The sequence below is a fragment of the Streptomyces sp. NBC_01803 genome (assembly GCF_035917415.1).
Classification (GTDB): Bacteria; Actinomycetota; Actinomycetes; order Streptomycetales; family Streptomycetaceae; genus Streptomyces.
The window spans coordinates 1,028,537-1,086,207 of record NZ_CP109073.1 but is presented as its reverse complement, the minus strand read 5'-3'; the positions used below and the strand labels follow the sequence as shown (position 1 = coordinate 1,086,207).

Annotated in this window: 34 protein-coding genes (2 of these 34 running past the window's edge); 18 read left to right on the top strand and 16 right to left on the bottom strand. The window is 72.7% G+C overall.

The features are described 5' to 3' along the window. Positions 1-39: the final stretch of a hypothetical protein gene (locus OIE51_RS04320; protein ID WP_326595629.1), read on the top strand. The gene continues 117 nt to the left of window position 1, outside the view; only the last 39 of its 156 coding nucleotides appear in the window; its start codon lies off the left edge, out of view; it ends in the stop codon at positions 37-39. Here the strand turns inward: OIE51_RS04320 and OIE51_RS04315 are convergent. After that, a complete protein-coding gene (locus tag OIE51_RS04315; RefSeq protein ID WP_442811861.1) occupies positions 33-245 on the bottom strand; it encodes a mycothiol transferase in 213 nt (70 codons plus the stop codon). The two genes, OIE51_RS04320 and OIE51_RS04315, sit on opposite strands and share 7 nt — an antisense overlap. 132 nt (positions 246-377) lie before the next feature. Between OIE51_RS04315 and OIE51_RS04310 the strand changes: the two genes are divergently transcribed. Then, positions 378-758 carry a MerR family transcriptional regulator gene (locus OIE51_RS04310; protein WP_326595628.1) on the top strand — a complete coding sequence of 127 codons (381 nt, stop codon included), beginning with the start codon at positions 378-380 and terminating at the stop codon, positions 756-758. On the opposite strand, the gene OIE51_RS04305 is transcribed toward OIE51_RS04310, so the two are convergent. From OIE51_RS04305 to OIE51_RS04285, 5 genes are all read right to left on the bottom strand, one after another. Continuing rightward, entirely contained in the window at positions 733-2,151 is a 1,419-nt protein-coding gene (locus OIE51_RS04305; protein WP_326595627.1) for a VWA domain-containing protein, read from the bottom strand. The two genes, OIE51_RS04310 and OIE51_RS04305, sit on opposite strands and share 26 nt — an antisense overlap. Beyond that, positions 2,148-3,020 carry an AAA family ATPase gene (locus OIE51_RS04300; protein WP_326595626.1) on the bottom strand — a complete coding sequence of 291 codons (873 nt, stop codon included), beginning with the start codon at positions 3,018-3,020 and terminating at the stop codon, positions 2,148-2,150. The genes OIE51_RS04305 and OIE51_RS04300 overlap by 4 nt, the downstream gene beginning before the upstream one ends. An 88-nt stretch (positions 3,021-3,108) precedes the next feature. Continuing rightward, complete coding sequence (locus tag OIE51_RS04295; RefSeq protein ID WP_326595625.1) at positions 3,109-3,834, bottom strand: SDR family oxidoreductase; 726 nt, start codon at positions 3,832-3,834, stop codon at positions 3,109-3,111. 169 nt (positions 3,835-4,003) lie between these two features. Next, positions 4,004-5,713: an allophanate hydrolase gene (gene atzF / locus OIE51_RS04290; RefSeq protein WP_326595624.1), complete on the bottom strand. Its 1,710-nt coding sequence runs from the start codon at positions 5,711-5,713 to the stop codon at positions 4,004-4,006. Continuing rightward, positions 5,710-6,510 (bottom strand): GntR family transcriptional regulator, encoded by an 801-nt coding sequence (locus OIE51_RS04285; protein WP_326595623.1) that lies wholly within the window; start codon positions 6,508-6,510, stop codon positions 5,710-5,712. The genes atzF and OIE51_RS04285 overlap by 4 nt, the downstream gene beginning before the upstream one ends. A 413-nt stretch (positions 6,511-6,923) precedes the next feature. Here OIE51_RS04285 and OIE51_RS04280 point away from each other — a divergent pair, with 413 nt between their 5' ends. Beyond that, entirely contained in the window at positions 6,924-7,820 is an 897-nt protein-coding gene (locus OIE51_RS04280) for a glutathione S-transferase C-terminal domain-containing protein (protein WP_326595622.1), read from the top strand. On the opposite strand, the gene OIE51_RS04275 is transcribed toward OIE51_RS04280, so the two are convergent. Together OIE51_RS04275 and OIE51_RS04270 are read right to left on the bottom strand one after the other, a co-directional pair. Next, positions 7,817-9,259 (bottom strand): sulfatase-like hydrolase/transferase, encoded by a 1,443-nt coding sequence (locus OIE51_RS04275; RefSeq protein ID WP_326595621.1) that lies wholly within the window; start codon positions 9,257-9,259, stop codon positions 7,817-7,819. The two genes, OIE51_RS04280 and OIE51_RS04275, sit on opposite strands and share 4 nt — an antisense overlap. Positions 9,260-9,298: 39 nt before the next feature. After that, on the bottom strand, positions 9,299-10,291 hold the full coding sequence (locus OIE51_RS04270) for a TauD/TfdA dioxygenase family protein (protein WP_326595620.1): 993 nt from the start codon (positions 10,289-10,291) through the stop codon (positions 9,299-9,301). Positions 10,292-10,630: 339 nt separating this feature from the next. Between OIE51_RS04270 and OIE51_RS04265 the strand changes: the two genes are divergently transcribed. The 8 genes from OIE51_RS04265 (at position 10,631) to OIE51_RS04235 (ending at position 20,743) form a co-directional block, all read left to right on the top strand. Then, positions 10,631-11,851 (top strand): ROK family protein, encoded by a 1,221-nt coding sequence (locus tag OIE51_RS04265; protein WP_326595618.1) that lies wholly within the window; start codon positions 10,631-10,633, stop codon positions 11,849-11,851. A 241-nt stretch (positions 11,852-12,092) separates the two neighbouring features. Beyond that, on the top strand, positions 12,093-12,239 hold the full coding sequence (locus OIE51_RS26855; protein ID WP_442811860.1) for a putative leader peptide: 147 nt from the start codon (positions 12,093-12,095) through the stop codon (positions 12,237-12,239). A 229-nt stretch (positions 12,240-12,468) separates the two neighbouring features. After that, positions 12,469-14,058, top strand: coding sequence for an ABC transporter substrate-binding protein (locus tag OIE51_RS04260; protein WP_326595617.1), 1,590 nt, complete (start codon positions 12,469-12,471; stop codon positions 14,056-14,058). Positions 14,059-14,061: 3 nt separating this feature from the next. Continuing rightward, positions 14,062-15,006: an ABC transporter permease gene (locus OIE51_RS04255; protein ID WP_326595616.1), complete on the top strand. Its 945-nt coding sequence runs from the start codon at positions 14,062-14,064 to the stop codon at positions 15,004-15,006. 7 nt (positions 15,007-15,013) lie between these two features. After that, the gene (locus tag OIE51_RS04250; protein WP_326595614.1) at positions 15,014-15,940 is read left to right on the top strand and encodes an ABC transporter permease; all 927 of its coding nucleotides are present in this window, start codon (positions 15,014-15,016) and stop codon (positions 15,938-15,940) included. Beyond that, entirely contained in the window at positions 15,937-17,916 is a 1,980-nt protein-coding gene (locus tag OIE51_RS04245; protein WP_326595612.1) for an ABC transporter ATP-binding protein, read from the top strand. The genes OIE51_RS04250 and OIE51_RS04245 overlap by 4 nt, the downstream gene beginning before the upstream one ends. Next, positions 17,913-18,428, top strand: coding sequence for an SUMF1/EgtB/PvdO family nonheme iron enzyme (locus tag OIE51_RS26850; RefSeq protein WP_442811859.1), 516 nt, complete (start codon positions 17,913-17,915; stop codon positions 18,426-18,428). Before OIE51_RS04245 ends, OIE51_RS26850 begins: the two co-directional genes overlap by 4 nt. After that, entirely contained in the window at positions 18,425-20,743 is a 2,319-nt protein-coding gene (locus tag OIE51_RS04235) for a sulfatase-like hydrolase/transferase (protein ID WP_326595611.1), read from the top strand. The genes OIE51_RS26850 and OIE51_RS04235 overlap by 4 nt, the downstream gene beginning before the upstream one ends. A gap of 58 nt (positions 20,744-20,801) precedes the next feature. Here OIE51_RS04235 and OIE51_RS04230 read toward each other — a convergent pair whose 3' ends face one another. Then, positions 20,802-22,730, bottom strand: a complete 1,929-nt coding sequence (locus tag OIE51_RS04230) for an AMP-dependent synthetase/ligase (RefSeq protein ID WP_326595610.1) — start codon at positions 22,728-22,730, stop codon at positions 20,802-20,804. A gap of 1 nt (position 22,731) precedes the next feature. Continuing rightward, positions 22,732-24,042, bottom strand: a complete 1,311-nt coding sequence (locus OIE51_RS04225; RefSeq protein ID WP_326595608.1) for an acetyl-CoA C-acetyltransferase — start codon at positions 24,040-24,042, stop codon at positions 22,732-22,734. A gap of 91 nt (positions 24,043-24,133) precedes the next feature. Here OIE51_RS04225 and OIE51_RS04220 point away from each other — a divergent pair, with 91 nt between their 5' ends. Both OIE51_RS04220 and OIE51_RS04215 read left to right on the top strand, forming a co-directional pair. Beyond that, entirely contained in the window at positions 24,134-25,468 is a 1,335-nt protein-coding gene (locus OIE51_RS04220) for a 3-oxoacyl-ACP reductase (protein WP_326595606.1), read from the top strand. After that, positions 25,465-26,358, top strand: coding sequence for a MaoC family dehydratase (locus tag OIE51_RS04215; RefSeq protein ID WP_326595604.1), 894 nt, complete (start codon positions 25,465-25,467; stop codon positions 26,356-26,358). The genes OIE51_RS04220 and OIE51_RS04215 overlap by 4 nt, the downstream gene beginning before the upstream one ends. Positions 26,359-26,392: 34 nt before the next feature. On the opposite strand, the gene OIE51_RS04210 is transcribed toward OIE51_RS04215, so the two are convergent. Further along, positions 26,393-27,040: a TetR/AcrR family transcriptional regulator gene (locus OIE51_RS04210; RefSeq protein WP_326595603.1), complete on the bottom strand. Its 648-nt coding sequence runs from the start codon at positions 27,038-27,040 to the stop codon at positions 26,393-26,395. An 88-nt stretch (positions 27,041-27,128) separates the two neighbouring features. Here OIE51_RS04210 and OIE51_RS04205 point away from each other — a divergent pair, with 88 nt between their 5' ends. Together OIE51_RS04205 and OIE51_RS04200 are read left to right on the top strand one after the other, a co-directional pair. Next, complete coding sequence (locus tag OIE51_RS04205; RefSeq protein WP_326595602.1) at positions 27,129-27,587, top strand: SCP2 sterol-binding domain-containing protein; 459 nt, start codon at positions 27,129-27,131, stop codon at positions 27,585-27,587. Between the two features lie 10 nt (positions 27,588-27,597). Next, the gene (locus tag OIE51_RS04200; RefSeq protein WP_326595601.1) at positions 27,598-28,812 is read left to right on the top strand and encodes an acyl-CoA dehydrogenase family protein; all 1,215 of its coding nucleotides are present in this window, start codon (positions 27,598-27,600) and stop codon (positions 28,810-28,812) included. Between the two features lie 421 nt (positions 28,813-29,233). On the opposite strand, the gene OIE51_RS04195 is transcribed toward OIE51_RS04200, so the two are convergent. Together OIE51_RS04195 and OIE51_RS04190 are read right to left on the bottom strand one after the other, a co-directional pair. Next, entirely contained in the window at positions 29,234-29,563 is a 330-nt protein-coding gene (locus OIE51_RS04195) for a hypothetical protein (RefSeq protein WP_326595600.1), read from the bottom strand. A gap of 89 nt (positions 29,564-29,652) precedes the next feature. After that, positions 29,653-30,462: an ArsR/SmtB family transcription factor gene (locus tag OIE51_RS04190; RefSeq protein ID WP_326595598.1), complete on the bottom strand. Its 810-nt coding sequence runs from the start codon at positions 30,460-30,462 to the stop codon at positions 29,653-29,655. A 157-nt stretch (positions 30,463-30,619) separates the two neighbouring features. Between OIE51_RS04190 and OIE51_RS04185 the strand changes: the two genes are divergently transcribed. Continuing rightward, positions 30,620-30,901 carry a hypothetical protein gene (locus OIE51_RS04185; protein ID WP_326595597.1) on the top strand — a complete coding sequence of 94 codons (282 nt, stop codon included), beginning with the start codon at positions 30,620-30,622 and terminating at the stop codon, positions 30,899-30,901. A 456-nt stretch (positions 30,902-31,357) separates the two neighbouring features. Here the strand turns inward: OIE51_RS04185 and OIE51_RS04180 are convergent, their stop codons facing one another. From OIE51_RS04180 to OIE51_RS04170, 3 genes are all read right to left on the bottom strand, one after another. Next, positions 31,358-32,197, bottom strand: coding sequence for a TrmH family RNA methyltransferase (locus OIE51_RS04180; RefSeq protein ID WP_326595596.1), 840 nt, complete (start codon positions 32,195-32,197; stop codon positions 31,358-31,360). Between the two features lie 74 nt (positions 32,198-32,271). Then, on the bottom strand, positions 32,272-32,469 hold the full coding sequence (locus OIE51_RS04175; protein ID WP_326595595.1) for a hypothetical protein: 198 nt from the start codon (positions 32,467-32,469) through the stop codon (positions 32,272-32,274). 148 nt (positions 32,470-32,617) lie between these two features. Continuing rightward, positions 32,618-32,860, bottom strand: a complete 243-nt coding sequence (locus OIE51_RS04170) for a DUF2630 family protein (RefSeq protein ID WP_326595593.1) — start codon at positions 32,858-32,860, stop codon at positions 32,618-32,620. A gap of 1,101 nt (positions 32,861-33,961) precedes the next feature. On the opposite strand from OIE51_RS04170, the gene OIE51_RS04165 reads away from it, so the two are divergent. Then, on the top strand, positions 33,962-41,764 hold the full coding sequence (locus OIE51_RS04165) for an SDR family NAD(P)-dependent oxidoreductase (RefSeq protein ID WP_326595591.1): 7,803 nt from the start codon (positions 33,962-33,964) through the stop codon (positions 41,762-41,764). Between the two features lie 26 nt (positions 41,765-41,790). Beyond that, positions 41,791-57,671, top strand: the 5' portion of a protein-coding gene (locus tag OIE51_RS04160) for a type I polyketide synthase (protein WP_326595590.1). 5,893 nt of this gene lie beyond the right edge of the window; only the first 15,881 of its 21,774 coding nucleotides appear in the window; it begins with the start codon at positions 41,791-41,793; its stop codon lies off the right edge, out of view.

Genomic DNA, 57,671 nt, shown 5'->3' with positions numbered 1-57,671 from the left:
CTCAGCGGCTTCAACCGCCACGGCCGCATGGGCTACTGACCCACCCGGCCGTCGATCCGTTCGCGCAGGAGGTCGGCGTGGCCGTCGTGGCGGGCGTACTCCTCGATCATGTGGACCAGGATCGCGCGGAGCGACAGCGGGTTGCCCTGGTGGGGGACGGTGAAGCCGAGGTCGGGGGTCTCGGCCGTGAAGCGGTCGGCGCTCAAGACCTCCGCGCGCCACGTCGTCCAGGCTTCCGCGACCACGGCCGGGTCGGGGACCGCGCCGTTGGACTCGGCGTCGGGTCGGCTTCCGTGCGGTACAGCCGTCCCGCGTCATCCGGGTGGGATGGGCCACAGGTTGCCCGGCGGCGGCGGCCGGATGGGATCCTCGACGGTGTGCGTTTCTACTCACCAAGCCAGGTCGCCGAACGGACCGGCTTCAGTATGGACACGTTGCGCTACTACGAGCGGATCGGGCTGCTGGGCGGCGTCGAGCGGACGCCCGGCGGGCGGCGGGCCTACAGCGAGAGCGACGTGTCGTGGCTCGGCATGCTGCGCTGTCTGCGCGACACGGGGATGCCGATCGCGGAGATGCTGCGCTTCACCGAGCTGACGCGGGCCGGTGACGTGACCGTTCCGGACCGGCTCGCCGTGCTGGAGGCCCACGACGAGCGGATAGAGGAGCAGATGGCGCTGCTGCGCGAGCGGCAGGCGCAGATTCGCAGGAAGATCGATCACTACCGCGCCGCCGTCACACCGGCAGCAGACGGGCGATGAGGGTGCTGAGCTGCCGCACGTTGCGGCAGGCGTGCATCGGGACGACGTTCGCGTACCGGAGTGCCGCCGAGTCGCCGGTGCCCCAGGCGGACGGCTGCTCGGGATTCAGCCAGTAGACGCGGCGGGCGCGGTCGCGGATCGCGCGCAGCGCGTCCAGGTTCGGGTCGCCGCCGTTGGTCCGGGCGTCGCCGAGGACGAAGACGGAGGTGCGCGGCCCGATCGCGTCGCGGTGGCGGCCGGCGAACTCCGCGAGCGCCGAGCCGTAGTCGCTGCTGCCGTGCCAGCCGGTCACCGTCGCCTCGCCGAGGATACGGGCGCTCAGGCCCTCCGGGTCGGCGGCGCCGGAGGTGACCAGCCGGGTCACCTCGTCCGTGCGGTTGACGAAGGCGAAGACCCGCACCTTGCTGAACTGGTCGCTCAGCGCCCGCACCAGCAGCATCGTGAAGTCGGCGAAGCCCGCGACCGAGCCGGACACGTCGCACAGCAGCACGATCTCCGGTCGGACCGGACGGCGGCGGCGCAGCACCGGCCGGACCGGCACGCCGCCGGTGGACAGTGAGCGGCGCAGCGTGCGGCGCAGGTCGATCCGCCCCCGGGCGGCGCGCCTGCGGCGGGCGGCCATGCGGGTGGCCAGCTTGCGGGCGAGCGGGTGCACCGTCCGGCGCAGCTCGGCCAGTTGGGCGCGGCCCGCGATCAGGAAGTCGACGCGGTCGGCGGGGGGCGCGATGCCGCGCCGGGCGACCTGGTCGGTGCCGCGCCGTTCCGCGACGCGGCGGCGGGCCTCGGTGCGGACCCGTTCACGGAAGTCCTCGATCCGGCGGCGGATCTCGTCCGCTTCGAGCCGGTCCGTGAAGCCGCCGCCGCCGGAGCCGGCCCCGCCGCCGGTCCCGAGCGCCGCGGCCCGGACCCGGGCCAGCAGCGATTCGGGGCGCAGCCGGTCGAGGGTCTGGTGGGCGGACCAGCCGTCCGTGGCCGGGGAGTCGCCGTACCGGCCGAGGGCGTCCACGGCTTCGGCCGCGAGCCGGGCCAGGGCGGCCCGGTCGTTCGCGGCGAGCGCGTCGGCCAGCCGGTCGCGCAGCGAGGCCCTGATGTCCTCGGCCGACATCACGTGGTCGGGGGCGCCGACGCCGAGCGGGAAATAGAGGTCGAACGCCGGGTCGAAGACGGCTCGTTGGCCCTCGTCGTGGAGCAGCGCGGCGGCCAGGCCCGCGCGGGCCCGCTCGCGGTCGGCGAGCCCCAGCACCGCCAGCACGTTCGCGGCGTCGATGGTCTCGCCGGGGCCGATCCGCAGGCCGTGCGTGCGCAGGGTCCGCACCAGGCCCGTCACCCGCTCGGGCAGGCCCCCGGGCAGGCCCCCGGGCAGGCCCCCGGGCAGGCCCCCGGGCGTGCTCACTGGGTGTCCAACTGGAGCTTGGCGGTGGCCTTCTCGACGTCTTCCTGGTGCTTGAGGATCACGCCGAGGGTGTCGCGGACCAGGCGGTCCTCAAGGGTGTCGGCGCCGAGGGCGAGGAGAGTGCGGGCCCAGTCGATGGTCTCGGCCACCGAGGGCACCTTGCGCAGGTCCATGGCGCGCAGCGCCGCGACCACCCGGACCACGGACGTGGCGAGCGTCTCGTCCAGCCCGGGGACCTTGGTGCGGACGATGCGGCGCTCCAACTCCTCGTCCGGGAAGCCGATATGGAGGAAGAGACAGCGGCGGCGCAGCGCCTCGGACAGCTCGCGGGTGGCGTTGGAGGTCAGCACGGTGAACGGGCGCCGGGTCGCGCTGATGGTGCCCAGCTCAGGGACGGTGACCTGGAAGTCGCTGAGCACTTCCAGCAGCAGACCCTCGACCTCGACGTCCGCCTTGTCGGTCTCGTCGATCAGCAGCACCTTGGGATCGGTGCCCCGGATGGCGGTCAGCAGCGGGCGGGTGAGGAGGAACTCCTCGCTGAAGATGTCCGTGCGGGTCTGGTCCCAGCTCTCGTCCCGGCCGGCGGTGATGCGCAGGAGCTGCTTGGCGTGGTTCCACTCGTAGAGGGCGCGGGCCTCGTCCACGCCCTCGTAGCACTGGAGGCGGATCAGCCGGGCGTCGGCGACCGTGGCGACGGACTTGGCCAGCTCCGTCTTTCCGACCCCGGCCGGGCCCTCGACCAGCAGCGGCTTGCCGAGCCGGTCGGCGAGGTAGACGGTGGTGGCCACGGCGGTGGACGCCAGATAGCCGGTCTCGGCCAGCTTGACGAACACGTCGTCCACGGAAGTGAAATACCCGGTCCCGGTCACTCGCCCACCATCCCCTGACGTCGAGGGCGCCCCTGCCGGTCGCACAGGACCCGTCCCCACATGTTACCGACGGGGAACTTCGGTGTCTCTAGGTCTGGCCGCCGTCCACGGCGATGGACTGGCCGGTGATCCAGCGGGCGCCGTCGGAGGCCAGGAAGCCGACGACGTCCGCGATGTCCTCGGGCCGGCCGACGCGGCCCAGCGGGACGCGCCGGGCGACCTCCTCCAGGGACTGGCCCGAGTGCCGCATGCCGTCGGTGTCGATCTGCCCGGACAGGACGCTGTTGACGGTGATGCCCCGGGGCGCCACCTCGCGGGCGAAGATCCGGAGGAGCTGCTCCCCGGCGACCTTGCTCGCCGCGTACAGCGCGGTCGCCGGGTTGATGGTGCGGGTGACGGCGGAGGAGATGAAGACGATGCGGCCCCCGTCGCGCACCCGCGTCGCGGCCTCGCGCAGCGCGACGAACGTGGCGCGGGTGTTGGCCGAGAAGGTGTGCTCGTAGTCCGCGTCCGTGGCCCGCGCGAGGGGGCCCTGCACGAAGCCGTAGGCGTTGTGCACGAAGACGTCCAGACCGCCGAAGTGCCGCTCGGCGGCGTCGAAGAGGGAACGGAGCTGGACGGCGTCGGTCACATCGGCCCGCACGACGACGGCCCGCCCGCCGGACCTCTCGACCCGGGCCGCGACATCCTCGGCGGCTCCGGCGTCGCTGCGATAGTTCACGACGACCCGCGCCCCGTCGGCGGCCAGCCGTAACGCGGTGGCACGGCCGATGCCGCGCGAGCTGCCGGTGACGATGGCGACCCTGTCCGGCATGGGGTCCTCCTCTTTGCAGATGTCAATATGTTCTTCGCGCATTCTAGGGTCGGCCCTCGCCCTGTTGATCGTGGACTGGGTCATCGACGGACCGGGTCGGACGGCGGGCACGCGCGCGTCGGGGGCACCGCGACGGACGTCGGCCGCGCGGGCCGGACCGGCTGGGGTGCTATGTCATCGACAACCCGTTCGGCACCGAACGAAGGTAGGCGCGCCAGTCGCCGTGCGAGGAGATGTCCGGTGCCGCGTCCGCCGCGTGGGCCTCGCAGAGGAAACCGGTGGTCGTGGTGCCGTCCGCGAGCTCGACGCCGCCGAGGGCCATCGGGGCGGGGAGGGCGGCGAGGAAGGGGCCGAGGGCGGCGGGGGGCAGGGACCAGAGCTCGCCGGTGATCGAGTGGCCGGGGGTGGCGTCGGGGACGCGGACCAGGCCGGGGCGGGGGAGCGGGCCGGGGAGCGCGACCATGCGGTAGCGCGCGGCCGTGGTGACCGGGCCGACCAGCCGGGCGCCCACCGAGGTGAGGTGGTGGTTCAGCGGCTCGCCGCTCAGGTGGGCGCCGAACACCGCCAGGGGCAGGCCCGGCGGTCCCCACGGCGTGGGGGAGGACGGAGGGCCCAGGAGGGCGGCGATATCGGCGGCGACGCGGTCGGCGAAGGCGCGGGCGACCACCGTGACGCCGAACGGGAGGCCGTCCGCCGTGCCGGCCGGCACCGCGACCGCCGAAAGGTCCAGCAGATTCACGAAGTTGGTGAAGGTGCCCAGGCGGCTGTTCACCCCGACCGGGTCGGCGGCCACGGCCGCCAGCGTCGGGTGCTCCGGCACGGTCGGCAGCAGCAGCGCCGCGCTGTCCCCGAGTCGGGCCATCGCCTCGCGCCGCAGCACGGCCAGGCGTTCCAGATCGGCGGCGTACCGGTGGGCGGGCAGTCGCCCGGCCGCCATGATGATGGCGCGCACGGTCGGGTCCAGGTCGTCGGCGCCCCGGTCGATGAACTCGCCGACCGCCGCGTACCGTTCGGCCGCGAAGCCGCCCTCGTACAGCAGCAGCGCGGCCCGCAGGAACGGATCGATGTCCACCGGGCACAACGTCGCGCCCCCCGCGCGGAGGCGGTCGGCGGCCTCCTCGAACGCCGCGCGCCATGACGGACTGAGCCCGTCGAGCTGCCCCGGCAGCGGCACGGCGACGCGCGGCGCCGGTGGCGCCGCCAGGGGCGCGTCGGCCGGCCAGTCCCGCGCCCCACCGCCGGCCATCACGGCGGCGGCGGCCTCGGCGGCCGGGAGCGTGGCGGCGAACACGGTGACGCAGTCGAACGAACGGGCCGCCGGCACCACGCCCTCCGTCGACACCAGGCCGTACGTCGGCTTGATCCCGACGATCCCCTGGAACGCCGCCGGCACCCGCCCCGAGCCGGCCGTGTCCGTGCCCAGCGCGAAGTCCACGATGCCCAGCGCCACCGCGACCGCCGACCCCGCGCTCGACCCGCCGCTCACCCGCGCCGGGTCGAGCACGCAGCGCACCGCGCCGTACGGGCTGCGGGTGCCGACCAGGCCGGTGGCGAACTGGTCCAGGTTCGTCTTGCCCACCACGATCGCCCCGGCCGCCGTGAGCCGGGCGACGGCGGGCGCGGAGCTCTCCGGGCGGTAGGCGTACGACGGACAGCCGGCGGTGGTCGGCAGCCCGGCCACGTCGATGTTGTCCTTGACCGCGAACACCTGCCCGGCCAGCGGGAGTCCATCGGTCCCGGCGGCGGCGCGCGCGTCGATCGCGGCGGCCTCCGCCAGCAGCTCCCCGGCGTCCCGCAGCGCGATCCACGCCTCCGGCCGCGCGCCCTCCGCCAGCAGGGCCAGCGTCCTTCGGACGCGCCGCACGGCCTGTCCGTTCATCGGTCTCCTCCCAGAGCCATTCGGGTGATGGCGCGGGCCGCGCGCTCCGCCACGACATCGAGGGACGCGCCCACGTGATGGTGGAGCGCGGCGTGCGCCTCGGGGAGGCGCCCGGCCAGGACGTGTTCGACGATCTCCAGATGCTCGGTCACCGTCCGCTCGACACGGTCCTCGGTGAGGTAGTCATACATCCGCATGGGGCGGACGCGCACGGTGACCGACTCCAGCGTCTCGGTCAGCCGCGGGTTGCCCGAGGCGCGCAGCAGCGTGTGGTGGAAGTCCTCGTCCCGCGACACGAATCCGGGGTCCGGCCCGGGAAGGTCGCCGCTCAGCGCCCGCCAGGTGTCGCGCAGCGGCTCCAGCAGAGCCGCGTCGTGGACCACCGCCCCGGACTCCATGGCCCGCGCGATGCCGCGCAGCTCGACCGTCACCCGCAGCTCGTACAGGTCGCGCAGCCCGGCCAGATCGGGCCGCGCCGCGTAGTACCCGTCGGGGTGCCGCTCCACCAGGCCGTCGGCCACCAGCCGCACCAGCGCCTCGCGCACGGGCGTCCGGGAGACGCCGAGCCGCTTCGCGAGCCGCACTTCGACCAGGCGGGCGCGCGGGCCGAACTCGCCGTCCAGCAGCATGCGGCGCAGCTCGGCGTAGGTCCGCCCGCGGCGGTCGCCGCGGCCCGACGGCCGCGTCGACCGAGGTGTCGCCGGAGACGCCGACGGAGACGCTGCCGGAGACGCCGGAGATGCCGCCGGAGACGCCGACCACTGTGTCGACAGCGCTGTATACAGCGGTGTGTCCATGGCCGGGACGCTAGGCGGCGGCCGTTTCCCGTGGCTCAACGCCGCGTGGCGCCGGCGTTACGGCCGGACCGGCGCACGGCTGGGCGTGGGGTCGGCGGATGGCCGGAAACGGGACCCCTTGACGTGCGTGCCGGGGAGATCGACAATCCACGAGGCCCCCGCGACGTGTTGTCCCACCAAGGTTGTGTCCACCAAGTCTGACCGAACGAACGGATCGCCATGGGTGACGGAGGATCAGAGACCCACTGTCCGGTTCCCGTCCTTCCCTATCTGACGTCTCGTCGCCACATCGACCTGTTGCGTGTGTGCAGCGCGGGCAGTAGCCCCTTCTGAGGCGCCCGGCCCCCAGACGCCGGTCGCCCGCTCCCTCCCGTTCCACACCACCGCCGACCATTCGCATGTGAGGGAGAGCCATGCCCGCGACGACGCACACCTTCCGTGGCCGGATCGGCCCGGACGCGCGCCACGGCTACTACGCCGCGCCGTACCGCTACCGCCTCTACCTGTCGCTGTCCTGTCCCGGCTGTCTGCGCGTGGCCATCACCCATGGCCTGCTCGGGCTCGGCGACCGGATGCCCCTCGTCCCGCTGCCCGCCGTGCCCGACGCCGACGGCGGCTACGCCGAGCTGCGGGCGGCGTACGAGCGGACCGCGCACGACTACCGGGGACCGGCCACCGCCCCGGCGCTGGTCGACCGGTGGAGCGGGCGCGTCGTGAACAACCACGCCCCCGACATCCTCCGGGACCTGACCACCCGGTTCGCCGCCGCCGGTCGTGCCGGGCTCCGGCCGCCGGCCGCCGAACGCGAGATCGCCGCCCTGGCCGTGCTGTGCGACCGGGACATCAGCGAGGCCGCCCAGCGGGCGGGAGCGCCCGGCGACGGCGGCCCGGACGGCGAACGGGAGCGGGCACAGGCGCTGCGCACCCTGCTGGCCGCCCTCGCGGCCGTGGAGGAACGGCTCGCCGGGCGCCCGTTCCTGACCGGCGACGACCTGACCGCGGCGGACGTGCATCTGTGGGTGACGCTCGTGCAGCTGGACACGGTGCACCGGTGGCACCTGGGCGCGGACGCGGTGCGCCGGATCGCCGACCACCCCCGGCTGTGGGCCTACGCCCGGCGGCTGCTGAACGATCCGGCGTTCGGCTCCCGGCTGCGCGTGGACGACATCGCGCGCCGGCACCATGCCCACTGCCGCGGCCTGGAGGCGGCGGGCGCGGCCGTGCGGATCATCGACTGGTCGGCCGTGGCCACGCCGCCCGTGCCCGGCCCGGAGGCCCTGGCCACCCCCGCCGCCCGGCGGCCCGCCTAGCGCCGCTGGTGGCCGAACGGCAGGTCGGCCCAGGGCAGTGCACGGACCTCGGGGTCGGCGCGGCGCTGGCCGGCGGGACGGGCCGGGGCCGGGACGATCTCCGCCGGGCGTTCGCCCACCCGGGCCAGCCAGCCGAGCAGCGCCGCGCGCAGCCCGTCCGCGACCTCGCGGTGCGAGTCGAGCCTGGCCAGATTGTCCAACTCGTAGGGATCGGCGGCCAGATCGTACAGCTCGGTCTCGACATAACGGGCGGCGTCGGGCTCGTGCCACGGGTCCGCGCCGGGCGCGGCCACCGCGTACTTCCAGCGCTCGGTGCGCACCGCCCGGCCGACCTGTGACTCGCTGATCTGGACGAACACCGACTCGGGGCGGCCCGGATCGGCGCCGCCGCCCAGCAGCGGCAGGAACGAGCGGCCCTGCACACCGTCGGGCACCGGCAGTCCGGCCGCCTCCAGCAGCGTCGGCACCAGGTCGACCGTGCTGACCGGGTGCGTGATCCGGCCGCCGCCGGTGAAGCCGGGGCCGGTCAGCGCCAGCGGCACCCGCACCGAGGCGTCGTGCGCCGACCGCTTGTACTCGGCGTTGCGGGTGCGGAAGTGGGAGCCGTGGTCGGCCGTCCAGGCGAGGACCGTCCGGCCGTCCGCGCCGAGGCCGCGCAGCGCGTCCCGCAGCCGCCCCACGCCCTCGTCCACGCGCTTGATCTGGCCCAGGTAGCCGCCGAGATGGCGCAGCGCCCCGCCCTGCGGGGCCCCGGCGGCGAGCGCGGCCAGGTCGGGCGGTAGCCAGCGGCCCGCGTAGCGCTCGCGGTAGCCCTCGGGGGCCGGGTAGTCGTCGGTGGCGTTCTGGTGGTGCGGCTCCAGCAGCGACAGGAACAGCAGGAACGGCCGCGCGCCGGCGCGCTCGCCGTCGCCGGGGTCGTGGTCCGCGACGAAACGGATCGCCGCGTCGATCAGCGCGTCCGAACGGTAGCCGGGCAGCCGCACCGGCTGCCCGGCCTCGTCGTACAGCACCGTGCGGTAGGCGTCCGAGGTGAACTCCAGCAGGGCGCTCGCCAGCCACCGCTCGTACCCGGCGCGCGCCTCGGGCGCGACCGGCCCGGCCCCCGCGTCGTCGCCCGCCAGGTGCCACTTGCCGAGGTAGCCCGTGGTGTACCCGGCCGCCGCGAACGACTTGGCGAGGGTGGGGATGTCCGGCGGCAGCGGCAGCCCGTTGCGGAACACGCCGGTGGCCGTCGCGTAGCGCCCGGTCTGGAGCGCCGCGCGGGCCGGCGCACACACCGGCTGCGGCGTCAGCGCGCACGCGACATGGGTGCCGGTGTGCGCGATCCGGTCGAACTCCGGTGTGACGTCGGCCGGATTGCCGGCCACCCCGGTGGTGTCCCACCGCTGCTGGTCGGTCAGGATGACGATCACGTTCGGGCGTGGCGCGCTGGCACTCATGGCTTCCTCGGAACGGGGGCGGGCGGGAGGCGGCCGGGGTCAGGCGGCGGCCGTCGACGCGCCCGAGATCGGGCCGAAGGCCGGCGCCGGGATCGTCTCCGGCTCCACCAGGAAGCTGGCGCGGCCTTCCGGGCCCACCGGCACGTCGCCGTCGATGGTCACACGGCTCAGCGTGCGGCGGTGGTCGCCGGAGTCGTCCACGCCGTAGTGCTGGGTGGCGCGGTTGTCCCAGATCGCCACGTCGCCGGGCTGCCACGCCCAGCGCACGGTGTTCTCGGGGCGCTCGATGTGGGCCTGGAAGAGGTCGAGGAGCAGCCGGGAGTCCTTGGTCGTGACGCCCACTACGCGCTGCACGAAGTTCCCGAGGAGCAGAGAGCGTTCGCCGGTCTCGGGGTGCACGCGGACCACCGGGTGCTCGGTGCGGAACTTGGTGGAGACGAACACCTCGCGGTACTGGGCGAGGCGGGCGTCGTCCGCGCCGGGGTGGGCGGCGGCGTAGTCGTACTCGTTGGAGTGGACGGCGCGCAGGCTGTCCGCGAGGACCCGCAGCGGCTCGGCCAGGGACTCGTAGGCGGCGACCGTGTTCGACCACAGGGTGTTGCCGCCGTACGGCGGGATCGTGACGGCGCGCAGGATCGAGAAGGCGGGGTAGGCCGGGACGAAGGTGACGTCGGTGTGCCAGGCGTTGGCGCGGCCGAGGTCGGAGTCGATGGGGAGCGCGTACCGCCCGTCCGCGGAGGGGACCGTGGGGTGGGCGACGGGCGTGCCGAGCAGCCGGCCGAACGCCTCGTGGCTCTCCCCGTCCAGGTGGCCCTGGCCGCGGAAGAACACCACCTTGTGGGCGAGGATCGCCGCGCGTATCGCCGCGGTCGTCTCCGGCGACAGGTCGCCGCCGAGCCGGACGCCCTCGATGACGGCGCCGATCCGGCCGCCGAGGCGCGTGACGGTGATGGTGGGCGCGGAGGTGGTGGGCGCGGAGGAAGTGGACGGGGAAGTGGTGGACGGGGAGGTGGTCGTGGCAGCCGTCGTCATGGCCGGACCCTTTCGTTTCGCGCGCATCCGTGATGGTGTGCGGGAGGCGTTGGTTGATCTCGCAGCGAAATAAATCCGGTGGAGCGGTCACCGTCAACTCCCTTCCGGTTCGGGCGGACCGCCGGGGGTGATTGAATCGGCCTCCGCGGCGACCGGTGCCGGCTGCCTGTCCGCGGCCGTTCCGCCACGGCCGCTGACCTGCGGCGACACCGTTGCGCACGGGGGTGTGGCCCGGCCCGTGCCGGGCCGTGCGGGGCGTGCGACGGGCCGGCCGACGCGCGGCCGGAATGTTCACAGAGACGCAAACAGCCGCAACGAACACCGGGAAGGACCGACGAGATGAGCTTGTCTCCCGCCGACCTCTGGGGCCGGCCGGCCGCCGCGGCCGGCGACGGGCGGCGTGACACCAACGCCGCCGCCGTCTTCCGGGCCGTGCTCGACCACGGGCCCATCGCCAGGAGCGGCATATCCCGGCTCTCCGGCCTCAGCCCGGCGGCCGTCTCCCGCCAGTACCTCGGGCTCGCGCGCCTCGGACTGGTGCGAGAACGGCCCGAGTTGACGGTCGGCGGCAGTGTGGGACGTCCCCAGGTGCCGGTGGACATCGACACCGAGGGGCCGTTGGTGGGCGGTGTGCATATCGGGGTGCCGGCCTCGACCTACTGCCTGCTCGACCTGCGTGGCGGCGTGGTCGCCCGGGGGCTGGTCGACCACGCGGCGCCGACATCGGCCGCCGTGCTCGACGCCGTGCTGGGCAGGCTGCCCGGCTTCCTCGCCGAACGGGCCGCCGGCCGGCCGGTGCTGAGCCTCGGGGCGGTGATCGGCGGCTGGGTCGATCCAGGGCAGGGGGTCGTGGTGCGACACACGGCGCTCGGTATGGGCGAACTGCCGCTGCGCGCGCTGCTGGAACGCGGCCTCGGGCTGCCGGTGCACGTGGACAACCACGCGCGGGCCATCGCCAAGGCGGAGATCCTCTTCGGCCGCCCGGCGGCCCGGCGCAGCGTGGTGCACCTGTTCATCGGGAACGTGGTGGACGCGGCCGTCGGCATCGCCGGCGTGGTCCACCAGGGACCCCGGTCGGCGGCCGGGGACATCGACCACCTGCCGGTCGGCGCGCGCGGCGTGCGCTGCGGGTGCGGACGCTCCGGCTGCCTGCGGGCCGCCGCCTCCGACACGGCGGTGGCCGAGCGCGCGGTGGGGGAGGGGGTCGTTCCCGAGCCGGACGTCCGGCTGGTGGTCGACGCGGCGGCGGCGGGGGACCGGCGCGCGGACCGGCTGCTGCGCGAGCGGGCCCGGCTGGTCGGGCGGGCGGCGGCGCTGCTGACGGACGTGCTCAACCCGGACGTGGTGCTCGTCACGGAGGTCTCCAGCATTCTCAACCCGGAGTATCTGGAGGTGATGGGCGCCGAGTTCGCGGAGCGGTCCCATGTCTGCGACGACCCGGCGCGGCTGGCCGGGCCGCACGCGGGTCCGGCCGTGCTGCCGGTCGCCGGGGGCACCCCGGCGCTGTCCGCGCTGTACCGCAGTCCGTTGCAGAGCGCCCCGCCCAGCTCGTGGACCTGAGCCGCCGGATCCGGGGTCCTGAAGTTGGGTCGCCGGATGTGGGTCGTCGGATCTGGGGTCCGGAGTTGGGTCGCCGGATGTGGGTCGTCGGATCTGGGGTCCTGAAGTTGAGCTGCCGGATGTGGGTCGCCGGATCTCGGGTCCTGAAGTTGAGCTGCCGGATGTGGGTCGTCGGATCTGCGTCCCGGAGTTGAGCTGCCGGACCTGGGGCTGAAACTGAAGGGCTGTCAGTTTCGGACGCATGTTGACCGGCCCAGACCATTCCTGTCACCCTGCTGCCGTGAATCCGGAACTGCGCCTCGTGTCCCGCAGGCATGTCGACCTCCGTCGGCAGGCCAGCGCGATCTGTGCCGTGCGCGCTTCCGTGCCGTGTCGCCGCTGTCTCTGACCCGCGACCGGGCCACGACGCCCGCTTCCCGCGTTCCTCGCTCCGCGCGTCCCTGAGCTGACCTGACCCACCCTGACCGCCTGTGGCGGTTTCCGCGCGGTGGTGATCCATGCGCCGAGTTGATTCCCCTCGTAAAGAAATCAATGGCGGCCGGGCGGCCGATCGAAGCGTGCCACGCCGCCCGCCATGGGTAGGAAAAACCCGTTCACATCACTTTCGGTAGGCATTCATGAACTCGCTGTATCCCTTCACGTCCACCGGCCCGACCCGGCGCGGTCTGCTACGGGCCGGTGGCGCCGGCGCCGCGCTGCTCACCCTCGCCGCCTGCCGCTCAGCCGCCAGCCAGGACGAGAGCACCGACGGCGCCGGAGCCGGCGGCGAGCCGCGCCGCGGCGGCACCCTGACCGTCGCCCACGGCGTGGACTTCGCCCCGGGGCTGCTCTTCTCCCAGAGCTCCATGAACCTGCCGCACCGCCTGGTGTTCAACACCCTCACCCGCTACGACGACGACCTCAAGCCGCAGCCCGAGCTAGCGAGTTCGTGGGACATCTCGCAGGACGGCACCACCGTCACGCTGCGGCTGCGGGACGACGTGACGTTCCACGACGGGCGGCCGTTCACCGCCGACGACGTCGTCTTCGCCATCGAGAACCTTCAGAATCCCGAACGCGCCGCCCAGTTGAGAGCCACGGCCGTCGCCATCACCGGCCTGGACAAGCGCGGTGACCACGAGCTCGTCCTCACCCTCGACCACCCGGTGGGCAACCTGTTCGATCTCTTCGAGTTCATGATCATCACCGACCCGAACGCGGTGGACGACGCCATCACGGGCGAACGGCTGGTCGGCACCGGCCCGTTCCGGTTCGAGGAGTGGCGGCCCGGGGCCGGCCTCACCCTCACCCGCAACGAAGCCTACTGGCGCCCCGACCGGCCCTACCTGGACCGGGTCGAGATCCGCGTCATCACCCAGGCCGACTCGCTGGTCTCCTCGCTGCGCACCGGCCAGTCGCACCTCTCTCTCGGCGTCGCCGGCCGCGACGCGGCCCCCCTCGCGGACGACTCCGCGTTCGAGATCGTCTCCTACGAGACCGGCGGCGGCGCGTACTACGTCGGCGCCAACGTCGATGTCCGCCCCACCAACGACAAGACCGTCCGGCAGGCCATCGCCTGGGCCATCGACCGCGACCGCATCGTGGAGCAGGCCCTGGGTGGCTTCGGGCTCGCCAGCGCGGCCCCCTGGCCGGAGTCGTCCCCGGCCTTCAGCGAGGCGAACCGCACCCACTACCGCCACGACCCCGACCGCGCCCGCGAGTTGCTGCGGGAGGCCGGCGCCGAGAACATCAGCCTCCCGCTCGGCCACTCGTCCACCCCCGGCCTCACCGTCCTCGCCGAGATGGTCCAGTACGACCTGGAGCAGGTCGGCATCCGCACCGAGCTCCAGCCCTACGATCCGACCAACGCCCAACGCCGCCTGATCTCCGGCGAGATGCCCGCCCTGTGGACGATGCAGCACGGCTTCGCCCAAGTCACGCCCTCCACCCTCGTGGTCAGCGCCTATCCCTTCAACGAGGCGCAGAACACCTCCCACTTCAGCTCCCCCGAGTACACCGAGCTGGTCCAGGACGCCTGGCGCGCCACCGACCCGCGCGGCGAGGACGCCCTCGGCCTCTACCAGCGGATCTCCGACCTCCTGCTGGACGAGGCGTTCATCATCGACCTCGCCGTCCTGCCCGCCCTCCAGGTGGCCCGCGCCGCCGTGCGGGGCGCCACGGTCAACAAGTTCAGCTATCTCAACCTCGACGACGCCTACCTGGCCTGACCCATGACCTCCTATCTGCTCAGACGCGTGCCTTCGGGCCTTCTCGTCCTCCTGCTCGCCTCGTTCGTCATCTTCCTGATCCTCCGGCTGATCCCGGGCGACCCCGCCGTCACCCTGGCCGGCCCCGACGCCCCGCCCGGGACCGTCGACGCCATCCGGGCCCGACTCGGCCTGGACGAGCCGGTGTTCAGCCAGTACCTGGCCTGGCTCGGCGACCTGGTCCACGGCGACCTCGGCCCCTCCTACACGATCGGCGGCGACGTCGCCGAGCTCATCGGCAACGGCCTCGGCGCGACCGTCGAGCTGACCGTCGGCGCCCTCGTGCTCGTCGTCGCGCTCGGTCTGGCCCTCGGCGTCCTGGGCGCCACCGCCCGGCGCCGCCCGGTCCGCGCCGCCGTCCGGGTCCTGACCACCGGCGCCCTGTCCGTGCCGCCGTTCGTCACCGGCGTCGTCCTCGTCCTGGTGTTCGCCGTCGGCCTCGGCTGGCTCCCGGCCGGCGGGCATCTCTCCGTCCTCGACGCCCCCGACCTCGGCGCCCAGTACCTGCTGATGCCGGCCCTCTGCCTCGCCCTCCCCAGCGCCGCCGTCCTCGGCCGGTATCTCAAGGACGGCCTGGAACGGGCGCTGGACGAGGACTACGTGCGCACCGCCACGGCGCTGGGCGTCTCGCGCCGCCGGGTGATCTGGCGCCACGCCCTGCCCAACGCGCTCCCCCCGGCCGTCACCGTGCTCGGCATGCAGACCGGACAGCTCCTGGGCGGCGCCATCCTGGTGGAGGCGATCTTCGCCTGGCCGGGGCTCGGCCGGCTCGCCCAGCAGGGCGTCATCTCCCGGGACTACCCCGTCGTCCAGGACCTGCTGCTGCTCCTCGTCGGAGTCTTCGTCGTGATCCAACTGCTCACCGACATCGCCTACGCCGTGCTCGACCCCCGGATAAGGCTCGGGTGAGGCGGCCATGACCACAGCCAAGACCACAGCCAAGACCACGGCCAAGGCCGCCGGGACGACAGCCACGGCCACGGCCGCCGGGACCACGACCGGGACCCCGGCCTCCGCCCGGCCGCGCGCCGGCAACGTCTACCTGGGCGGTCTGCTCGCCCCGCGCGGCCTCACCGGCCTCGCCCTCATCGGTGTCATCGGCCTGCTCGGCCTCCTCGCCCCGGTGCTCGCGGACGCGGCTCCGACGGCCCAGAGCGGACAGGCCCTGCTCGACCCCGGCAGCGGCGGGCACCTCCTGGGCACCGACGAGGTCGGCCGCGACCTGCTCAGCCGCGTCCTGCACGGCATCCGCACCGACCTGGCCATCATCCTCGTCGCCGTCCCGACCGCCGCCGTGGCCGGCAGCCTGCTCGCGCTGCTCGCCACCGCCTCCCGCCCGGCCGATGTCGTCGTGCAGCGCGTCTTCGACCTGCTGCTGGCGTTCCCCGGGCTGATCCTGGCCCTGGCCATCACCGCCATCATGGGCCCCGGCTACCTGCCGGTGATCGTCGTCATCGCGCTCGCCGAGATCCCCGGCTTCGGCCGGGTCCTGCGCGGCGGCATCCTCGTCCAGCGCGAGCGCGAGTACGCCGTCGCCGCCCGGGTCGGCGGCGCGAGCCGGCTGCGGGTGCTGACCCGGCACGTCCTGCCCAACGCCGTGGACCCGCTCGTCGTCCAGCTCGCGGTGTCGCTGCCGATCGCCGTGTTCATCGAGGGCGCCATGAGCTTCCTCGGCGTCGGCGTCCGGCCGCCCGAGCCGACGCTCGGCAGCGTGCTCAGCCAGGCCATGCCGTATCTGTCCAGCCACCCCTCCTTCGCCGCCGCGCCGCTGATCGCGGTGACCGGGCTCGTGCTCGGCTTCACCCTCATCGCTGAAGCCCTCAACAAGGGAGTGCGCCGATGACCTCCGCTCTCGACGTCCAGGACCTCCAGGTCACCTTCGACGACGGCCACCGCCGGGTCCGGGCCGTGAACGGCGTGGGGTTCCGGCTCGCGCCCGGCGAGACGCTGGGCATCGTGGGCGAGTCCGGCTCCGGCAAGTCCACGACGGCGCTCGCCCTGATGCGGATGCTGCCCGGCACCGGCCGCATCACCGGCGGCTCGGTCCGGCTGGACGGCACGGACCTGACCACCGCCGACGAGGAGTGGCTGCGCGGCGCCCGGGGCGCGAAGATCGCCATGATCTTCCAGGACCCGATGACCGCGCTCAACCCCGTTCTGTCCATCGGCCGGCACCTGGACGAGGCGATGCGCGCCCACGGACGCGGCGACCGGGCGGCCCGGGCGCGCCGCACGGTCGAGCTGCTCGACCTGGTCGGCATCCCGGACGCGGCGCGCCGCCTGCGCGACTACCCGCACCAGTTCTCCGGCGGCATGCGGCAGCGCGTCATGATCGCGCTCGCCCTCGCCAACGAGCCCGACGTGCTGCTGGCCGACGAGCCGACCACGGCACTGGACGCGACCGTGCAGGACCAGATCCTGCGCCTGCTGGACCGGGTGAACCGCGAGACGGGCACGGCGGTGGTGCTGATCACCCACAACATGGGCGTGGTGGCCCGCGCCTGCCGCCGGACGCTGGTGATGTACGGCGGCACGGTGGTCGAGGACGGCCCCACGGAAACAGTCCTCCGCCACCCCCGCCACCCGTACACGGCCGGGCTGCTGGCCGCCGTCCCCCGCCTCGACGCCCCTTCCGGCACCCGCCTGCACAGCATCCCGGGCACCCCGCCCGACCTCTCCCGGCCGCTGTCCGGCTGCCCCTTCGCGGCGCGCTGCCCGCTGGTGGAGGACCGCTGCCACGCGGCGGCCCCGCCGCTGACGAGCCACGCGGACGGCGTGCGGACGGCCTGCTTCGTGACGGCGGAGGCGGTGGGCGCGCGGGAGCTGGTCACCGTGGGAACGGGCACGGCCGAGGCCGTGGAGACCGCCGGCCCCGCCCGCTCGAACGGGCACGGGCCGGCCGGGGGAGCCGGCGAAGCCCGCCGTGGCCCGGCAGGCGAGGCCACCGGCGGGGAGCGGCCCGGCCCGGATGCCGGCCCGCCCGTGCCCGTGCCCGTGCCCGTGTCCGTGCCCGCCGCCCGGGAGCCCCATCCGTCGGAGACGGCGCTGCTCGACGTCACCGGGCTGCGCAAGACCTTCCCGGTGCGGGGGCGTGGCGGGCGGCGCCGGCCGTTCGTCGCGCTCGACGGGGTCGAACTCTCGCTCGCGGCGGGGGAGACCCTGGGCGTCGTGGGGGAGTCCGGCAGCGGCAAGTCCACCCTCGCGCGGACCATCGTGCGCGCGCACCCCGCGACATCGGGGGCCGTCCGGTTCCGGGGGCGGGACGTCACCGGTGCCTCGGGCGCCGCGCTCAAGGAGCTGCGCCGCGAGGTGCAGATGGTGTTCCAGGACCCCTACGCCTCCCTCAACCCCCGCATGACCGTGGGCCGCGTCATCGCGGAGCCGCTCATCGCGCACGGCATCGGCGACCGGGCCGACCGCCCCGAGCGCGTCGCCGCGCTCCTCGCCCAGGTCGGCATCGACCCGGACGCCGCCGACCGCTATCCGCGCGACTTCTCCGGCGGGCAGCGACAGCGCATCGGGATCGCCCGCGCGCTGGCGCCCGAGCCGTCCGTCCTGATCTGCGACGAGCCGGTCTCCGCGCTCGACGTCTCCGTGCAGGCCCAGGTGGTCAACCTGCTGACCGACCTCCAGCGGCGGCTCGGGCTCGCCATGATCTTCATCGCCCACGACCTGGCCGTGGTCCGTCAGGTCAGCCACCGCATCGCGGTCATGCACCAGGGGCGGATCGTGGAGACCGGCCCGGCGGACGACATCTGCGAGCGGCCCCGGCACGACTACACCCGCACCCTCCTCGCCGCCGCCCCGGTGATCGCGTGACGGGCCGCCGCCGCCGCGTCCCCGGCCGCGACCGGGGGCACGGGCACTCCGGCACCGAGCTGCCGCCCCTCGCCGTCGGCACGCGGCCGGCGCGGCGGCCGGAGCGGGCACAAGTGACCCTGCCCGGCGGGGTGTTCACCCTGGGTGACCACTTCCGGGAGGTGTACCACGCGGACGCCGAGGGGCCGGTCCGCGAGGTGCGGGTCGCGCCGTTCCGCATCGACACCACGGCCGTCACCAACGCCGACTTCGCCGCGTTCGCCGACGCCACCGGCTATGTCACCGACGCCGAACGCTTCGGGAACTCCTTCGTGTTCCACCTCGTCCTCGCCCCCGGCGCCGCGCTGCTCCAACCGGCCGCCACCTTCGGCGAGCCGGGCCGCGCCGAGCTCACCCCGCCGGCCGAGGAGCCGGCCCGGCTCTTCCCCGTCCCGACCGGCACGTCCGCGTCCGGGTCCGCGTCTCCAGCCCCGTCCCCGTCCCTATCCGCCGCCGTGAGGACCTCCGCATGAGCCTGCCGTCTCCCTACCGCCGCAACCCCTACGACGCCTTCGGCGGCATCGTCGGCCGGACGTTCGCCGAGTCGGAGGCGGCCTGGCCCGAGCGCCGCCGCCCGGACGCCCAGGCGCCGAACATCGTCGTCGTCCTCGTGGACGACATGGGATACAGCGACATCGGCCCCTTCGGCGCGGAGATCCCCACCCCGGTCCTCGACCGGCTGGCCGAGCGCGGTGTGCGGCTCACCAACTACCACACCATGCCGCTGTGCTCGCCCGCCCGCGCCGCGCTGCTGACCGGCCTCAACCCGCACCGCGTCGGATACTCGTTCGTCGCCAACGCCGACCCCGGATTCCCCGGCTACGGCATGGAGATCGCCGACGACATCCCCACCCTCGCGGAGACCCTGCACGACGCGGGCTACGCGACCTACGCCGTCGGCAAGTGGCACCTCACCCGCGACTCGGCGTCCAACGCCGCCGACGACCGCCGCGACTGGCCGCTCCAGAAGGGCTTCGACCGCTACTACGGCGTGCTGGAAGGACTGACCAGCCTCTTCCACCCGCACCAACTGGTGCGGGACAACAGCCCGCTGGACATCGACGCCTTCCCCGAGGACTACTACTACACCGACGACATCACCGATCAGGCGATCGCCATGGTGAAGTCGCTGCGCGCGCACGACGCCGACAAGCCGTTCTTCCTCTACCTGGCCCACAACGCCGTCCACGGCCCGCTCCAGGCCAAGCCCGAGGACATCGCCCGCCACCGCGGCCGGTACGACGAGGGCTGGGACCGGCTGCGCGAGACCCGCTTCGCCCGCCAGCTCGCGGACGGCCTCTTCCCGGCGGACACCGCGCTGCCGCCCCGCAACCACGAGGCGGGCCACGAGGTCGGCGCCTGGGACGAGCTGTCGGCCGACCAACAGCGGCTCTACGCACGCTACATGGAGGTCTACGCGGCGATGGTCGACAACATCGACCAGAACCTCGGCCGCCTCCTCGACACCCTCGAAGCCCTCGGCGACCTCGACAACACCATCATCGTCTTCACCAGCGACAACGGCGGCACGGGTGAGGGCGGCCCCGAGGGCACCCGCAGCTACTTCAGCCGTTTCGTCCAGCACCCCGGGCTGCCCGACGACTGGAACCCGGACGTGGACCGCGACCCGGAGCTGATCGGCGGCCCGCGCACCCTCGTGCACTACCCGCGCGGCTGGGGCATGGCGTCCAATACCCCGTTCCGCCTGTACAAGGGGCAGACCTACGCGGGCGGCGTGCGCGTCCCGTTCATCCTCTCCTGGCCGGCGGCCGGGCTGCCGGACGGCACGCGCGACCAGTACCAGTACGTCACGGACATCGTGCCGACCCTGCTGGAACTGGCGGGCGTCGAGCGCCCAAGGATGCTGCGCGGCGGCCCGGTGCAGGAGCTGGACGGCGTGAGCTTCGCGCCCGTGCTGACCGACCCGGCGGCCGACTCCGCGCACGTCGAGCAGTATTGCGAGATGACCGGCAACCGCAGCTACTACCGCGACGGCTGGAAGCTGGTCACCCTCCACCGGCGGGGCGCCGACTACGACGACGACGAGTGGGCGCTGTTCGACATCGGACGCGACCCGACCGAGACGACCGACGTCGCCGCCGACCACCCCGACGTCGTCAAGGAGTTGTCGGCCGCCTGGGAGGCGGCGGCCTGGCGCGACGGCGTCTTCCCGCTGCCGGACGCCAGCGGCGCACTGGCCCTGCGCTCCCCGGACGAGGAGCGCCTGCGCCGCCCGGTCACGCTGCTGCCCGGCACCCCGGAGCTGGAGCGGTACCGTTCCTCGCGGCTGATCTCCTTCCGGTCCTTCGCCATCACCGTCCGCCTGCGCCGCCACGGCCCGTCCGACGCGGGCGTGCTGGTCTCGCACGGCGACCAGGGCGGCGGCTACGGCCTCTACGTGGAGGACGGCCGACTGCGGTTCGTCTACAACGAGTACGGTGTGCCGCACGAGACGGACGCCGGCCCGCTGCCGGCCGGGGAACACACCATCGAGGTCGCGGCCACGGCCCTGCCGGGCATCCGCTGGTCGTTCACGATCAGCGTGGACGGCACCGCCACGGCCACCGGCCCGGCCGTCCACCAGCTCATCGGGATGGCGCCGTTCCAGGGCATCAGCGTGGGGATCGACCGCAAGTCCCCGGTGTCCTGGCCGCTGTTCGAGCGGCACGGCACCTTCCCGTACTCGGGCGGGCTGACGTCGGTGACCTACACGCCGGGGCCGCCGGCGCCGTACGACCCGGAGACGGTGGCCCGCACGCTGCGGGAGGCCGCCGCCGCCTTCGAGTGACGCGAAGCGGCGTCCGGCCCACCGGCCGGACGCCGCCTCGTCGGGGACGATCGGAGGGTCAGCCGCCGTACAGCTCCTCGATGTCCTTGGCGTACCGCTCGCCCACCGCCTTGCGCTTGACCTTCAGCGACGGGGTCAGCAGCCCGTTCTCCTCGGTGAAGTCGCCCTCCACCAGGATGAACTTGCGGATGGACTCGGCGCGCGAGACGGCCTCGTTCGCGTAGTCCACCGCCCGCTGCACGTCGGCCAGGAGCTGTTTGTCCTGCTTCAGCTCCTCGAACGGCGTGTCCAGCGGACGCTTGCGCACCGTCAGCCAGTGGTGCAGCGCGTCCGGCTCCAGCGCGATCAGCGCCGCGATGTACGCCTGCTTGTCGCCGACCACCATGCACTGCCCGACCGGGGGGCGGCTGCGCAGCCGGTCCTCCAGGACGGCGGGGGAGACGTTCTTGCCCCCGTTGGTGATGATGATGTCCTTCTTCCGGCCGGTGATCTTCAGATAGCCGTCGGTGTCCAGGGTGCCCAGGTCGCCGGTGGAGAACCAGGAGTCGGGGTCCAGGGCCTCCTTGGTGGCGGTCGGGTTGTTCCAGTACGCCCCGAAGACGGTGCCGCCCTTGATCAGCACCTCGCCGTCGTCCGCTATGCGGATCGACGCGCCGGGCAGCGGCTGGCCGACCGTGCCCGGCCGGGGGTCCAGCGGCGGGATCAGGGTGACGGCCGCCGTGGTCTCGGTGAGGCCGTAGCCCTCGTAGATCACGATGCCGCAGCCGAAGAAGAACAGGTTCAGCCGGGTGTCCAGCGGGGAGCCGCCGCTGATGGCGTACCGGACCTGGCCGCCGAGGGCGGCGCGAATCCTCCGGTACACCAGCAGGTCGTACAACCCCCGGGCGAGCGAGAGTCCCAGGCTCGGGCCGGGGCCGGTGCCGAGGTACTTGCGCAGTGCGGCCTCGCCGTACTTCACGGCGATCCGGTCGGCCCGCTCGAACGACGAGCCGCGGCCGATCTTCTCGGCCATGGCCCGTCCGGTGTCGTGGATCTTCTCGAAGAGATACGGCACACCGACCAGGAAGGTCGGCTTGAAGATGGCCAGTTCGGGCCGCAGGTCGTCCGGCTTGATGCTCGGGCAGTGGCCGATCTCGATGCGCCCGGACAGACAGGCGATCTGGATCGTCCGGCCCAGGATGTGGGCCAGCGGCAGGAACAGCAGCGTCGACGCGGCCTGCTTCGTGACCGTCTCGAACACCGGCTGGAGCAGCTCGACCACATTGGCGGACGAGGCGTGCAGGTTGGCGTGGGTGAGCACGCAGCCCTTGGGGCGGCCGGTGGTGCCCGAGGTGTAGACGAGGGTGGCGATGGTGTCCGGGTCGAGCGCGGTGCGCCGTTCGGTCACCTCCGCGTCGGCCACGTCCCGGCCGAGCGCGGTGAGCTGGGCCAGTGCCCCGTCGTCGATGCGCCACAGGCGCGGCTGCGGCAGGTCTCGGGCGACCTCCGCGATGGCCGTCTCGGCGGTGGCGGCGTGGTCGGCGGTCTCCACGACGATGAACGCCGTGCCGGAGTCCCGCAGGATCCACTCGATCTGCTCGGCGGAGGACGTCGCGTAGATCGGCACGGTCTGGCCGCCCGCCGCCCAGATCGCGAAGTCCAGCACCGCCCACTCGTAACAGGTGCGCGCCATCACGGCCACCCGCCCGCCGGGCACCAGACCCGCCGCGATCAGCCCCTTGGCCGCGTCCGTGACCTCCCGCGCGAACGCCGAGGCCGTCACCGGGACATAGCGGTCGCCGACCTTGCGCCGGATGACCACCGAACCGGGCGCCTCCGCCGCGTTGGTGAACGGGATGTCCGCGATGCTCCCCGAAGCCGGCGGAGTGACCAGCGGGGGGACACGCACCTCGCGCACCACACCGTTCTCGCTGATCACTTCCGGTCGGACGCGGGTGGACAGATCCCCGTGCTTCTTCGCCCTCTTGAGGTCCTGTCGAGCGCCCATGTCAGCTCCCCTGCTGGCTTTCGAGTATGGCGGTGACGCCGAGGCCGCCGGCGGCACAGATCGAGATGAGGCCCCGGACGGTCCCGCCACGCTCCCGCGCCTGCTGGTTGAGCAGCTTGGCCAGAGTGGCGACGATGCGCCCACCGGTCGCCGCGAAGGGGTGGCCGGTGGCGAGCGAGGAGCCGTTGATGTTGAGCCGGTCGCGGTCGATCGGGCCCAGTGGCTTTTCCAGGCCGAGGCGGCGCTCGCAGAAGCCGGGGTCGTCCCAGGCGGCGAGGGTGGCGAGGACCTGGGAGGCGAACGCCTCGTGGATCTCGTACAGGTCGAGGTCCTGGAGGGACAGCCCGGCGGCCTCCAGGAGCTTCGGCACGGCGAAGACCGGGGCGGTCAGCAGCCCGTCGGGGCCCTGGACGAAGTCCACACCCGCGGTGCGGGAGTAGGTGATGTAGGCCAGGACCGGCAGCCCGCGCTCGGCGGCCCACTCCTCGCTGGCCAGCAGCACGGTGGAGGCGCCGTCGGTGAGCGGCGTCGAGTTGCCCGCCGTCATGGTGGGGCTGGGGCCGTCGGTGCCGAAGACCGGCTTGAGCTTGGCCAGCTTCTCGACACTGCTCTCCGGGCGCAGGTTCTGGTCGCGCTCCAGGCCGCGGTAGGGGGTGATCAGGTCCTCGAAGAAGCCGCTCTGGTACGCGGCGGCCAGGCGCTGGTGGCTGGTGGCCGCCAGCACGTCCTGGTCCTCGCGTGAGATCCGCCACTCAGCGGCCGTGCGCGCCGCGTGCTCGCCCATCGAGAGCCCGGTCCTGGGCTCGGCGTTGCGCGGGATGTCGGGCTTCACGTGCCGGGGCCGGACACCGGAGAGGGCCTTGAGCCGCTGCGGCACGGACGTGCCCCGGCGGGCCTTCAGCAGGACCTTGCGCAGGTCGTCGTTGAGGGCCAGCGGCGCGTCGCTCGCCGTGTCGACGCCGCCCGCGACGCCCGCCTCGATCTGACCCAGGGCGATCTTGTTGGCGACGAGGATGACGGCTTCCAGACCCGTGCCGCACGCCTGCTGGATGTCGTAGGCGGGGGTGCGGTGGTCAAGTGCGCTGCCCAGGACGGTTTCCCGGGCGAGGTTGAAGTCCCTGGCGTGCTTGAGGACCGCACCGGCGACGAACTCCCCGAGGAGCTGACCGCGCAGTTCGAACCGGTCCACCAGGCCGGCCAGCGCGGCCGTGAGCATGTCCTGGTTGGACGCGGTCGCGTACGGCCCGTCAGAGCGGGCGAAGGGAATGCGGTTACCGCCGAGGATCGCCACACGGCGCCCGACCGCTGTCATGGCCGTCTCACTCTCTCCTTGTGGTCCTTGTGGTCCCGGACCGACTGATTTAACTTGCCAGTAGACTTACCCTTCAGTAAGGAGGAAATCAATGGCTGATAGGTACTTCACGTTCACCACTGGTCGTCCCGGGTCCTTCATCTCCAAGCGTCTGGGGCTGCCGCGCCCGACTGTGCTGACCCGGTACCGTCCAGGTCAGCCGGTGGCCAGGGGCCCTGTGGAGCTGGGCGCGGCGGACGGTGGCCGGCTGGCGAAGCGGCTGCGTGAGATTCTCGACTCGTGCGGCGCCACGGTCCAGGACCGTGCCGAACGGCCCGGCGCCCTGATCTTCGACGCGACCGGCGTCACCGACGCGAGCCAGCTCGAACAGCTCTACGAGTTCTTCCACCCCCGCATCCGCTCGGTGGCCTACTCGGGCCGCGTGCTCGTGCTCGGCACCCCGCACGAGCTGGCCGACAGCCCCCGTGAGGCGGCGGCCCAGCGCGCGTTGGAAGGATTCATCCGTTCGGTCGGCAAGGAGCTGCGGGGCGGCGCGACCGCGCACCTGGTCCTCGTCGCCCCCGGCGCGGAGGACTCGCTGGAGTCCACCGTCCGTTTCGTGCTGTCCGGCCGCTCGACCTACGTGTCCGGCCAGGTGCTGCGGGTGCGCCCGGAGCCGGCCGGCACGGTGGACGTGCCCGCCGACTGGGAGAAGCCGCTGGCCGGCAAGACCGCCATCGTCACCGGCGCCTCGCGCGGCATCGGCGAGACGGTCGCCCGGGTCCTGTCCCGCGACGGCGCCCGCGTGGTCTGCGTCGACGTCCCGGCCCAGGGCCAGGCGCTGCGTGACGTCGCCGGCAAGATCGGCGGCACCGCGCTGGAGCTGGACATCACCGCCGACGACGCCGTGGACCGGACCATCGCCCACCTGGAGACCGCGTACGGCGGCGGGGTGGACATCGTCGTGCACAACGCGGGCATCACCCGCGACAAGACGCTCGGCGGCATGGACACCGCCCGCTGGAACTCGGTGATGGCGGTCAACCTGATCGCCGTGGAGCGATTGACCGACGGCCTGCTGCCCGTCATACGCGACGGCGGCCGGATCATCTGCACCTCGTCCATCAGCGGCATCGCCGGCAACGTCGGCCAGACCAACTACGCGGCCAGCAAAGCCGGTCTGATCGGTCTGGTCGAGGCCCTGGCCCCGGCCGTGGCCGAGCGCGGCATCACCATCAACGCCATCGCGCCCGGCTTCATCGAGACCCAGATGACCGCCGCCATCCCGCTCTTCATCCGCGAGGCCGGCCGCCGTATGAACAGCCTCAACCAGGGCGGCGAGCCGGTGGACGTGGCCGAGGCCGTCTCCTACTTCGCCTCGCCCGGCACCGGCGCCGTCAGCGGCCAGGTCCTCCGGGTCTGCGGCCAGGCCCTGCTGGGAGCGTGACGAAGCCGATGTCGACCCCGGGCATGACCCATCTGTACGCCCGCGCGCTGCTCATACCCAAGCGCGGCGACGGCCAGGTTCCCGTGCGGCGGCTGCTGCTGCCCGACACGGTGGCCGACCCGGGCCTGCTGGCCCGGTACGCGGAGGTGTGCGGCTTCCGTCGCGGCGACCGGCTGCCGCCCACCTTCCCGCACATCGTCGCGTTCCCCTTGGCCATGGTGCTCATGACCAAGCGGGACTTCCCCTACCGGCTTCCCGGCCTGGTGCACATCGTCAACCGCGTCGAGCAACTGCGGCCCGTCGCCCCCGGGGAGGCCCTCAGCTACCGCGTCGAGGCCACCCAGCCGTCCCCGCACCCCAAGGGTGTGACGTTCGACATCCTCGCCGAGGCCGAGGACCGCGACGGCGCGGTGGTGTGGCGTTCGGTCAGCACGTTCCTGCGCCGCGGCGCGGGCGGGTCCGGGTCCGGGTCCGGCGCGGCCAACGGGTCCGCCGGGGCGGCGAAGCAGGGGCCCGAGGGCGGCGAGCTGCGCGAGGCGGTGGACGCTGACCTCAGCCAGGAGTGGTCCGTGCCCGCCGGGATCGGCCGCCGCTACGGCGCCGTCTCCGGCGACCGCAACCCGATCCACCTGCACCCGCTGGGCGCCCGCATGTTCGGCTTCCCGACGGCCATCGCGCACGGCATGTGGACGAAGGCCCGCAGCCTGGCCGCGCTGGAGGACGTGCTGCCGGACTCGTTCGCGGCGCAGGTCTGGTTCCGCGCCCCCGTCCAGCTCCCCGCCCGCGTGGCCTTCCGCGCGGGCGGAGCCGGTCCCGTCCGCCCGTTCGAGCTGAACTCGGCGGACGGGAAACGGCACCATCTGTACGGCCGCATCGAAAAGGTGCGGTAGCCCCCTTCCCCTCACTGATCCAGGAGAGAGCCGCTCACGTCTCCCGGGGTGGTGTCCACACCTCCCCGGTGAGCACGTTCCGCATCCCCACCCACATCATGTTCATCAGGCCGACCGTCATGCGCTCCGGCGACTGACCCGGATGGAGCTCCATCCACTCGGTCAGCGAATCCGCCGCGCCCACCAGGGCGTGCGCGACGAAATCGGCGTCCTGCGCCCCGAGGCCCGGACTTCCGCCACCCTCGCTGATGCCCTGACCGACAAGCCCGGCGACCACGGCCATGATCGAGCGCCGGGCTTCGGCCAGCTCGGCGGAGATCGCCTCGCTCTGGTCCGGCGCCTGCCGGTGCAGGACCAGCCAGGCGTCCCGGTGCTCGGCCACGAACGCGAAGAACGCCGTCAGTCCGGCCCACAGCCGCTGCTCGGGGGTGCCCCCCGCCTGCGCGGCGTCTCTGAACGTGGCCGCCAGCCGCTGGGACTCGCGCCGGATGCACGCGACGAACAGTCCTTCCTTCGAGCCGAGGTACAGGTACACCATTGGCTTGGAGATGCCGGCCAGCTCAGCGATCTCGTCCACGACCGCGGCGTGGTAGCCGCGTTTGGAGAAGACGTGGAGCGCGGCGTCGATAATCTCCTGTTCGCGGACGTTCCTGGGGAGTCGCCGTCTTCGTTTGTCGCTCACTCTTGCCAGCCTACCTAGGCGGTGCGTAACCTTACTCTTCAGTAAGTCTACTTCAGAGTAAGTCTCACAGTGAGGTGGGTGGCACGACATGGCCGACAGTCCCAACATCAGCGAGCTGGACTTCGCGAACGTCACGCCGAAGGAGTTCGCCCAGATCGTCAAGAAGCTCTCCAAGAAGGAGATCGCGGAGCTGGCCGCGGACAGCGGCGTGCGCGCGCGGGTCATCTCGGAGGTCTTCGGGCGCATGGAGAGCCAGTTCCGTCCCGAGGGCGCCGGCTCCCTGAAGGCCCTGATCCGCTGGGAGGTCACCGGGGACCCGGTCGTGGTCTACGAGACCGCCATCGCCGACGGTTCCGTGAAGGTGACCGAGGGCCGCTCCGACGCCGAGCCGCGCGTCACGCTCACCGCGAACGACGCCGACTTCCTCAAGCTGGTGTCGGGCAACGGCAGCCCCGTCGCGATGTTCATGACCCGCAAGCTCAAGGTCACCGGTGACATCGGCCTGGCCTCGGCCCTCCCCAAGCTGTTCGACATCCCGAAGGCGTGAGTATCCATCCATGAGCGGCTTTTCTCTCGACCTCACTGAAGATCAGCAGGACCTGCGGGACTGGGTGCACGGCTTCGCGGCCGATGTCGTGCGCCCCGCGGCGGCGGAATGGGACGAGCGGGAGGAGACTCCCTGGCCGGTCCTCCAGGAAGCGGCCAAGATCGGTCTCTACGGCTTCGAGTCTTTGGCCGAGCTGTTCGGTGACCCGACCGGTCTCTCTTTGCAGATCGCCAACGAGGAGCTGTTCTGGGGCGACGCCGGCATCGGCATGGCACTGTTCGGCACCTCGCTGGCCGTGGCCGGTATCTTCGCCTCCGGCACCCCGGACCAGATGGCCGAATGGGTCCCGCAGTGCTTCGGCGACGAGTCGGACGTGAAGGTGGCGGCGTTCTGCGTCTCCGAGCCCCAGGCGGGCTCGGACGTGTCCGCCATGCGCACCCGGGCCCGTTACGACGAGGCCAAGGACGAGTGGGTGCTCAGCGGGCAGAAGGCGTGGATCACCAACGGCGGCATCGCCAACATCCACGTCGTCGTCGCCTCCGTCGACCCCGAGCTCGGTGCGCGCGGCCAGGCCGCGTTCATCGTGCCGCCCAACACCCCGGGCCTGGTGGGCAACCGCAAGATCAAGAAGCTCGGCCTGCGTGCCTCGCACACCGCCGATGTCTTCCTGGACGACGTGCGGGTGCCCGGCGAGTGCCTGCTCGGCGGCAAGGAGAAGCTGGACGCCCGGCTGGCCCGGATCCGCGAGGGCAACACGGCCAAGGGCCAGGCGGCCATGGCGACGTTCGAGGTCTCCCGCCCGACGGTGGGCGCGCAGGCGCTCGGCATCGCGCGCGCGGCCTACGAATACGCCCTGGAGTACGCGGGCGAGCGCGAGGCGTTCGGCCGCCGGATCATCGAGAACCAGGCCATCGCCTTCACCCTGGCGGACATGCGCACCGAGATCGACGCGGTCCGGCTGCTGATCTGGCGCGCGGCGTGGATGGCGCGCAACGAGAAGCAGTTCACGGCGGGCGAGGGCTCGATGTCCAAGCTCCGCGCCGGTGAGCTGGCGGTCAGCGCCACCGAGAAGGCCATCCAGATCCTGGGCGGCGCCGGCTACAGCCGGGAGCACCCGGTGGAGCGCATGTACCGCGACAGCAAGATTTACACGATCTTCGAGGGCACGAGCGAGATCCAGCGCCTGGTGATCGCCCGCGCCATCTCCGGCCGCCACATCCGCTGACCCGGTAGCACCCGCAGAACTTTTGAGGAACGGCAGGGGAACGACCGAGTCGGCGTTCCCTCTGCCCGCCGCTGCCTCCCGCGAGCTGGTCACTCACGGGAGGCAGCGGGCATGTGTGCCTGGGGCCAGGGCCGTAGCCCGGGCCCGTCGGTCCGGGCGTCGCGTCAGGGCCCGCCGCGCGGGATGCGGTCGCCTCGGCCAGGACGTCCTTGACCAGCCCGGAGCTCGCGGCCACCCGGCCAGTGGCTCGAACGATCCGCTGTCGGCCTGATCACATCGCGGGCGCGGTCCTGGCGCGGTCCTGGCGCGGTCCTGGCGCGGTCCGGGCGCGGCCCGGCCGCCGGCCGTCGACGGTCTCCGCCCTCGGCCGTGTCGACCTTGTCCCCGTAGCGCTCCACCCACGCGGAGCTGATCAACGGGGTCAGCCAGTCGGGGGCACCTCGGCCCGGCACACCAGACACGTCTCGATCCGGCCCGCGTGGCCGACCACCACCCGCCGCACATCGGCCGGGTGGAGATCCGGCTCGCCGGGGCACCAGCACCCGGCGCGGTGCAGCACACCCCGCCGGGGCTCACCCGGCGGGGTCCGCGTCCACTGCACCCACCACCGGGGCCGGGCCCGTTCCGCCGCCGCGACCCGTTCCGCCTCGGTGATGGCCTCCCGGACCGCCCCGAGCTGGAGTTCCAGCCAGGTGGCCAGGGTGCGCAGACGCGGCAGGTCGGGCGGCAGGTCGGACGATTGCTCGCTCACACGTTCGATTTTATGCGCTCCCGCCGCGCTTCCTGCCGCCGGAGCCCTCGGGCGCGGAGCGGCCACGGCTCCGGCGGAGTAGCGCGCGGCTACGGGGTCGGGAGCGTCTCGCCCGTTTCGAGCAGCGTCTTGAGGCCGGACAGGACCGCGGGCCAGCCTCCGCTGATGCTCTCCAGCACGGTGCTACCAGGCTCGAAGCCGTCGTGGATCACGGTGAGCCGGACCGTCTCCCCGAGCGGTTCGATCTCGAAGGTCACCTTCGACCGGCGCTCGCCCGCCATCACCGTCAGGGCCTCTTCGGAGAAGCCGAACTTCTCGCCGAACTCCCGGGTGAACGTGTGCCAGGTGTACGACAGGCGGCGGCCCGGCTCGGCTTCGAGGACCACCTGCTCGGGGTCCGCGATGACCGCGCCGTCCTGCTCCCAGGTCACCGTCGAGCCGGCCGTCCAGTCCGACTCCAGGACGGCCCCCCAGTAGCGGCGGGTGAAGGCGGGGTCGGTCAGCGCCTGCCAGAGCCGCTCCGGGGTGGTCCTGATGTAGGTGGTGTAGACGAACTCGGGCTTGCTCATCGTGCTCATCTCGCTCATCGGTGGGTGCTCCAATGCCGTCTTCAGATCCGCGAGCGCGCTCGCCCGCGCGCGGTCGTACTGGTTGATCCAGCGCTCGGTGATGGCGTTGATCGGCACGGCGTTGAGGTAGTGCAGCTTCTCCCGGCCGCGCCGGACCGTGGTCACCAGGCCGGCCGCCTCCAGCACGGCCAGGTGCTTGCTGACCGACTGCCGGGCCATGTCCAGGCCCGCGCACAGCTCGCGCAGGGTCTGCCCGTCGCGGGCGTTCAGGCTGTCGAGCAGTCGGCGGCGGCTGGCGTCGGCCAGCGCCTTGAACACCTCGTCGTCCATCTCTCGCCCTCTCGGCTCGCGCCGTCGCCGTTCCGGATAGGCAGCCATTCGGCTGCCTGAAGAATGGCAGCCGGGCGGCTGCATGTTAACGCCTTCCCGTCACCTGCGATGGCCTGGGGGATTGCACGGAGTGACACCGTTGCGCCACGATGCGTGGATGAGCTTGACGACCGACGGCAGGGCGCCGGGACCCGTGCGGTTCTTCCTGGCCTGCGACCGGAGCGGCTGCGAGGAGCTGATCATGTTCGACATGGTCATCGCGGATCCGCCGCCGGACCGCGAGAAGGACCTGTTCGGCTATCTGCTCCACGAAGCCACGCACGCCGCCCCGCACATCAAGGAACTCGGCTGGATCTTCATCGAGGGCGGCGAGGGCTACTGGTGCCCGAAGTGCGCCACCCCCGCCTCACGCAGACCGCCGACCGACCCGGCCGGGTGACGGGGGCGGGGCGGACGTGCTGATCGTCGCCCCAGGGGACGACGGCGCTCACAGCGGTACCGTCCCGGGCGACACGCCGACCAGTTCCGCGTCCATGCGCTCGGTCGTCGCCGCCATGGTCGAAGACCGGGAAGCGGACGAGCAACAAGGGACCGGGCGTCATCCGTTCGGGGGAAGGAGGTGGGTTCCGGGCCGCAACCGGCTGTCCGGCAAGGAAAATGCCGTGCGTGCTGAAGAACGTACTCGTCACATCCCCTGCCGCCACTCACGGTCAGCCGCCCTGTGACCGGTGTGGCAGTCCGCTGTGGCCGGACATCACGGTGCAGGGACGCTCTCCGATGTGGGTGTGCCCCTCCTGCGCCACTCCCAAGGCCCGCTTTTGGCATTCCCACGAGGGCCAGCACTGCCCGCTCGGCTTCCCCTGGCCACTCCACGAGGACCCGGCCGGGCGCCTGTTCATCTGCTGCTGAGGGCGGCGGTGCCGGCCAGGCGTTGACGGGCCGTTTCGTACAGGACCACCGTGGCCGCGTTCGCCGCGTTGAGGGAGCTGGCCGAGCCCGTCATCGGGATGCGCACCAGCGTGTCGCACAACTCGCGCCAGGCCGTGCTCAGTCCGGTCGTCTCGTTGCCGATCAGCAGGAGGACCGGGCCGGTCAGGTCGAAGCCCGCGACATCCGTCGTGCCGGACTCGTCCGTGCCCACCACCGTGACCGGCACGCCGCGTTCGCGGGCGCCCGTCAGCCAGTCCGCCACCTCCCGGTGGCTCGGGACCCGCACCACCGGCAGCGCGAACAGCGAACCGGTGCTCGCCCGGACCGCCTTGGGGTCGTACACGTCCGCCGCGTGGCCCGTCACCACCAGGCCGTCGGCGCCGAAGGAGTCGGCGGAGCGGATGATCGTGCCGATGTTCCCCGGGCTGGTGGGGCGGTCGAACACGACGCCGAGGAAGCCCGGTCGGACCGGGATGCGGGCCAGGTCGTCCGGCGGCATCTCGGCGACGGCCACCAACTCCGGTGCGCCGTCGTCCTTCTCGCCCAGCTCGGCCAGCAACTCCGGGGCCATGGCGATCTTCTCGGCGGACACGTCCCGCAGCAGCCCGCCCGCCCAGCGCGTCGGGGAGCGGCTCGCGTCGAAGAGGAGGGCGCGGATCGGCCAGCCGTGCTCGACGGCCTGCGAGATCGGCCGCACGCCCTGGATCAGGAACTCGCCCGCCCGGTGCCGCTTGGTGCGGTTGGTGAGCTGGGCCTGCCACTGCTGGAAGCGGGCGTTGCGGGTCGTGATCCGCTGGTGAGCCACCCGTTCTCCCTGACCGATGATCGCCGTGCGCGGCGGTCGCACGCCTGTGCGCCGCCGGATGCCTGATCAGCAGGCTACCCGAGGGGCCGGTCCGTGCCCGCCGCGATCTCCTCGCCGCTGTCGCCCGCGATCCCCGCGCCGTTCCCGTCGGGAGCCGTCGGGGAGGAGGAGCCGGAGGCCGGCGTCCCGCCGCCGAGCGCCATGGCGCCGCCGAGCAGGGCGAGAGTCGCCGAGAAGCCGAGGGCGACGGCGGCGAGGGAACGGTCACGCATGGAGCACTCCAGAGGGTCGGACGCCGGACCCCGTGCCTGTCCGGACACCTGTTGCCTGTCCGGGGACGGCCCGGATCATGGCGTCGGCGGCCCGTTTTCCCTCTGACGGGGTACGTCGGCTGGCGCGGGGCTGACGCCGGCCCGGGCGTCAGCCCTCGTACCCCTCCACCTCGGGGGCCGGCCGGAGGGTCGCCTCGTCCGGGTTCCCGCCGAACTCGCTGCGCGCGCGGCGCTGGCGGAGCAGGTCCCAGCACTGGTCGAGGCTCACCTCGACCTCGATCAGCCGCGTCCGCTCCTCTTCCTTGAGCCCCTGGCCGACGGAGCGCTCGCGCAGGGCGCGCTCCTCGGTCACGAGCGTGTCGACACGGGCGAGGATGTCCTTGTCGTCCATGACGTCAGGCTAATCCCGGTTCCGGGGGGCTGCCATCGGGCGACGGGCGACGCTCGGACCGGACCCGGACGGAGGGGAAGCAGTGACCAGCACCCTCATCCGCGGCGGCACGGTCGTCACCGCGGCGTCGGTCGTCCCGTTCCCACGGGACCGCAGGCCGGAGCTGAACGACGGACTTGTCCGGGATATGGACTGACAACGTCAACCTGACGTTGAGTGAGTTCATCCGATAGGGACGCGAAGTGCGCAGGTGGAACGTTCCTGCTGGGTGTTAACCAGACACGTTGGGCTTCGTGTCAACGTGCGTAGTCGCCCTGCCGTCGCGTGCGCTTTGTGCGTACGTGGTGGCTGCGGTCTGTGTTCCTGCGATTTCGCTTTTGTATGCCGGTAATAAACCCCGGGAAGTAGCTTGTCTGAAAAGCAGCAACGGCCGCTGTCCGTGGCACGCCGATTGCGTTGTGATACTTCCAGGCATGGGTCAAGGGGCGGCGCGTGCCGGCTACGTCCTGGCAGGGCCGCCATCAAGTCGTTGAAGGAGTCGTAGGGAGCCTCCCTGCGGGTCACCCGCGGAGAGCGCACGTTGAAAGGCAGACCATGACCGAGGTTGGGCCGATGACCGCCGATCCGGCGCACGGGGAGGCTCCTCTCCTCCCGGGCCGTCATCTCCCGGACCGTCACCTCCCGGACCGTGAGTCTCGGGGCCGCGAGTCTCCGGGCCGTGCCCCCCGGGGCCGCGGTCTCTGGCACCACAGTCTCCGGCACCACACTCTTCCGGACTCTCCAGTCCCCGGCCGGCCATCGGCGCCGGCCTACCGCCCCGGCGGCGCCCGCCGAGGCGGTCCCTCGCCTTCGTCCGCCGTCAGCATCGCCATCTGACCGTTTCCGGCCGCACCCGGATCACCGCGGCCGACGCGCGACACCGCGCGTCCGCCCGTTCCGCAACAGCGCCCGCCGAGGCCCCCGCCCGGCGAGGCCCCGCCCGGCGAGGCCGCCGCGGGGGATCCGACGTGCCGAATCCCACCCCGACCGATCACCTGAGCGCCGCGTGCGCAGCCCCCCACATCGTTTGACGGTTATCTGATGGGTTGTTGGAGCACTTACATGAGCGAAAACGCGATCGCCGTCGTCGGCTCGGCCCACGGCCATCCCGAAGCCGCGGGCATCGACGCCGAGTTCTTCGGACTCCCGGCGGACGGGACCCTCCCACCCGATCCCCGTCAAGATCTGCTGCTGGAGCTCCTGTGGCGGGCCGTGGAGAACGCCGGGCTGGTGCCCGCCGCCTCCCCGGCGGCCCGCGTGGGTGTCCACCTCGACGCGCTCGACCCCAGCCGGCGGCGGGCCGTCCTCGCTCTCCTCCCACCCGGCTCCACCGTCGACGGCGACCATCCGTCGCGCCGCGCGGCCCTCGACGCCGCCTGCCGGGCACTGCGGAGCGGCGATATCGCGTGGGCGCTCGTCGGGGGCTCCGCGGGCGGCGACCACGCGGACGCCGCCGAGGTCGTCGTGCTCAAGCCGCTGCGCCGGGCCGTCGCGGACGGGGATGTGGTGTGGCGGGTGCTGACCGGCGAACCGGTCGCCGATGACGCCGATGACGCCGATGACGCCGATGACGCCGAACTCGCCGATGAAGCATACGTGTTCGGCGCCGCGTCGCCGCCCGCTCCCGAGGCGACCGAGGCGGCCGAGAGGGCCGGGGAGGCCGGCGTCGCGGCGGCGGCCGACGCGGATGTCCCGCTGCCGTGGATCGTCACCGCCGGGACGCCCGACGCCCTGCGCGCCCAGGCACGGCGGCTCCGCGCCCACGTCACCGCCCACCCGGCCGCCACGCCCGCCGACATCGGCCTCTCGCTGGCCACCACCCGGACCCGTTTCCCCCACCGCGCCGTCGTCATCGGCACTGGCCGGGACGAGCTGCTGGCCGGCCTCGACGCCGCGGCGCACAGTGGTTTCGCCCCGAACGTGGTGCGCGGCGTGAGTCCGGGCACGGGCACGGGCACGGGCCGGAGCACGGGCCCGGACGCGGCGGGGGGCGGCGTCGCGTTCGTCTTCTCCGGGGCCGGCGGTCAGTGGCCGGGCATGGGAGCCGGACTCCTCGAATCCTCCCCGGTGTTCCGCGGTCTGGTCGAGGAATGCGAGCAGGCCCTGACTCCGTTCGTCGACTGGTCCCTCACCGATGTCCTGCGCGGCACCTCCGGCGCGCCGCCGCTGACGGCCGAAGACGTCGTGCAGCCCGCGCTGTTCGGCCTTCAGGTGGCCCTCGCGGGAACGCTGTGCGCGTACGGGGTGCGGCCCGCCGCGGTGGCCGGCCACAGCGGCGGCGAGATCGCCGCCGCCCACGTGGCCGGCGCCCTGACCCTCGCCGACGCCGCGCGCGTCGTGGCCCTTTGGAGTCAGGCGCAGGCCACTCTCGCCGGCCGGGGCGGCATGGTCACGGTCGCCGCCTCCGCCGACGAGGTGCAGGCCCGGCTGGGCCGTTGGCACGGACGGCTCGCCCTCGCCGTGGTCAACGGGCCCGCCGCCGTGATCGTTTCGGGCGACGGGGACGCCGCCGACGAGCTGGTCACCGAGCTGAAGGCCGACGGCTACCGGGTCCGCCGCATCGCCGTCAGCCTCGCCGCGCACTCCCCGCACATCGCTCGCATCCGCGACCGCCTGCTGGCCGACCTCGCCCCCGTGCGGCCGGTCACCGCCCGCGTTCCCCTCTACAGTTCCGCCATCGGCGGCCCGATCGACGGCTGCGAACTCACCGCCGACCGTTGGTACCGCACGCTCCGCGATCCGGTGCTGTTCGACCGGCTCACGGGCGCCCTGCTGGCGGACGGGCACGGCACGCTCGTCGAGATCGGCCCGCACCCGGTGCTGACCGCCGCCATGCAGGACACCGCGACGGCCGCCGGGCGTTCGGCCCACGCGATCGGCACCCTGCGCCGTGGCCAGGACGGGACGGAACGGCTGCTGACCGCCCTCGCCGAGGCGCACGTGCTCGGCGCCGATGTGGACTGGTCCCCGGCGTTCGCCGGCACGGGCGCCCGCCGCGTCCCGCTGCCCGGCTACGCCTTCCGGCGTCGCCGGGCGGAGACGGCCGTCGAAGAGTCGTTCCGGGACCGCCTCGCCGCGCTGCCCGAGGCCGAACGGGACGCCGTGGCCTACTCGTTGGTCCTCGATGTGACCGCTGGTCTGCTGGCCGGCGGTGGTGGTGGCGGTGGTGGCGGGGGTGGCCGTGGCGACCGTGACCGGCTGGGTGACGGGCGTACGTTCCGCGCCCTGGGCCTCGACTCCGTGACCGCCGTCGAGCTGCGTAACCGCCTCGCCCAGGCGACCGGTCTGGCTTTCCCGCCCACCGTCGTCTTCGACCACCCCACCCCGGGCGCCCTCGCCCGCCGCATCGTCGCCGAGGCGTTCGGGTGGTACGACGACGCGGCCTTGGCCGGGCTCGGGCTCGGGGCCGGGACCGGGACCGGGACCGGGAGAGTACGGGGGGTGGCGTCGGACGAGCCGATCGCGATCGTCGCGATGAGCTGCCGCCTGCCGGGCGGGGTCCGTTCGCCGGAGGACCTGTGGCGCATCGTCGCGGACGGCGTTGACGTGGTGGGTCCGTTGCCGGCTGATCGTGGTTGGGATGTGGCGGGGCTGTATGACGCTGATCCGGCGGCTTCGGGTCGGTATTACCAGCGTGAGGCGGGGTTGTTGGGGGAGGTGGCCGGTTTCGACGCGGAGTTTTTCGGGATTTCGCCGCGTGAGGCGTTGGCGATGGATCCGCAGCAGCGGTTGTTGCTGGAGACGGCGTGGGAGGTGTTCGAGCGGGCGGGCATCGACCCGGGGGCCGTGCGCGGCAGCGGCACCGGCACGTTCGTCGGGGCCATGGCTGCCGACTACGGACCCCGACTGCACGAGGCGGCGGCCGAGTTGGAGGGCTACCTACTTACGGGCAACGCCGCCAGTGTCGCGTCCGGCCGCCTCGCCTACACGTTCGGGCTGGAGGGTCCGGCCGTCACCGTCGATACGGCGTGCTCGTCGTCACTGGTCGCGCTGCACCTGGCCGTTCAGGCGTTGCGCGGCGGTGAATGCGGGCTCGCGCTGGCCGGGGGCGCGACCGTCATGCCCACGCCCGGGATGCTCGTGGAGTTCAGCCGGCAGCGGGCCCTGGCCCCGGATGGCAGGTGCAAGGCGTTTTCGGCGGCGGCGGACGGCTTCGGACTGGCCGAGGGCGTGGGGATGTTGCTGCTGGAGCGGCTGTCCGATGCCCGGCGTAATGGGCATCGGGTGCTGGCGGTGGTGCGTGGGACGGCGATCAACCAGGATGGCGCGTCGAACGGGCTCACCGCGCCCAGTGGACCGGCGCAGGAGCGTGTTATCCGGTCGGCGTTGGCGAATGCCGGGTTGTCGGCGGCGGATGTGGATGTGGTGGAGGCGCATGGCACGGGTACCCGGCTGGGTGATCCGATCGAGGCGCAGGCGCTGCTCGCCACGTATGGGCGGGAGCGGTCCGCCGAACGGCCGTTGTGGCTGGGGTCGTTGAAGTCGAACATCGGGCACGCCCAGGCCGCCGCCGGGGTCGCGGGAGTCATCAAGACGGTCCTCGCGCTGCGGCACGGAGTGCTTCCCCGGTCCCTTCACGTCAACGAGCCGTCGCCGCACGTCGATTGGTCGGTGGGTGGGGTGCGGCTGCTGACGGAGTCGGTGCCTTGGCTGTCGGAGGGGCGTCCGCGTCGGGCGGGGGTGTCGTCGTTCGGGATCAGTGGGACCAACGCCCATGCGGTGATTGAGCAGGCGCCGGTTGCGGATGTGGTGGGGCCGGTGGTGGGGGGCGTTCCGCGGTTGCTGGATCCGGTGGTTGTGCCGTTGGTGGTGTCGGCTCGTTCGGTGGAGGCGTTGGGGGAGCTGGCGGGTCGGGTGGCGGGGGTGCTGGAGGGTGATCCGGTCGGGGTGGCGCGGGGGTTGGTGACGTCGCGGGCGATGTTCGAGCACCGGGCCGTGGTCGTTGGCACCGACCGCGACGAACTCGCGGACGCTCTGCGCGCGTTGGCGGATGGTCGGCCGGCTCCCGATACGGCTCTGGGCACCGCGCGCCCCGGCGTTCGCCCCGTCTTTGTCTTTCCCGGTCAGGGTTCGCAGTGGGCGGGGATGGCGGTGGGGTTGCTGGATTCGTCGGCGTTGTTCCGGGAGTGGATGGCGGCGTGTGAGGCGGCGTTGGCTCCGTATGTGGGGTGGTCGCTGGAGGGTGTGCTGCGGGGGGTTGCGGGTGCGCCGGTGCTGGATGCGGCTGAGGTGGTGCAGCCGGTGTTGTGGGCGGTGATGGTGTCGCTGGCCGAGGTGTGGCGTGCCGCGGGTGTGGTGCCGGCGGCGGTGGTGGGGCATTCGCAGGGTGAGATCGCGGCGGCTTGTGTGGCGGGTGCGTTGTCGTTGGAGGACGGGGCGCGGGTGGTGGCGTTGCGCAGTCGTCTGCTGGCGCGGGTGGCGGGGCGTGGGGGGATGGCGTCGGTGGCCGCGTCTGAGGCGGATGTGCGGGTGCGTGTGGCGGGTTGGGGTGGGCGGTTGGGTGTGGCGGCGGTGAATGGTCCGGCGTCGGTGGTGGTGTCGGGTGACGCGGACGCGCTGGAGGATTTCCTCGCGGTGTGTGAGGGGGATGGTCTGCGGGTGCGGCGGGTTCCTGTGGATTACGCCTCCCACAGCCCCCACGTCGAAGAAATCGAAGCCGAGTTGATCACGGCCCTCGGCACCATCAGTCCACGGTCACCGCGGGTGCCGTTCCGTTCCACGGTGATCGACGGCATGACCGATACCCCGTTGGACGCCGCCTACTGGTACCAGAACTTGCGGCGGACCGTGCGGTTCGAGGAGGTGGCGCGCCGTCTGCTGGACGAGGGCCACTCGGTGTTCGTGGAGGTCAGTCCGCATCCGGTGCTGACGGTCGGCCTCCAGGAGACGTTCGAGGCCGCCGGGGCGGAGAGCGCGAGGGCGGTGGCGACGCTGCGGCGCGGGGAGGGCGGTGCGAAACGGTTCCTGCTCTCCCTCGGTGAGGCCCACACGGCCGGGGCCGACGTCGACTGGCCCGCGCTGATGACCGGCTGGCCGGCCCAGCCCGTCGACCTGCCCACCTACCCCTTCCAACGCCGCCACTACTGGCTGGCCGCGACCCCGGCTCACGATCCCGCCGGGATCGGCCTCCGGCGCACCGGCCACCCGCTGTTGGCAGCGGCCATCCCGCTGCCGGACGGCGCCGGCACGGTGTGGACCGGACGTCTCTCGCTGACCGACCACCCCTGGCTGGCCGACCACCGGGTGAAGGGCACGGTCGTCGTTCCCGGCACCGCCTACCTCGACCTCGCCCTGCGCGCCGCCGAGGACCTGGGGTGCGACCGGGTCGAGGAACTCGCCCTGTCGGCGCCGCTGGTGCTCACCGAGGGCGCCGCCCATCACGTTCAGGTGAGCGTCGGCGCGGCCGACACGTCCGGACGGCGGCCGGTGCGGATCGACTCCCGCCCTGACGGCGCCACCACGGCCGAGCCGTGGACCAACCACGCGTCCGGAACGCTGACTCCGGCGGCGGCCGACACCGCACCGGACGAGGCGGACCCGGAGCCCGGAGCGTGGCCGCCGCCCGGCGCGCGGCCCGTTCCTGTGAACGACTGCTACGCCCACCACATCGCCCTGGGCATCGACTACGGCCCCGCGTTCCAGTGCCTGCGTGGGCTGTGGCAGGGCGACGGCGAGGTGTTCGCCGAGGTGGCGCTGGACGAGGGCACGGACGCGGCCGGGTTCGGCGTCCATCCCGCGTTGCTGGACGCCGCGTTGCACGGCATCGCCATCGGCGGCCTGCTGCCGGACACCGGCCGGGGACGCATGCTGTTCTCGTGGACCGGCGCCCGGTTCCTGGTGTCCGGGACGACCGATGCGGGCGGTCCGGCCACACTCCGTATAAGGCTTTCCCGTCGCGCGGACGACGCGGTCTCCCTGGACGCCACCGACACGGCCGGACGGCCGGTCGTCCGCGTGGAGTCCCTGGGCCTGCGGCCGTTGCCGGCCGATATCGGGATGGGGCAGACCGCCGTCGCGCACCGCGTCGCCTGGACCGCCGTTCCCGTGTCCGGCCCGGCCTCCGGTGAGCGCGTCGAACGGTACGACGACCTGGCCGCGTTGACCACCGCCCTCGACTCCGGCGCCGCACCGCCCGAGGTGGTCGTCATTCCCCTGCCCCCGGGTGGGAACGACGCGCCGCACGCGCACGCCGCGACCGCGCACGCCCTGGCACTGCTGCGGGCCTGGCTCGCCGACGAACGGCTCGCCGCCTCCCGGCTGGTGCTCGCCACCCGTGGCGCGGTCGCCGCCGCGCCCGGCGAGCGGCCGACCGACCTCGCCCAGGCCGCCGTATGGGGGCTGGTGCGGTCGGCGCAGTCGGAGCACCCGGGGCGGTTCGTGCTGGTGGACTGGGACGGCGGCGACACCGCGTGGGCCGCGCTGCCGGGCCATCTGGCGGGTGACGAACCGCAGATGGCGCTCCGGCGGGACACCGCGTTAGTCCCGCGCCTGGAGCGCGTCCCGGCGGCGGAGGGCCCGGCCGGCCCGGAGCGGAGCGTGCCCGTCGAGGGCACCATCCTGATCACCGGCGGCACGGGCGGTCTTGGTGCCCTCGTGGCACGGCACTTGGTGACCGAGCACGGCGCGCGGCGCCTGCTGCTGGTCAGCCGGCGTGGCCCGGACGCCCAAGGCGCCATCGAGCTGCGCGCCGAACTCGCCGCCCACGGCGCCGACATCACCATCGCCGCCTGTGACACCGCCGACCGCGACGCCCTGGCCCGGCTCCTCGCCGCACACCCCCCGGCGGCCGTCGTCCACACCGCCGGACTGCGCGACGACGGCGTCATCGAGGCACTCACCCCCGCGCGGCTGTCGCACGTGCTGACCCCCAAGGTCGACGCCACGCTCCACCTCTACGAGCTCACCCGACACCTCGACCTCGCCGCCTTCATCCTCTTCTCCTCGTCCGCCGCGACCTTCACCAACGGCGGCCAGGGCAACTACTCCGCCGCCAATGCCTACCTGGACGCGGCGGCACAGCGCTGGCGCGCGGACGGCCTGCCCGTCACGTCGATCGCCTGGGGCCTGTGGAACGGCCTCGGCATGGCCACCCAACTGCACGCCGCCGACGTGGCCCGCCTCGCGCAGTCCGGCATGGCACCCTTCGACGCGGCGGAAGGACTGGCGCTGTTCGACGCGGCCTGGACCTCCGCCGAGGCCGTGACCGTCGCGGCCCGTTTCACGACTGCCGCCGCCGGAGCGGCCGTTCCGCCGATCCTCCGCGATGTCGTCCGCACGTCGTCCGCGCCGCGTGCCGCGCGTGCCGCGCGCGGCGGACCCGGCGACGCGGTCGCCCTCCGGCAGTGGCTGGCCGGACTCGCCCAGCCCAAGCAGGAACGGGTCCTGCTCGACCTCGTCCGCACCCACGCCGCCGCGGTCCTGGGCTTCACCGGCCCTCAACGAGTCCCGCGAGACGGGGAGTTCAAGGCCGCAGGCTTCGACTCGCTGATGTCGGTCGAGCTGCGCAACCGCCTCGGCACGGCGACCGGGCTGCGGCTGCCCGCGACGCTCATGTTCGACTGCCCGACCCCGGTCGCGGTGGCCGAGCGGCTGCGCACCCAACTCGCGCCACCGGAACCGGACCAGGACCGGTCCCCGGCGCCGACCGTACCAACCGCCGTATTCAACGAGATCGACCGGCTGGAATCCGTCCTCGACGGCATCGGAGCCGACGACACCGCCGTGCTCCACCGCGTCCGTGCCCGCCTGCGCACCGTCCTGGCCAGGCTCGACGGGGACACGGAGGACGACGCCGATCAGCGGCTCGACACGGCGACCATCGACGACATCTTCGACCTGGTGGATCAGGAACTCGAAGCCCAGTGAGCGTTCCGAGGGTGGGTACACACGACATGCGAGACGACGAGAACCAGCAGGGCAACCAGCCGGGCGAGCGGAAGCTCCTGGACTACCTCAAGCGCGTCACCGCCGATCTCAAGCAGACCAGGCGGCGGCTGCGCGACGCCGAGGCCAGGGACTCCGAGCCGATCGCCATCGTCGGCATGAGCTGCCGTTTTCCCGGCCAGGCCGACAGTCCCGAACGGCTGTGGCGCATCGTCGCGGACGGCGTTGACGTGGTGGGTCCGTTGCCGGCCGATCGTGGTTGGGATGTGGCGGGGCTGTATGACGCTGATCCGGCGGCTTCGGGTCGGTATTACCAGCGTGAGGCGGGGTTGTTGGGGGAGGCGGCCGGTTTCGACGCGGAGTTTTTCGGGATTTCGCCGCGTGAGGCGTTGGCGATGGATCCGCAGCAGCGGTTGTTGCTGGAGACGGCGTGGGAGGTGTTCGAGCGGGCGGGCATCGACCCGGGGGCCGTGCGCGGCAGCGGCACCGGCACCTTCATCGGCATCCTCTCGCAGGAATACGGCCCCCTCATGCAGGAGCCGGGACAGGAGCTGGAGGGCTACCTGGTCACCGGCAACAACACCAGTGTCGCGTCCGGCCGCATCGCCTACACCCTTGGCCTCGAAGGCCCCGCGGTGACGGTCGGCACCGCCTGCTCGTCGTCACTGGTCGCCCTCCACCTGGCCGTTCAGGCGCTCCGCACGGGCGAATGCGAGATGGCCCTGACCGGGGGCGCGACCGTCATGTCGTCGATGGGCCTGTTCATGGAGATGAGCCGGCAGCGCGGGCTCGCGCCGGATGGCAGGTGCAAGGCGTTTTCGGCGGCGGCGGACGGCTTCGGCGTCGCGGAGGGCGTGGGGATGTTGCTGCTGGAGCGGCTGTCCGATGCCCGGCGTAATGGGCATCGGGTGCTGGCGGTGGTGCGTGGGACGGCGATCAACCAGGATGGCGCGTCGAACGGGCTCACCGCGCCCAGCGGACCGGCGCAGGAGCGCGTTATCCGGTCGGCGTTGGCGAATGCCGGGTTGTCGGCGTCGGATGTGGACGTGGTGGAGGCGCACGGCACGGGTACCCGGCTGGGTGATCCGATCGAGGCGCAGGCGCTGCTCGCCACGTACGGGCGGGAGCGGTCCCCCGAACGGCCGTTGTGGCTGGGGTCGTTGAAGTCGAACATCGGGCACGCCCAGGCCGCCGCCGGAGTGGGTGGGGTCATCAAGATGGTCATGGCGATGCGCCATGGCGTTCTGCCGCGCACGCTGCACGTCAACGAGCCGTCGCCGCACGTCGATTGGTCGGTGGGTGGGGTGCGGTTGCTGACGGAGTCGGTGCCTTGGCTGTCGGAGGGTGGGCGTCCGCGTCGGGCGGGGGTGTCGTCGTTCGGGATCAGTGGGACCAACGCCCATGCGGTGATCGAGCAGGCGCCGGATGCGGATGTGGTGGGGCCGGTGGTGGGGGGCGTTCCGCGGTTGCTGGATCCGGTGGTTGTGCCGTTGGTGGTGTCGGCTCGTTCGGTGGAGGCGTTGGGGGAGCTGGCGGGTCGGGTGGCGGGGGTGCTGGAGGGTGATCCGGTCGGGGTGGCGCGGGGGTTGGTGACGTCGCGGGCGATGTTCGAGCACCGGGCCGTGGTCGTTGGCACCGACCGCGACGAACTCGCGGACGCTCTGCGCGCGTTGGCCGAGGGCCGCACCGCGTCGCACCTCGTGCGGGGAGCCGCCGACCCCGAACAGGCCGTCGTCTTTGTCTTTCCCGGTCAGGGTTCGCAGTGGGCGGGGATGGCGGTGGGGTTGCTGGATTCGTCGGCGTTGTTCCGGGAGTGGATGGCGGCGTGTGAGGCGGCGTTGGCTCCGTATGTGGGGTGGTCGCTGGAGGGTGTGCTGCGGGGGGTTGCGGGTGCGCCGGTGCTGGAGGCGGCTGAGGTGGTGCAGCCGGTGTTGTGGGCGGTGATGGTGTCGCTGGCCGAGGTGTGGCGTGCCGCGGGTGTGGTGCCGGCGGCGGTGGTGGGGCATTCGCAGGGTGAGATCGCGGCGGCTTGTGTGGCGGGTGCGTTGTCGTTGGAGGACGGGGCGCGGGTGGTGGCGTTGCGCAGTCGTCTGCTGGCGCGGGTGGCGGGGCGTGGGGGGATGGCGTCGGTGGCCGCGTCTGAGGCGGATGTGCGGGTGCGTGTGGCGGGTTGGGGTGGGCGGTTGGGTGTGGCGGCGGTGAATGGTCCGGCGTCGGTGGTGGTGTCGGGTGACGCGGACGCGCTGGAGGATTTCCTCGCGGTGTGTGAGGGGGATGGTCTGCGGGTGCGGCGGGTTCCTGTGGATTACGCCTCCCACAGCCCCCACGTCGAAGAAATCGAAGCCGAACTGGCCGATGTCCTGGCCGGGATCACGCCCGCGACACCCGAGGTCGCGTTCTACTCCACGGTCACCGGCGAACCCGTCGACGCTCCGTTGGACGCCGCCTACTGGTACCAGAACTTGCGGCGGACCGTGCGGTTCGAGGAGGTGGCGCGCCGTCTGCTGGACGAGGGTCACTCGGTGTTCGTGGAGGTCAGTCCGCATCCGGTGCTGACGGTCGGCCTCCAGGAGACGTTCGAGGCCGCCGGGGCGGAGAGCGCGAGGGCGGTGGCGACGCTGCGGCGCGGGGAGGGTGGCGCGAAACGGTTCCTGCTCTCCCTCGGTGAGGCCCACACGGCCGGGGCCGATGTCGACTGGCCCGCGCTGATGACCGGCTGGCCGGCCCAGCCCGTCGACCTGCCCAGCTACCCCTTCCAACGCCGCCACTACTGGCTCGCCCCCGAAAGCCCCGCCGCCACCGCCGGCGCCACGGCCACGACCTCGGCCGAAGAAGCCGAATTCTGGGACGCCGTCGCCCGCCAGGACCTGCCCGAGCTGGCCACCGCCCTCGCCCTCGACCCCGACGCCGACGCCTCGCTCGGTGACCTCGTCACCGGCCTCTCCCGCTGGCACCGCGAGACCACCGAGCGTTCCGCCGCCGACAGTTGGCGCTACCGCGTCACCTGGCAGCCCCTGAGCTCCGGCAACCACCCCGCGCCAACCGGCACCTGGGTCATCGCCGTTCCCGAACGGCACACCGACCACGCCACGGTCGACGCCGTCCGCCGCGCCCTGACCGGCCACGGCACCAGCGTCACGACCGTCACCGTCTCCCCGGCCGACGACCGCGCCGCACTGGCCGAGCGGCTGCGCGAGTCGGCAAGCGCCGACAGCGCGGGCGTCGTGTCCCTGCTCGCCCTCGACGGCGAACTCCTTCCCGGCCGCCCGGTGTCGACGGCCCTCGACGGCACCGTGATCCTCGCCCAGGCGCTCGGCGACGCCGACATCGCCGCACCCCTGTGGTGCCTCACCTCCGGCGCCGTCTCCACCGGACCGGCCGACCCCGTCCGCGACCCAGCACAGGCCCAACTCTGGGGCCTGGGGCGCGTCATCGCCCTGGAGCAGCCGCAACGCTGGGGCGGCCTCATCGACCTGCCGGAGCCGGACGACCTGGACTCCCGCGCCCTGACCCGACTCGCCGGAATCCTCGCCCACTCCGGAGACGAGCGGGAGACGGCCGTACGCCCGACGGGCGTCTTCGTCCGCCGCCTCGTCCGCGCCCCCGCGAGCACGCCACGACGCCCCGACTGGCGGCCGACCGGCACCATCCTCATCACGGGCGGCACCGGCTCCATCGGCGCTCACGTCGCCCGCCGACTGGCGGCGGAGGGAGCCGACCACCTGCTCCTCACCAGCCGCAGCGGCCCCGCCGCGCCCGGCGCGGAAGAGCTGCGGGCCGAACTGGAGGCCCACGGCACCCGGGTGACCATCACCGCCTGCGACGCAGCCGACCGTGACGCGCTGCGCGACCTGCTGGCCGACCTGCCCACCGAGCACCCCCTCACGGGCGTGATCCACTCCGCCGGAACGCTCGACGACGGCGTCCTCGACGCGCTCACCCCCGACCGGCTCGACAACGTGCTCCGACCCAAGGTCGAAGCCGCCCGCAACCTGCACGAACTCACCGCCGACCGCGACGACCTGGACCTGTTCGTCCTCTTCTCCTCCCTCTCCGGCGTCGTCGGCAACGGCGGCCAGGGCGGCTACGCGGCCGGCAACGCCTATCTCGACGCCCTGGCCCAGTACCGCCGCGCCCGGGGCCTGCGCGCCACCTCGATCGCCTGGGGATCGTGGGGCACCGGCGGCCTGGTCACCGACGCCGTCGAGGAACGCGCCCGGCGGCGCGGCCTGCTGCCCATGGCCGCCGAGCGGGCCGTCCAGGCACTGCGCCGCGCCATCGACCAGGACGACACCGCCGTCACCGTCGCCGACATCGACTGGAAGCGGTACGCCCCCACGCTCGCCCCCGCCCTCCTCGGCCAACTCCCCGAAGCGCGACAGCACATCAACGGCCAGGACACCACCGCCGTCCCCGAGGCGGGCGGCGAATCCCCGTTTGCCCAGCGGCTGGCAGCGCTGCCCGCCGCCGAACGCGCCCGCGCTGTCGTGGATCTCGTCCGCGCCGAGGCCGCCGCCGTCCTCGGCCACCCCGGACTGGAAGCCGTCCAGCCCGGAAAGGCGTTCCGCGAGGCCGGGTTCGACTCGCTCACCGCCGTCGAGCTCCGCAACCGCCTGTCCGCCGCCACCGGTACCCGGCTCCCGACGACCGTCGTCTTCGACCACCCGACCCCCACCGGCCTCGCCGGCTATCTGCACACGCGCATCGCCGGCCACGAACAGCGGCCCGCCGACCCGGCCGACCCGGCCATGGCGGCCGTGACGGGCACGTCGGCGACGGGAGGCCAACCGCCGCGCGACGACGAGCCGATCGCCATCGTCGGCATGAGCTGCCGCTTTCCCGGCGACGTCCGCTCACCCGAAGACCTGTGGCGGCTGCTCACCGACGGTCGCGAAGCCATCGGCACCTTCCCCACCGGGCGCGGCTGGGACCTGGACGCCTTCTACGACCCCGACCCCGAACACCCCGGCACCAGCTACGTCCGCGAAGGCTGCTTCCTGCCCGACGCGGGCGAGTTCGACGCCGCGTTCTTCGGGATCTCCCCGCGCGAAGCACTCGCCATGGACCCCCAGCAGCGGCTGCTCCTCGAAGTCGCCTGGGAGCTGTTCGAGCGGTCCGGCATCGACCCGGCGACGCTGCGCGGCAGCGGCACCGGCGTCTTCATCGGCTCCAACGGCCAGGACTACGCCCAGGATTACGCCTCCGGGCTGCTCCATCAGGTGCCCGACGCGGTCGAGGGCTACCTCCTCACCGGCCGCGCCGCCAGCGTGGTGTCCGGCCGCCTCGCCTACACGTTCGGCCTCGAAGGCCCGGCCGTGACCGTCGACACCGCCTGCTCGTCGTCGCTCGTCGCCCTCCACCTCGCGGCCCAGGCCCTGCGGCAGGGCGAATGCTCCCTGGCCCTTACCGGCGGTGTCACCGTCATGTCCAGCCCCCGCGCCTTCGTCGGATTCAGCCGGCAGCGCGGCCTCGCGCCGGACGGCCGTTGCAAGGCGTTCGCCGCCGGCGCCGACGGCACCGGCTGGGGCGAGGGCGTCGGCATGCTGATGCTGGAACGCCTCTCCGACGCCCGCCGCAACGGCCACCACGTGCTCGCCCTCATTCCCGGCTCCGCGATCAACCAGGACGGCGCGTCCAACGGCCTCACCGCGCCCAACGGCCCGTCGCAACAGCGCGTCATCCGGAAGGCGTTGGCGAGCGCGGGCCTGACGCCGGCGGATATCGACGCGGTGGAGGCGCACGGCACGGGCACGTCGCTGGGTGACCCGATCGAGGCCGAGGCCCTGATCGCCACCTACGGCCAGGAGCGTCCCGCCGAACGGCCCCTGTGGCTGGGCTCGTTGAAGTCGAACATCGGGCACACGCAGGCCGCCGCCGGGGTCGGCGGAGTGATCAAGATGGTGATGGCGATGCGCGGCGGGCTGCTGCCGCGCACCCTGCACGTCGATGAACCCTCGCCGCACGTGGACTGGTCGGCGGGGACGGTCCGGTTGCTGACCGAGCCCGTCGCCTGGGCGGAGAACGGCCACCCGCGCCGAGCTGGCGTGTCGTCGTTCGGCGTCAGCGGCACCAACGCCCACATCATCGTCGAACAGGCCCCCGACGACACCACCCCCGCCGAGGAGATCCACGACGCCCACGACGGTCCGGCGGCCGAGCGACTCCCGGTGATCTGGCCACTCTCGGCCAAGGACACCACCGCCCTGCGCGCCCAGGCACAGCGGCTCCTCACCCACCTCGACCAGCACCTCGACGCCCGACCCGCCGACATCGGACTGTCCCTCGCCACCACCCGCGCCACCCTCGAAACGCGCGCGGCCGTCCTGGGTACGGAACGCGCCGAGTTGATCAGCGGACTCCAGATCCTCGCCCGAGGCGAGAACGCCCCCGGCCTGGTGCGCGGAACCGCCGTTCCCGGTGGCCGTACGGCGTTCCTGTTTTCGGGGCAGGGGAGTCAGTGGGTGGGGATGGGCCGGGAGTTGTATGGGGTGTTTCCGGTGTTCGCGGATGCTTTTGATGAGGTGTGCGCGTGTGCGGACACCTTTTTGGATCGGTCGTTGCGGGATGTGGTGTTCGGGGGGGAGGGGGAGGGGCTTGGCGGTACGGGGTTTGTGCAGGTGGGGTTGTTCGCGGTTGAGGTGGCGTTGTTCCGGTTGCTGGGGTCGTGGGGTGTGCGGCCTGATGTGGTGGCGGGGCATTCGGTGGGGGAGTTCGCGGCGGCTTGTGTGGCGGGGGTGTTCTCGCTGGGGGATGCGGTTCGTCTGGTGGTGGCGCGTGGGCGGTTGATGGGTGAGTTGCCCGCGGGTGGGGTGATGGTGGCGGTTGCGGCGTCGGAGAGTGATGTGGTGCCGTTGCTGGCGGGTTTCGGGGATCGGGTGAGTATCGCCGCGGTCAATGGTCCTGCCTCGGTGGTGGTGTCGGGGGATGCGTCGGCTGTGGGCGAGGTGACGGCCGGGCTGAGGGGCAGGCGGCTGGCGGTGTCGCATGCTTTTCACTCTCCGTTGATGGAGCCGATGCTGGCCGCGTTCCGTGCGGAGCTGGAGTCGGTGGCGTTCCACGCGCCCACGCTGCCCGTCGTCTCGACCCTGACGGGTCGCCTGGTGGCGGATGAGGAGCTGACCGCTCCCGACTACTGGGTGCGGCAGATCCGCGAGCCGGTCCGCTTCGCCGACGCCGTGACCGAGTTGGCGAGCCAGGAGGTGACCACCTGCCTGGAGATCGGCCCCGGCGGCACCCTCGCCGCACTGGCCACGGAACTGCTCGACGGCACCGCGACCGCCCTCCCGGCCCTGCGCGCCGACCGCCCCGAACCGCTCGCCCTCACCGCCGCCCTGGCCGAATGCCACGCCCACGGGGTCCCCGTCGACTGGCACAGCTTCTTCGCCGGACGCGGTGCCCGCCGACTCGAACTGCCCACCTACGCCTTCCAACGCGAGCACTACTGGCTGCCGTTGCCCGCTTCCGCGAACGCGACGGAGATCGGCCTCAGCCCCGTCCCCCACCCGCTGCTCACCGGTGGGGTCGGCTTGCCCGACGGCGGTCACCTCATCACCGGCCGTCTCTCCCCGGCCGCGCACGCCTGGCTCGCCGAGCACGGCGTCTTCAGCGCGGTCCTCCTGCCCGGCACGGCCTTTGTCGAACTCGCCCTGCGGGCGGGCCAGGAGACCGGCAGTGAGCAGCTCGAAGAACTCGCCCTCGAAGCCCCGCTCGTCCTCCCCGACGGAGGGGGCGTCGCGCTGCGCATCACCCTCGGCGCCGCCGACGAACACGGCCGCCGCGACATCGACATCTCCTCCCGCGCCGACGACGACCCGGCGGACGACTGGACCTGCCACGCCACCGGCCGGCTCGCTCCGCGGAACACCAGGCACACCACAGAGCCGGGGGAGCCGTTCGACCTGACGTCATGGCCACCCCCCGGCGCTACCCGACTCCACGCCGACGACCTCCACGGCGTCCTCTACGACCGGCTCGAAGCACTCGGCTTCGACTACGGCCCTACCTTCCGCGGCCTGCGCGCCGTGTGGAGCGACGGCGACACCATGTACGCCGAGGCCGCGCTGCCCGGCGACGCGGACGGCGCCGCCTACGGTCTGCATCCGGCCCTTCTCGACGGGGTGATGCACTGCTCGTGGCTCGGCCTCCTCTCCGGCGCCGAGACCGGCGACTGTCTCCTGCCCTTCTCCTGGCAGCGAGTGACCCTGCACGCCACCGGCGCGCGGGCCGTGCGTATCAAGATCGCTCCCGTCGGCACGGACGCCGTCTCCGCGCTCGTGGCCGACGACGACGGCCGGCCCGTCGCCTCGATCGGCACCGTCGCCCTGCGCCGCTTCACCGCCGACCGCATGCGGGAGACGCTCGCCGCCCGCTCCGGCCATTCCCCGCACGACTCTCTTTTCCGGCTCGACTGGCAGCCCACGCCCCCCGGCCGCCCCGACCCGGCGGACACGATCGCCCGCCTCGCACCCGCCGGGACCGCCGGCACCGCCCGGACTGCCGGGACCGACGGGACCGACGGGGCCGCTACTCCGGCGGCGCACCACGCCGACCTGGCCGCCCTCGCCCGGGCCATCGACACCGGAACACCCGTCCCCCGTACCGTCCTTGCCGCCATCCCCGGCGAAACCGCGCACGTGACCGCTCACCACGCGCTCGATCTTGTCAAGGACTGGCTCGCGGACGAGCGGTTCACCGACTCGCGGCTGGTCGTCCTCACCCGCGACGCCATGACGGTGAGCGGCGAAGGCGGCGAACCCGACCTCGCGCAGGCCGCGATCTGGGGCCTCGTGCGCTCGGCGCAGTCCGAGCAGCCGGGCCGACTCGTCCTCGCCGACTGGGACGGCGACGAGGAGTCGTGGGCCGCGCTGCCCGGCGTTCTGGCGGGCGGCGAACCGCAGTTCGCCCTGCGGCGAGGAGCCGCGTTTGTGCCCCGGCTGGTCCGGCCCCGGCCGGGCGACGCGCTCGTGCCCGAAGCGGGCGCCCGCGGCTGGCGCCTGACAACCACGGACTCCGCCACACTCGACGCCCTCGCGCTGGCCGACAACCCTGCCGACCCGGCCGGAAGCACCCTCGGCGAAGGCCAGGTACGCCTCGCGATCCGCGCCGCGGGCGTCAACTTCCGCGACGCGCTGATCGCCCTCGGAATGTTCCCCGAGCCCGCGCCCCTCGGCTACGAAGCCGCCGGAACCGTCCTGGAGACCGGCCCCGGCGTGACGGAACTCCGCCCGGGTGACCGCGTGTTCGGCATGGTCACCGAGGCGTTCGGCCCGGCCGCGATCGTGGACCAGCGACTTGTGACACGGATGCCCGAAGGCTGGTCGTACGCGCAAGCGGCGGCCGTTCCCGTCGCGTTCCTCACCGCCTACTACGCGCTGGTCGACCTGGCGGAAGTCCGCCCCGGAGAACGAGTGCTCGTGCACGCCGCCACCGGCGGCGTCGGCATGGCCGCCGTCCAGCTCGCGCACCACCTGGGCGCCGAGGTGTTCGGAACGGCCAGCCCGTGGAAGTGGCCCGCCCTGGCCGGACTCGGCGTGCCCGAGGACCGGTTGGCCTCCTCGCGCTCGCTGGACTTCGAGGACCGCATCCGGGTCGCGAGCGGCGGCCGGGGCGTGGACGTGGTGCTGAACTCCCTGACCGGGGACTTCATCGACGCATCCGCGCGGCTCCTCACCCAGGGCGGCCGGTTCCTCGAACTCGGCAGGACCGACCTCCGCGACGTCGAGCAGATCGCCGACCTCGCCGCCCAACCAGCCGTCACCTACCAGGCGTTCCTCCCCTCCGAAGCCGGACCGGACCGCATGGGCGAGATCCTGCGCGCCATCGTCACGCTCTTCGAGGCCGGCGAGCTCCAGCCGCTACCCCTCACCTGCTGGGACGTCCGGCACGCGCAGGAGGCGTTCCGCCATCTCAGCCAGGCCAGGCACGTCGGCAAACTCGTCCTGACCATGCCCCCGCCCACGCCGTCCCCGTTCGCCGCCGACCCCGACGGCACGGTCCTGATCACCGGCGGCACCGGCGTCCTCGGTGCCCTCGTGGCACGGCACTTGGTGACCGAGCACGGCGCGCGGCGCCTGCTGCTGGTCAGCCGGCGTGGCCCGGACGCCGAAGGCGCCGACGCCCTCCGCGCCGAACTCACCGCACTGGGCGCGGACATCACCATCGCGGCCTGCGACACCGCCGACCGCGACGCCCTCGTCCACCTCCTGGCGGACATCCCGGCCGGGCACCCGCTGAAGGCCGTCGTGCACCTCGCCGGCGTCGTCGAGGACAGCCCCGTGACCTCCATGACAGCCGACCAGGTGCGGCGCGTCCTGCACCCCAAGGCCGACGCCGCCTGGCACCTGCACGAGCTGACACGGCACCTCGACCTCAACGCCTTCATCCTCTTCTCCTCCATGTCCGGCACCCTCGGCGGTCCCGGGCAGGCCAACTACGCGGCGGCCAACACCTATCTCGACGCGCTCGCCCGGCACCGCCGCGCCCAGGGCCTCCCCGCCGTGTCCATGGCATGGGGCCTGTGGGCCCAGGACAGCGGCATGACCAGCAAACTCGCCGCCGCCGACCGGGCCCGCGCCCGGCGCTTGGGCCTGATCGCCATGGCCTCGGAGGAAGCTCTCGCCCTCTTCGACGCCGCCTGCGGCGCACCCGACGACGTGCTCTTCACGAGCCGACTGGACCTGCCCGGCCTGACCGGTGAGACGAGCGTCCCGCCGCTGCTGCGCGCACTGGTCACGACCACGGCCCGCCGCGCCGTCCCGGACGCCGTCCACGGAACGCCCGCGCTGCCCTCGGCGACCCTGGCCCAGAGCCTCGCCCCGCTTACCGAACCCGAGCAGACACGGCTGCTGTTGGACCTCGTCCGCGGTCAGGTCGCCACTGTTCTCGGCCACGCGACGGACGCGCACATCGCCTCCGACCGCGCGTTCAAGGAACTCGGCTTCGACTCCCTCACCGCCATCGAGCTGCGCAACCTCATCAACGCGGCCACCGGCATCCGCCTGCCCGCGACCCTCGTGTTCGACCACCCCACCCCGCAGGCACTCGCGGGCCACCTGCGCGCTGAACTCCTGGGCGCGAACGGGAACGTGTCGAGCCACAACACCGAGGCGGGACGGCCACCGGCCGCCATCACCGCTGCCCCGGCCGGGGACGAACCGATCGCGATCGTCGGGATGAGCTGCCGCTACCCCGGCGGCGTGACGACCCCCGAAGACCTGTGGCGGCTGGTGGCCGGCGGCGGCGACGCGGTCTCCGGTTTCCCGACCGACCGCGGCTGGAACGTCGACGACCTGTACCACCCGGACCCCGACCACCACGGCACCACCTACACGCGCGAAGGCGGATTCCTGCACGACGCGGGAGACTTCGACGCCGACTTCTTCGGTATCTCGCCGCGTGAGGCGTTGGCGATGGATCCGCAGCAGCGGCTGCTGCTGGAGGCGTCGTGGGAGGCGTTCGAGCGCGCCGGGATCGACCCGACATCGGTCAGGGGCTCGCGGACCGGAGTGTTCGCGGGCGTCATGTACCACGACTACGGGTCCCGACTCCCCGTCGTGCCCGAAGGGTTCGAGGGCTACCTCGGCAACGGCAGCGCGGGCAGCATCGCTTCCGGGCGGGTGGCTTACACGTTTGGGCTTGAGGGTCCTGCGGTGACGGTGGATACGGCGTGTTCGTCGTCGTTGGTGGCGTTGCATCTGGCGGCGCAGGCGTTGCGGCAGGGCGAATGCACCATGGCCCTGGCCGGTGGCGTCACGGTCATGTCGACACCGAACACTTTTATCGAGTTCAGCCGTCAGCGGGGTCTGGCGGCGGATGGCCGGTGCAAGGCGTTTTCGGCGGCTGCGGATGGGACGGGCTGGTCCGAGGGTGTCGGCATGCTGCTTGTGGAGCGGTTGTCGGATGCGGTGCGCGAGGGGCATCCGGTGTTGGCGGTGGTGCGGGGTTCGGCGGTGAATCAGGATGGTGCGTCGAATGGTCTGACGGCTCCGAATGGTCCGTCGCAGCAGCGGGTGATCCGGCAGGCGCTGGCGAACGCCGGGTTGTCGGCGGCGGATGTGGACGCGGTGGAGGCGCATGGCACGGGTACGTCGCTGGGTGACCCGATCGAGGCCCAGGCGCTGATCGCGACGTATGGCCAGGAGCGTGCCGGTGATCGGCCGGTGTGGCTGGGGTCGTTGAAGTCGAACATCGGGCACACGCAGGCCGCCGCCGGGGTGGGTGGCGTCATGAAGATGGTGATGGCGATGCGGCATGGGCTGCTGCCGCGCACGCTGCATGTCGATGAGCCGTCGCCGCATGTGGACTGGTCGGCTGGTGCTGTCAGTCTTCTGACCGAGGACGTCGCCTGGCCGGAGAACGGCCACCCACGCCGAGCAGGCATCTCCTCGTTCGGTGTCAGCGGCACCAACGCCCACGTCGTCATTGAGGAGCCGCCCGCCGCACCGCCCCCCGCGGAGCGCCGCGTGGAAGCACCGCCCGTGGTGGCATGGACCCTGTCGGCCAAGAACCCTGCCGGCCTGCGCGACCAGGCCGAGCGGCTGCTGTCCCATGTGAGCGACCACCCCGAACCCGGTCTCGCGGACATCGCGTTGTCGTTGGCGTTGTCGCGTGCTCATGTGGAGCATCGGGCGGCTGTGGTGGGTTCGGATGTGGATGGCCTGTTGAGTGGTCTGCGGGCGTTGGTGCGGGGTGAGTCGGCCCCCGGCCTGGTGCGCGGAACCGCCGTTCCCGGTGGCCGTACGGCGTTCTTGTTTTCGGGGCAGGGGAGTCAGTGGGTGGGGATGGGCCGGGAGTTGTATGGGGTGTTTCCGGTGTTCGCGGATGCTTTCGATGAGGTGTGCGCGTGTGCGGATGCCTTGTTGGGTCGGTCGTTGCGGGATGTGGTGTTCGGGGGGGAGGGGGAGGGGCTTGGCGGTACGGGGTTTGTGCAGGTGGGGTTGTTCGCGGTTGAGGTGGCGTTGTTCCGGTTGCTGGGGTCGTGGGGTGTGCGGCCTGATGTGGTGGCGGGGCATTCGGTGGGGGAGTTCGCGGCGGCTTGTGTGGCGGGGGTGTTCTCGCTGGGGGATGCGGTTCGTCTGGTGGTGGCGCGTGGGCGGTTGATGGGTGAGTTGCCCGCGGGTGGGGTGATGGTGGCGGTTGCGGCGTCGGAGAGTGATGTGGTGCCGTTGCTGGCGGGTTTCGGGGATCGGGTGAGTATCGCCGCGGTGAATGGTCCTGCTTCGGTGGTGGTGTCGGGGGATGCGTCGGCTGTGGGTGAGGTGACGGCCGGGCTGAGGGGCAGGCGGCTGGCGGTGTCGCATGCTTTTCACTCTCCGTTGATGGAGCCGATGCTGGCCGCGTTCCGTGCGGAGCTGGAGTCGGTGGCGTTCCACGCGCCCACGCTGCCCGTCGTTTCGACCCTGACGGGTCGCCTGGTGGCGGATGAGGAGCTGACCGCTCCCGACTACTGGGTGCGGCAGATCCGCGAGCCGGTCCGTTTCGCGGATGCTGTTGAGGCTCTGGTGGGTCAGGGTGTGAGCGCGTTTGTGGAGATCGGCCCGGGTGGGACGTTGGCGGCGTTGGCGCGGGAGTTGGTGGATGAGTCGGCGGTCGTGGTTCCGGTTCTGCGGAAGGATCGGGCGGAGGATGTCGCGCTGGCGGGGGCTGTTGCCGAGTTGCATGTGCGCGGTGTGGGCGTGGACTGGGCGGGGGTCTTCGCGGACAGCGGTGCTCGGTATGTCGACCTACCGACCTACGCCTTCCAACGACGGCACTTCTGGCTGGAAGCACCGCGCCTGCGAGGCGACCTCGCGGGTGCGGGTCTGGAGGTAGCCGGACATCCGCTGCTCGGCGCGGCCGTGATCCTGCCCGACGGCGAAGGCGCGATCCTGACCGGCCGGCTGTCGCTGGCCGACCAACCCTGGCTGGCCGACCACGTGGTGCACGGGACGGTCCTGGCACCCGGCACGGCGCTGATCGAGGTCGCGCTGCGTGCGGGCCAAGAGGTCGGGTCCGGACAGATCGATGAACTGACCCTTCACGCCCCGCTGGTGCTGCCCGAGGAAGGAGCGCTTCAACTCCAGGTCGCCGTGGGCAACTCGGAGGCATCAGGACGCCGCCCTGTCCAGATCAGCACCCGCCCCGAAGGTGCCGGCGCTGACGAGCAGTGGACCCGGCACGCCTCCGGAACAGTGATGTCCGGTACGCCGAGCCCGAACAGCGCCTTCCCTTCCTGGCCGCCCGTGGGTGCGGAGCCGGTCGAGATTGACGGCCAGTACGACGGGTTGGCGGAACTGGGGTTGGTGTATGGGCCGGTGTTTCGTGGGTTGCGGGTGGTGTGGCGGGTGGGGGAGGAGGTTTTTGCTGAGGTTGGGTTGCCTGAGGGTACGGATGTGGCTGGTTTTGGTGTGCATCCGGCGTTGCTGGATGCGGCGTTGCATGGGCTTGGTTTGTTGGGTGGGGATGGTGGGGCCCGGGTTCCGTTCTCGTGTGCGGGTGTGAGGGTGTTCGCTTCGGGTGCGTCGGTGTTGCGGGTGCGGTTGGCGCGGGTTGGTGTGGATGCGGTGTCGCTGGTGGCGGTGGATGGTCGTGGTCTGCCGGTGGTGGTGGTGGAGTCGCTGGTGTTGCGGCCGGTGTCGGCTGAGCAGGTTTCGGCTGCGGGTGGGGGGATGGACTCGGCGTTGTTCCGGGTGGCGTGGCAGGCGGTGCCGGTGGTTGGGGCGGTGCCGGTGGCTGAGGCGGTGCCGGTGGCTGAGGCGGTGCCGGTGGTTGGGGCGGTGCCGGTGGTTGAGGCGGTGCCGGTGGTTGAGGCGGTGCCGGTGGTTGGGGCGGTGCCGGTGGGGGTCGGGGTTTCCGCGGATGTGCCGGTGGGGGCTCCCGGTGTTTCTTCCGGTGGTTCCGGTGGTTCCGGTGGTGTGGTGGTGGTGTCGTGGCCTGGGTTTGAGGGGGCTGAGGCGGGTGTGTTGTGGGCTGTTGATGTGGTGCGGGGGTGGCTTGGGGGTGAGGGGTCTGGTGCTGGGCGGTTGGTGTTTGTGACGCGGGGTGCTGTGTCGGTTGGTGGTGAGGGTCCGGATGTGGTGCAGGCGGGGGTGTGGGGTCTGGTGCGTTCGGCGCAGTCGGAGCATCCGGGCCGGTTTGTTCTGCTGGATCTGGACCGGGACACGGAGCTTGGGTCGGTGTTGCCGGCGGTGCTGGTTTCGGGTGAGTCGCAGGTTGCTGTGCGGGGTGGTGGGTTGTGGGTGCCGAGGCTGGTGCGTGGGCCGGTTGTGGGGGGTGGTGGTTCTTCGTTTGGTGGGGGGCCGGTGCTGGTGTCGGGTGCGTCGGGTGCGCTGGGCGGGTTGGTGGCGCGGCATCTGGTGGTTGCGCATGGGGTGGGTGAGCTGTTGTTGGTGGGTCGTCGGGGTGTGGGTGAGGAGCTGGTTGGTGAGTTGGTGGGTCTGGGGGCGCGGGTTGAGTCGGTGGCGTGTGATGTGGGGGACCGGGAGGCTTTGGCGGGGGTGCTGGCCGGGCGTTCTTTGAGTGGTGTGGTGCATGCGGCGGGGGTTGTTGAGGATGGTGTTGTCACTGGTCTGTCTGCGGAGCAGGTTGGTCGTGTGTTGCGGGCGAAGGTGGCGGGGGCGTGGAATCTGCATGAGCTGACCGCGGGTATGGGGTTGTCGGCGTTTGTGGTGTTCTCTTCGGCTGCGGGGATTTTCGGGAGTCCGGGTCAGGGGGCTTATGCGGCGGGGAATGCCTTTGTGGACGCGCTGGCCCAGTACCGGTATGCCAGTGGTCTGCCCGCTACCTCTCTCGCCTGGGGCCCGTGGGAGGAAGCGAGCGCGCTGACCGCCGGATTGAGCGACGTGGACCGGCGGCGCGCTGTTCGTGCCGGAATTGGCGCTCTCAACACCCACAGCGGATTGGCCCTGTTCGA

What these genes read in the sequence shown, in the direction of transcription:
- OIE51_RS04295 (WP_326595625.1), bottom strand. Translation starts at nt 3,834, where the DNA reads ATGCCGGACAGGGTCGCCATCGTCACCGGCAGCTCGCGCGGCATCGGC.
- atzF (WP_326595624.1), bottom strand. Translation starts at nt 5,713, where the DNA reads ATGAACGGACAGGCCGTGCGGCGCGTCCGAAGGACGCTGGCCCTGCTG.
- OIE51_RS04285 (WP_326595623.1), bottom strand. Translation starts at nt 6,510, where the DNA reads ATGGACACACCGCTGTATACAGCGCTGTCGACACAGTGGTCGGCGTCT.
- OIE51_RS04280 (WP_326595622.1), top strand. Translation starts at nt 6,924, where the DNA reads ATGCCCGCGACGACGCACACCTTCCGTGGCCGGATCGGCCCGGACGCG.
- OIE51_RS04275 (WP_326595621.1), bottom strand. Translation starts at nt 9,259, where the DNA reads ATGAGTGCCAGCGCGCCACGCCCGAACGTGATCGTCATCCTGACCGAC.
- OIE51_RS04270 (WP_326595620.1), bottom strand. Translation starts at nt 10,291, where the DNA reads ATGACGACGGCTGCCACGACCACCTCCCCGTCCACCACTTCCCCGTCC.
- OIE51_RS04265 (WP_326595618.1), top strand. Translation starts at nt 10,631, where the DNA reads ATGAGCTTGTCTCCCGCCGACCTCTGGGGCCGGCCGGCCGCCGCGGCC.
- OIE51_RS26855 (WP_442811860.1), top strand. Translation starts at nt 12,093, where the DNA reads ATGTTGACCGGCCCAGACCATTCCTGTCACCCTGCTGCCGTGAATCCG.
- OIE51_RS04260 (WP_326595617.1), top strand. Translation starts at nt 12,469, where the DNA reads ATGAACTCGCTGTATCCCTTCACGTCCACCGGCCCGACCCGGCGCGGT.
- OIE51_RS04255 (WP_326595616.1), top strand. Translation starts at nt 14,062, where the DNA reads ATGACCTCCTATCTGCTCAGACGCGTGCCTTCGGGCCTTCTCGTCCTC.
- OIE51_RS04250 (WP_326595614.1), top strand. Translation starts at nt 15,014, where the DNA reads ATGACCACAGCCAAGACCACAGCCAAGACCACGGCCAAGGCCGCCGGG.
- OIE51_RS04245 (WP_326595612.1), top strand. Translation starts at nt 15,937, where the DNA reads ATGACCTCCGCTCTCGACGTCCAGGACCTCCAGGTCACCTTCGACGAC.
- OIE51_RS04235 (WP_326595611.1), top strand. Translation starts at nt 18,425, where the DNA reads ATGAGCCTGCCGTCTCCCTACCGCCGCAACCCCTACGACGCCTTCGGC.
- OIE51_RS04230 (WP_326595610.1), bottom strand. Translation starts at nt 22,730, where the DNA reads ATGGGCGCTCGACAGGACCTCAAGAGGGCGAAGAAGCACGGGGATCTG.
- OIE51_RS04225 (WP_326595608.1), bottom strand. Translation starts at nt 24,042, where the DNA reads ATGACAGCGGTCGGGCGCCGTGTGGCGATCCTCGGCGGTAACCGCATT.
- OIE51_RS04220 (WP_326595606.1), top strand. Translation starts at nt 24,134, where the DNA reads ATGGCTGATAGGTACTTCACGTTCACCACTGGTCGTCCCGGGTCCTTC.
- OIE51_RS04205 (WP_326595602.1), top strand. Translation starts at nt 27,129, where the DNA reads ATGGCCGACAGTCCCAACATCAGCGAGCTGGACTTCGCGAACGTCACG.
- OIE51_RS04200 (WP_326595601.1), top strand. Translation starts at nt 27,598, where the DNA reads ATGAGCGGCTTTTCTCTCGACCTCACTGAAGATCAGCAGGACCTGCGG.
- OIE51_RS04190 (WP_326595598.1), bottom strand. Translation starts at nt 30,462, where the DNA reads ATGGACGACGAGGTGTTCAAGGCGCTGGCCGACGCCAGCCGCCGCCGA.
- OIE51_RS04185 (WP_326595597.1), top strand. Translation starts at nt 30,620, where the DNA reads ATGAGCTTGACGACCGACGGCAGGGCGCCGGGACCCGTGCGGTTCTTC.
- OIE51_RS04175 (WP_326595595.1), bottom strand. Translation starts at nt 32,469, where the DNA reads ATGCGTGACCGTTCCCTCGCCGCCGTCGCCCTCGGCTTCTCGGCGACT.
- OIE51_RS04170 (WP_326595593.1), bottom strand. Translation starts at nt 32,860, where the DNA reads ATGGACGACAAGGACATCCTCGCCCGTGTCGACACGCTCGTGACCGAG.
- OIE51_RS04165 (WP_326595591.1), top strand. Translation starts at nt 33,962, where the DNA reads ATGAGCGAAAACGCGATCGCCGTCGTCGGCTCGGCCCACGGCCATCCC.